The organism is Parasphingorhabdus sp., from assembly GCF_041748495.1.
Taxonomy (GTDB): Bacteria; Pseudomonadota; Alphaproteobacteria; order Sphingomonadales; family Sphingomonadaceae; genus Parasphingorhabdus.
Window position 1 is genome coordinate 1 of the sequence record NZ_JBGTDD010000055.1, and the last position, 46,193, is coordinate 46,193.

45 protein-coding genes and 1 pseudogene are annotated in these 46,193 nt (G+C 57.5%); 17 read left to right on the plus strand and 29 right to left on the minus strand.

Features of this window, described 5'->3' with window-relative positions; genetic code table 11:
• The 6 genes from ACEW8J_RS04235 to ACEW8J_RS04260 form a co-directional block, all read left to right on the plus strand.
• A partial coding sequence (locus ACEW8J_RS04235) for an EAL domain-containing protein (protein WP_373490388.1) occupies positions 1 to 1,089 on the plus strand: 1,089 nt, incomplete at its 5' end.
• 2 nt (positions 1,090 to 1,091) lie between these two features.
• Entirely contained in the window at positions 1,092 to 1,535 is a 444-nt protein-coding gene (locus ACEW8J_RS04240; RefSeq protein WP_373490430.1) for a BLUF domain-containing protein, read from the plus strand.
• 593 nt (positions 1,536 to 2,128) lie between these two features.
• On the plus strand, positions 2,129 to 2,752 hold the full coding sequence (locus ACEW8J_RS04245) for a PilZ domain-containing protein (RefSeq protein WP_373490389.1): 624 nt from the start codon (positions 2,129 to 2,131) through the stop codon (positions 2,750 to 2,752).
• Positions 2,753 to 2,918: 166 nt separating this feature from the next.
• Positions 2,919 to 3,905 carry an NAD(P)H-binding protein gene (locus ACEW8J_RS04250; RefSeq protein WP_373490390.1) on the plus strand — a complete coding sequence of 329 codons (987 nt, stop codon included), beginning with the start codon at positions 2,919 to 2,921 and terminating at the stop codon, positions 3,903 to 3,905.
• 71 nt (positions 3,906 to 3,976) lie between these two features.
• The gene (locus ACEW8J_RS04255; RefSeq protein WP_373490391.1) at positions 3,977 to 5,257 is read left to right on the plus strand and encodes a DUF3422 family protein; all 1,281 of its coding nucleotides are present in this window, start codon (positions 3,977 to 3,979) and stop codon (positions 5,255 to 5,257) included.
• 101 nt (positions 5,258 to 5,358) lie between these two features.
• Positions 5,359 to 5,883: a cytochrome c family protein gene (locus ACEW8J_RS04260; RefSeq protein ID WP_373490392.1), complete on the plus strand. Its 525-nt coding sequence runs from the start codon at positions 5,359 to 5,361 to the stop codon at positions 5,881 to 5,883.
• 70 nt (positions 5,884 to 5,953) lie between these two features.
• Here the strand turns inward: ACEW8J_RS04260 and hemA are convergent, their stop codons facing one another.
• Genes hemA through bchF form a run of 14 tightly spaced genes read right to left on the minus strand, consistent with a single transcriptional unit; the run spans position 5,954 to position 21,218 of the window.
• Positions 5,954 to 7,174: a 5-aminolevulinate synthase gene (hemA, locus tag ACEW8J_RS04265; RefSeq protein ID WP_373490393.1), complete on the minus strand. Its 1,221-nt coding sequence runs from the start codon at positions 7,172 to 7,174 to the stop codon at positions 5,954 to 5,956.
• A 15-nt stretch (positions 7,175 to 7,189) separates the two neighbouring features.
• Positions 7,190 to 7,972: a putative photosynthetic complex assembly protein PuhE gene (gene puhE, locus ACEW8J_RS04270; RefSeq protein WP_373490394.1), complete on the minus strand. Its 783-nt coding sequence runs from the start codon at positions 7,970 to 7,972 to the stop codon at positions 7,190 to 7,192.
• Positions 7,966 to 9,012, minus strand: a complete 1,047-nt coding sequence (gene acsF / locus ACEW8J_RS04275; RefSeq protein ID WP_373490431.1) for a magnesium-protoporphyrin IX monomethyl ester (oxidative) cyclase — start codon at positions 9,010 to 9,012, stop codon at positions 7,966 to 7,968. Before acsF ends, puhE begins: the two co-directional genes overlap by 7 nt.
• A 59-nt stretch (positions 9,013 to 9,071) precedes the next feature.
• Positions 9,072 to 9,368: a hypothetical protein gene (locus ACEW8J_RS04280; protein ID WP_373490395.1), complete on the minus strand. Its 297-nt coding sequence runs from the start codon at positions 9,366 to 9,368 to the stop codon at positions 9,072 to 9,074.
• The gene (gene puhC / locus ACEW8J_RS04285; RefSeq protein ID WP_373490396.1) at positions 9,365 to 9,841 is read right to left on the minus strand and encodes a photosynthetic complex assembly protein PuhC; all 477 of its coding nucleotides are present in this window, start codon (positions 9,839 to 9,841) and stop codon (positions 9,365 to 9,367) included. Before puhC ends, ACEW8J_RS04280 begins: the two co-directional genes overlap by 4 nt.
• Positions 9,838 to 10,458: a photosynthetic complex putative assembly protein PuhB gene (gene puhB, locus ACEW8J_RS04290; RefSeq protein WP_373490397.1), complete on the minus strand. Its 621-nt coding sequence runs from the start codon at positions 10,456 to 10,458 to the stop codon at positions 9,838 to 9,840. The genes puhC and puhB overlap by 4 nt, the downstream gene beginning before the upstream one ends.
• Positions 10,455 to 11,225, minus strand: coding sequence for a photosynthetic reaction center subunit H (gene puhA, locus ACEW8J_RS04295; protein WP_373490398.1), 771 nt, complete (start codon positions 11,223 to 11,225; stop codon positions 10,455 to 10,457). Before puhA ends, puhB begins: the two co-directional genes overlap by 4 nt.
• A 32-nt stretch (positions 11,226 to 11,257) precedes the next feature.
• A complete protein-coding gene (locus ACEW8J_RS04300; protein ID WP_373490399.1) occupies positions 11,258 to 12,628 on the minus strand; it encodes a BCD family MFS transporter in 1,371 nt (456 codons plus the stop codon).
• Between the two features lie 50 nt (positions 12,629 to 12,678).
• Complete coding sequence (gene bchM / locus ACEW8J_RS04305) at positions 12,679 to 13,362, minus strand: magnesium protoporphyrin IX methyltransferase (protein WP_373490400.1); 684 nt, start codon at positions 13,360 to 13,362, stop codon at positions 12,679 to 12,681.
• A gap of 11 nt (positions 13,363 to 13,373) precedes the next feature.
• Complete coding sequence (bchL, locus tag ACEW8J_RS04310; protein WP_373490432.1) at positions 13,374 to 14,264, minus strand: ferredoxin:protochlorophyllide reductase (ATP-dependent) iron-sulfur ATP-binding protein; 891 nt, start codon at positions 14,262 to 14,264, stop codon at positions 13,374 to 13,376.
• Between the two features lie 13 nt (positions 14,265 to 14,277).
• The gene (locus ACEW8J_RS04315; RefSeq protein WP_373490401.1) at positions 14,278 to 17,868 is read right to left on the minus strand and encodes a magnesium chelatase subunit H; all 3,591 of its coding nucleotides are present in this window, start codon (positions 17,866 to 17,868) and stop codon (positions 14,278 to 14,280) included.
• Positions 17,858 to 19,399 carry a ferredoxin:protochlorophyllide reductase (ATP-dependent) subunit B gene (bchB, locus tag ACEW8J_RS04320; RefSeq protein ID WP_373490402.1) on the minus strand — a complete coding sequence of 514 codons (1,542 nt, stop codon included), beginning with the start codon at positions 19,397 to 19,399 and terminating at the stop codon, positions 17,858 to 17,860. The genes ACEW8J_RS04315 and bchB overlap by 11 nt, the downstream gene beginning before the upstream one ends.
• 2 nt (positions 19,400 to 19,401) lie before the next feature.
• Positions 19,402 to 20,685 carry a ferredoxin:protochlorophyllide reductase (ATP-dependent) subunit N gene (locus ACEW8J_RS04325; RefSeq protein WP_373490403.1) on the minus strand — a complete coding sequence of 428 codons (1,284 nt, stop codon included), beginning with the start codon at positions 20,683 to 20,685 and terminating at the stop codon, positions 19,402 to 19,404.
• Positions 20,682 to 21,218, minus strand: a complete 537-nt coding sequence (bchF, locus tag ACEW8J_RS04330) for a 2-vinyl bacteriochlorophyllide hydratase (protein WP_373490404.1) — start codon at positions 21,216 to 21,218, stop codon at positions 20,682 to 20,684. Before bchF ends, ACEW8J_RS04325 begins: the two co-directional genes overlap by 4 nt.
• Positions 21,219 to 21,586: 368 nt before the next feature.
• On the opposite strand from bchF, the gene ACEW8J_RS04335 reads away from it, so the two are divergent.
• The 7 genes from ACEW8J_RS04335 to ACEW8J_RS04365 all read left to right on the plus strand — a co-directional run bounded on the left by ACEW8J_RS04335 (position 21,587) and on the right by ACEW8J_RS04365 (position 28,073).
• Positions 21,587 to 22,375: a B12-binding domain-containing protein gene (locus ACEW8J_RS04335; protein ID WP_373490405.1), complete on the plus strand. Its 789-nt coding sequence runs from the start codon at positions 21,587 to 21,589 to the stop codon at positions 22,373 to 22,375.
• Positions 22,376 to 22,391: 16 nt separating this feature from the next.
• Positions 22,392 to 23,816 (plus strand): transcriptional regulator PpsR, encoded by a 1,425-nt coding sequence (gene ppsR, locus ACEW8J_RS04340; RefSeq protein WP_373490406.1) that lies wholly within the window; start codon positions 22,392 to 22,394, stop codon positions 23,814 to 23,816.
• Between the two features lie 91 nt (positions 23,817 to 23,907).
• Positions 23,908 to 24,810: a chlorophyll synthase ChlG gene (gene chlG, locus ACEW8J_RS04345; RefSeq protein WP_373490407.1), complete on the plus strand. Its 903-nt coding sequence runs from the start codon at positions 23,908 to 23,910 to the stop codon at positions 24,808 to 24,810.
• A complete protein-coding gene (locus ACEW8J_RS04350) occupies positions 24,807 to 26,135 on the plus strand; it encodes a BCD family MFS transporter (RefSeq protein ID WP_373490408.1) in 1,329 nt (442 codons plus the stop codon). The genes chlG and ACEW8J_RS04350 overlap by 4 nt, the downstream gene beginning before the upstream one ends.
• On the plus strand, positions 26,132 to 27,328 hold the full coding sequence (locus ACEW8J_RS04355; protein WP_373490409.1) for a geranylgeranyl diphosphate reductase: 1,197 nt from the start codon (positions 26,132 to 26,134) through the stop codon (positions 27,326 to 27,328). The genes ACEW8J_RS04350 and ACEW8J_RS04355 overlap by 4 nt, the downstream gene beginning before the upstream one ends.
• Positions 27,325 to 27,807, plus strand: coding sequence for a TspO/MBR family protein (locus ACEW8J_RS04360; RefSeq protein ID WP_373490410.1), 483 nt, complete (start codon positions 27,325 to 27,327; stop codon positions 27,805 to 27,807). Before ACEW8J_RS04355 ends, ACEW8J_RS04360 begins: the two co-directional genes overlap by 4 nt.
• A gap of 8 nt (positions 27,808 to 27,815) precedes the next feature.
• Complete coding sequence (locus tag ACEW8J_RS04365; RefSeq protein ID WP_373490411.1) at positions 27,816 to 28,073, plus strand: hypothetical protein; 258 nt, start codon at positions 27,816 to 27,818, stop codon at positions 28,071 to 28,073.
• 100 nt (positions 28,074 to 28,173) lie between these two features.
• Here ACEW8J_RS04365 and pufM read toward each other — a convergent pair whose 3' ends face one another.
• The 9 genes from pufM to ACEW8J_RS04410 form a co-directional block, all read right to left on the minus strand.
• Positions 28,174 to 29,103: a photosynthetic reaction center subunit M gene (gene pufM, locus ACEW8J_RS04370; protein WP_373490412.1), complete on the minus strand. Its 930-nt coding sequence runs from the start codon at positions 29,101 to 29,103 to the stop codon at positions 28,174 to 28,176.
• A gap of 15 nt (positions 29,104 to 29,118) precedes the next feature.
• Positions 29,119 to 29,943 carry a photosynthetic reaction center subunit L gene (gene pufL, locus ACEW8J_RS04375; protein WP_373490413.1) on the minus strand — a complete coding sequence of 275 codons (825 nt, stop codon included), beginning with the start codon at positions 29,941 to 29,943 and terminating at the stop codon, positions 29,119 to 29,121.
• A 107-nt stretch (positions 29,944 to 30,050) separates the two neighbouring features.
• Positions 30,051 to 30,236, minus strand: coding sequence for a light-harvesting antenna LH1, alpha subunit (gene pufA, locus ACEW8J_RS04380; protein WP_373490414.1), 186 nt, complete (start codon positions 30,234 to 30,236; stop codon positions 30,051 to 30,053).
• Between the two features lie 11 nt (positions 30,237 to 30,247).
• Complete coding sequence (pufB, locus tag ACEW8J_RS04385; RefSeq protein WP_373490415.1) at positions 30,248 to 30,478, minus strand: light-harvesting antenna LH1, beta subunit; 231 nt, start codon at positions 30,476 to 30,478, stop codon at positions 30,248 to 30,250.
• A gap of 136 nt (positions 30,479 to 30,614) precedes the next feature.
• Entirely contained in the window at positions 30,615 to 32,060 is a 1,446-nt protein-coding gene (gene bchZ, locus ACEW8J_RS04390; protein ID WP_373490416.1) for a chlorophyllide a reductase subunit Z, read from the minus strand.
• Positions 32,057 to 33,589 (minus strand): chlorophyllide a reductase subunit Y, encoded by a 1,533-nt coding sequence (bchY, locus tag ACEW8J_RS04395; protein ID WP_373490417.1) that lies wholly within the window; start codon positions 33,587 to 33,589, stop codon positions 32,057 to 32,059. The genes bchZ and bchY overlap by 4 nt, the downstream gene beginning before the upstream one ends.
• Before the next feature lie 3 nt (positions 33,590 to 33,592).
• Positions 33,593 to 34,576, minus strand: coding sequence for a chlorophyllide a reductase iron protein subunit X (locus ACEW8J_RS04400; protein ID WP_373490418.1), 984 nt, complete (start codon positions 34,574 to 34,576; stop codon positions 33,593 to 33,595).
• Positions 34,573 to 35,508, minus strand: a complete 936-nt coding sequence (gene bchC, locus ACEW8J_RS04405; RefSeq protein WP_373490419.1) for a chlorophyll synthesis pathway protein BchC — start codon at positions 35,506 to 35,508, stop codon at positions 34,573 to 34,575. The genes ACEW8J_RS04400 and bchC overlap by 4 nt, the downstream gene beginning before the upstream one ends.
• A gap of 101 nt (positions 35,509 to 35,609) precedes the next feature.
• On the minus strand, positions 35,610 to 36,746 hold the full coding sequence (locus ACEW8J_RS04410) for a methyltransferase (RefSeq protein WP_373490420.1): 1,137 nt from the start codon (positions 36,744 to 36,746) through the stop codon (positions 35,610 to 35,612).
• A 75-nt stretch (positions 36,747 to 36,821) separates the two neighbouring features.
• Between ACEW8J_RS04410 and crtD the strand changes: the two genes are divergently transcribed.
• Together crtD and ACEW8J_RS04420 are read left to right on the plus strand one after the other, a co-directional pair.
• Complete coding sequence (crtD, locus tag ACEW8J_RS04415) at positions 36,822 to 38,369, plus strand: 1-hydroxycarotenoid 3,4-desaturase CrtD (RefSeq protein ID WP_373490421.1); 1,548 nt, start codon at positions 36,822 to 36,824, stop codon at positions 38,367 to 38,369.
• The gene (locus tag ACEW8J_RS04420; RefSeq protein WP_373490422.1) at positions 38,300 to 39,262 is read left to right on the plus strand and encodes a hydratase; all 963 of its coding nucleotides are present in this window, start codon (positions 38,300 to 38,302) and stop codon (positions 39,260 to 39,262) included. Before crtD ends, ACEW8J_RS04420 begins: the two co-directional genes overlap by 70 nt.
• Positions 39,263 to 39,274: 12 nt before the next feature.
• Here the strand turns inward: ACEW8J_RS04420 and ACEW8J_RS04425 are convergent, their stop codons facing one another.
• From ACEW8J_RS04425 to ACEW8J_RS04445, 5 genes are all read right to left on the minus strand, one after another.
• The gene (locus tag ACEW8J_RS04425) at positions 39,275 to 39,442 is read right to left on the minus strand and encodes a hypothetical protein (RefSeq protein ID WP_373490423.1); all 168 of its coding nucleotides are present in this window, start codon (positions 39,440 to 39,442) and stop codon (positions 39,275 to 39,277) included.
• A 33-nt stretch (positions 39,443 to 39,475) separates the two neighbouring features.
• The gene (gene bchO / locus ACEW8J_RS04430; RefSeq protein WP_373490424.1) at positions 39,476 to 40,372 is read right to left on the minus strand and encodes an alpha/beta fold hydrolase BchO; all 897 of its coding nucleotides are present in this window, start codon (positions 40,370 to 40,372) and stop codon (positions 39,476 to 39,478) included.
• Positions 40,369 to 42,072, minus strand: coding sequence for a magnesium chelatase subunit D (locus ACEW8J_RS04435; RefSeq protein WP_373490425.1), 1,704 nt, complete (start codon positions 42,070 to 42,072; stop codon positions 40,369 to 40,371). Before ACEW8J_RS04435 ends, bchO begins: the two co-directional genes overlap by 4 nt.
• Entirely contained in the window at positions 42,069 to 43,070 is a 1,002-nt protein-coding gene (gene bchI, locus ACEW8J_RS04440; protein ID WP_373490426.1) for a magnesium chelatase ATPase subunit I, read from the minus strand. The genes ACEW8J_RS04435 and bchI overlap by 4 nt, the downstream gene beginning before the upstream one ends.
• A gap of 151 nt (positions 43,071 to 43,221) precedes the next feature.
• Positions 43,222 to 44,379, minus strand: coding sequence for a L,D-transpeptidase family protein (locus ACEW8J_RS04445; protein WP_373490427.1), 1,158 nt, complete (start codon positions 44,377 to 44,379; stop codon positions 43,222 to 43,224).
• Positions 44,380 to 44,466: 87 nt separating this feature from the next.
• On the opposite strand from ACEW8J_RS04445, the gene ACEW8J_RS04450 reads away from it, so the two are divergent.
• Positions 44,467 to 45,105, plus strand: coding sequence for a murein L,D-transpeptidase catalytic domain family protein (locus ACEW8J_RS04450; RefSeq protein WP_373490428.1), 639 nt, complete (start codon positions 44,467 to 44,469; stop codon positions 45,103 to 45,105).
• A 12-nt stretch (positions 45,106 to 45,117) separates the two neighbouring features.
• On the opposite strand, the gene ACEW8J_RS04455 is transcribed toward ACEW8J_RS04450, so the two are convergent.
• A complete protein-coding gene (locus ACEW8J_RS04455; protein ID WP_373490429.1) occupies positions 45,118 to 45,717 on the minus strand; it encodes an N-acetyltransferase family protein in 600 nt (199 codons plus the stop codon).
• A 195-nt stretch (positions 45,718 to 45,912) separates the two neighbouring features.
• Here ACEW8J_RS04455 and ACEW8J_RS04460 point away from each other — a divergent pair.
• Positions 45,913 to 46,193, plus strand: a pseudogene (locus tag ACEW8J_RS04460) (4-hydroxybutyrate--acetyl-CoA CoA transferase); the annotation flags it as partial.

Here is a 46,193-nt window from a genome sequence, read left to right on the forward strand (position 1 = left end):
GCCTCGGTCAAAAACAAGGCACATCTCGCGGCGACGGTCGAATCCCTCAACTTCAGATTACGCGAAAAGCTGGAATATAAGGGACAGCTGATTGAATGTCGCGCGAGCATCGGCGTTGCAGTTTATTCGGATCATGCCGAGACCGTTGAATCGCTTATAAAATGTGGTGATCTGGCGCTTGGCGTCGCAAAGACCAAGCGCGGGTGCGCCGTTACCTTTCACCCGGACATGGAAAGCGATTTCGAGCGCGATATGAATATGATAGAGCTGGGCCGTTCTGCGATAGAGCAAGATCGGGTCTTTCCTTATTATCAGCCGAAAGTGGATTTACGAACCGGCGAACTGACCGGCTTTGAAGCGCTATTGCGATGGGACCAGCCGGACGGTGCGTTGGGTTTCCCGGACATGATTGCTCCGGCATTTGCAGACGGGGAACTGGCGCGGGTGATTGGCGATCGCATGATGGTACGCGTGTTGGACGACATGCAGGAATGGGTCGCCGCTGGCATTGATTTCGGACAAATCGCCCTGAACACTTGCGCCGGTGATTTTGCCGCAAATGATTTTGCGGAACGACTTCTCGCCGCGCTGAAATCAAGGAGATTATCCCCCAGTCTGGTCGAAGTCGAAGTCGTTGAAAGCGTCTTTCTCAATCGCGGCAGCGATTACGTGATGCGGGCGCTGACGAAGCTGAGCGAACGAGGCGTCCGTATCGCACTTGATGATTTCGGGACCGGTTTTGCATCGCTCACGCATTTGAAGCGGTTTCCGGTGAACGCCCTTAAGATTGATCAGTCCTTTGTCGCAGGACTCGGTAAAAGCGCGGATGATGCGGCGATCGTACGTGCGCTGGTGGGCTTGGGTGGCAGCCTTGGAATGGAAACAATAGCCGAAGGTATTGAAACCCGGGAACAGGCTGCATTCGTCAGAACGTGCGGCTGCACCCTTGCCCAGGGCTTCTTGTTCGGCGCGGCGCGTCCTGCTTCGGAGGTCCCGGACATTGTCAGCCGTATGACGGGCAAGGCCAATATCTTGCCCTTTGAACCCCATAGGATTAGTTCCGCTGCCATGGCACGGGTCAGACAGTGAGGATGACTTTGGAACGACTGCTTTACATTAGTGAAAGTCGCCTCGGAGAGGCGGAGGTAAATTCCTCAGTGGCGCAGATTGTCGCGGACGCCCAGATCAGGAATGCGGCACTCGAACTGACCGGGGCGTTGCTTTTTACCGGTACCTATTTTGCACAAATACTGGAAGGCCCGACGGAGTCCATTGAACAGCTCATGTCCTCCATCAAGGATGATCCACGCCACGCCAATATCATCATCGTCGATCGGTCGCCCATCGAGATGCGACGGTTTCCGGACTGGAAAATGGCTTATCACGGACCATCTGAATTTGTTTCGCGCCACGTTGTCCGATTGCTGCACAGCCCGCCCCGATCAGAGCAGCGCAGGGCAACAGAATGGCTCACCGAACTGGCGCATGAATTTTCGGTAGGACCGCTCCCAATAAGAAACCTGAATAGATCTTGACTATATCTTATAGACATGAATAGTTTATAATTGATCCAACAAATAACTGCCAATTTCTAGCAAACACTCAAATAAAATATGTAAAAATAACGAAATACAGTATTATCACTAGGCCGAAAATATGATGGAATTAAGCAATCTTATTCTAACTAGTCATGTTGGTAGTCTGGTCACTGCCGATCGGCGGCGGGCCCCCACAGCTCGCCGCCATTTCAAAAGCCAGATGAATTGACAGCCGTGATCGAAATAGCACGCGAACCCAATGAGCGGAGATATTGACTGATGGCAAGAAACGAGCCGCTGAATTTCGTTCCATATGGCAGAGCGGCCTCAGGCCGATCTCCATCCTTTGCATTCGCCAGCAAAGTGGATGGGGTCACGGTCCGCTCGCTCCGTATCCCCTCGCCTGCCAGCAAGATGGACCCCGGCGTGGCCCGACCTTCCTGCAAGCATGCAACTAGCATCACCCCAGCGCGATGAGGGTGCAATCATCACAGCTGGTGACTGTCGATGCCGGGATTTTGATTGAAATCCGGCCTATATTACCGATTGATCAGCAAGCTCGATTTTTCCAGACAGAAGGCTTTTGAGATATGTCTTTTGAATCATTCAGTCCCGATAGTTTCGCGATTTCTGAAAGGGATGCCAGCCTGCTGGAGTCCAAGCGCCGCGAGGCCCGGCAGCGCGTCTTGTTGCGCGCCCAGCTCCATTTGGTCGAACAGCAGGAGGACGTCCATGTAACCGATTTGTCGCGCAGCGGGTTGCGCGGTAAGTCCGATATTGACCTGAGTGTCGGGCAGACAGTTTTTATCAGCCTTGATGGCATCACCCATTGTTCCGGAACGGTCCGCTGGATCCAGGAACGTCGCTTTGGACTGAAATTTTGCAAATTGCTGGACGCACTCCCGACGGATTCCCAAACCGACCTCGGGCACATGCCAGGCCATCAAGAGCGGATGCCCAGGAAAATCACGGATATGCAGGCCAAGATCAGCTTGAGCAGCTGGTCTTGCCGGGCCCAGATCCGCAACATATCGCAATCCGGGATGATGCTGGAAACCGAGCAGCTGCTGACTGCAGACCAGCAATTTCTGGTCAATCTGAGTGACGGCAGGATATTGGCGGCAGACATTAAATGGGTCGAGGGCGACCGGATTGGCGTTCACATGGCCAGCCCTGTATCAATATTGCAATCCAGATTTCGCGTATCGCGATAGAGCCGCCACCCGAATTTCCCATCCTGAAAGCCACCTGCGGTTGATCGAACCGGCGGTCTTCTGGGATAATCCCTTGATCGTCGGAATCCGGATATGACGAACATGTTGTTGAAAATGGCAGTCGAACCGATAGATGATGGTATTTTCACCGACAGCAGGGAATCCTTTGGCGCGCATATTTCTCTTGGGAGCGACAGGCACGATCGGCAGGGCAACGCTGCAAGCACTGGTCGAGCAGGGCCATGACGTAATCTGCTTCGTGCGCCGTCGGCAGGTTCCGAGCAACCAGATGACTTTGGCAGCCACTCTCGATCCCTTCGCTGGTGCCGAAATACGCTATGGCGATGTGAGCTGCGCGCAATCTCTGGCCGAGGAAGGCTTTCGCGGCGAGCCTTTCGATGCGCTGATTTCGTGCATGGCATCTCGAACCGGCGCGCCGAAAGATGCCTGGGCGATCGATCATGATGCCCATCAGTTGGTGCTCGGAGCGGCAAAATTGGCCGGGGTTTCGCATTTCATCCTGCTGTCAGCGATATGTGTGCAAAAACCTTTGCTGGCGTTTCAGCATGCCAAGCTGGCCTTTGAAAAAGCACTGATTGAATCGGGCATCCCTTATTCGATCGTCCGTCCGACGGCTTTTTTCAAATCGCTCTCGGGGCAGGTTGAACGGGTCCGGAAGGGAAAGTCCTTCCTGCTCTTCGGCGATGGCAGTCTGGCCGCCTGCAAGCCGATCAGCGACGACGATCTTGGCCATTATCTGGCGGAATGTCTGAGCCATCAGGATCGCCGTGACAAGATACTTCAGATCGGAGGTCCGGGGGATGCGATTACTCCGATGCAGCAGGGAGAACGGCTGTTCGCGCTGTTGGGCCGAGAGCCAAAATTCAAGCATGTACCGGTCCGATTTCTCGATGCGATCATTGCTGCACTCGATACCGCTGGTTGGCTCGTACCAGCGGCAAAGCAAAAAGCCGAGCTTGCCCGTATCGGACGATATTATGCGACGGAATCGATGCTCGTCTGGGATGCGGAAGCGGGCCGCTATGATGCAGGCGCAACACCCTCTACCGGAACGGAAACATTGTTCGATTATTACGCCGACCTGATCAGCGGCGAAGTCGTGGTCGAACGCGGCGAACATACCGTTTTTTGACGCACAATCATCGGGATGAAAATTCGGTTTTCGGAATAGACAAATCGGGAAATGCATGGATAAAGGTGTCAATGTCCATTACCAATCATCCGCTGCGGCAATGGGCCGTCGATGAAATGCATTTGCGGCGCTTTGCCCCTGTGTCGGATGATTGCCAGATCTATCAATCGGTGCTGCTGATGGGCGAAGAACAGCGGCCCATGGAAGACCAGCACCTGATCGCCAACAAGCCGCCCTTTGATGATTGGCATCTCGCACCCCGCAGCGCATCTGCTCATAGCAAGGCCGGGATCTACTTCCTCTGGGAACGCCATACCGAAGCCAGCACGATAACGCTGATCTTACCGTCCGCCCTAGGCGCTGAACAGACTGACCGATATTTGCACTGGCTCGAGAAATGGCCAGGATCAGCCATACGGGCAACCCGGATCAAGACGCTTCCCGACCCTGATCTGGTCGAACAAAATCTGGCCGCCATGGGCATTGTCGCTGAAGACCTTGTCTATTGCGAGGTCAACAATGGCCTCAAAATCTGGTCCGACTTCGGCATTCACAAGGATGGCTATGGGCGACTGCTGGTCCAGGGTGGCGACAAGACCGACGCCGAACGCGGGCGCATCATCCAGCGCGTGCAGGAACTTGGCAATTATCGCAATCTGGCGCTGATGGGATTTCCGACGGTCCAGCGCTATGGTCCGCAAGTCGATGAACTGGAACAGAGGCTGTCTGAACATGCGGAGCGGGTGGCCAGCGCGACCGACGAAGATAGTGACGAAATATTGTTGCAGGAGCTGGCGGAAATTTCCGCCCAGCTTGAACTCATCCGATCGGCGACGGGTTTTCGCTTGAGCGCCACCACCGCTTATGCGGAAGTGGCTGCGGACCGCCTGAACGCACTTGACGTGAAACCGGTGGATAATTTCCAGAGCCTGAAGGAATTTACCGAGCGGCGGCTGGTACCCGCTCAGCGCACCTGCGCAGTTTTTCAGACCCGGCTGGCCAGAATTGCCGAACGTATTTCCCGGATCATGCACACATTGGACGTGCGAATTGATACCCGGATCAAGGCGCAGAATCTCCGGCTGATGGAATCGATGGAGCGGTCAACCCAGCTTCAATTGCGCCTGCAAACCCTCGTCGAAGGCCTGTCGGTCATCGCTGCCGCTTATTATCTGGTCGGATTGATCGCCTATATCACCAAGGGCGCTGCGGCATGGCCATCCGGTTCGACCAGCGATGTCATGATCGGAATCGTCACGATTCCGGTGATTCTGGCGATCTATCTGCTGGTACATCGGCTGCGCGGCAAGGCGTTGAAAGAAGCCGATGTTAAAAAAGACGATATTTCATAGAGTTAGAAGGTGTTGATGGAAAACCTGCTTTCAATCCACTGTCAACCAAACTATACAGTTAGGCTGTTGATATGCGTCAACATAACTTGATAGGAGAGAATATGGTCAGGATGAAGACAATGGCAGCAGTGGTCGCGATGTCCGTATTGGCCGCAGCCTGTTCCGGCGGCGGTTCTGAATCTAGTGAACCGGCAACGACCGAAGCGGAAGCCCCTGAACCAGCAGTTGAAGTAGTTGCGGCTCCCGCAGCGCCGGCCGATGCCGGACCGCCAGCGGCCGATGACTTCACTACCGTGGATGGTGTCGAATATAGCAGCCTGACTAGCGATGCAGCGGCGGGCAAGCTTGTCTTTGCCCAGTGCCGGACCTGCCATGTTACTGATCCGGGCGTCAACCGGACCGGACCATCCTTGGCCGGAATCGTTGGCCGCGAATCCGGTTCGGTGGCGGGCTATAATTATTCCGCAGCCAATGCCGATAGCGACGTTGTCTGGACGGAAGAGAAATTGTTCCAATATCTGGAAAATCCACAGCGGGTGATCCCGAAGACCAAGATGATTTTTGCCGGCCTTCCAGACGCGCAGAAACGGGCAGACGTCATTGCCTATCTCAAAAATCCCAGCTGATCCGTTCATCAGTCTGAACAGAAAAAGGCCGGGAATTTCCCGGCCTTTTTCTGTTTGAAGAAGTGGCCGGTCAGGCGGCCATATGTTGTCGCGCCAGTTCGCATTGCGACCAGATTTCGCTGAGTGCGTTGATCAGGCGATCGATATCGCCGTCACTGTGCACCGGTGACGGTGTGAGCCGCAAACGTTCGGTTCCGCGCGGCACGGTGGGATAATTGATTGGCTGCACGTAGATACCGTGATTGTCCATCAGCCAGTCGCTGATGAATTTGCATTTATGCGCATCCCCCACCATCACCGGAATGATATGGCTGGGATTGGGCAGATGCGGAATACCCATCCGGTCGAGTGCGCCGCGCACCTTTTCGACCCGATCCTTTTGCCGGTCACGTTCGATATTGCTTTGCTTGAGATGCTGGATGCTCGCGCAGGCACCGGCAGCAACCGCTGGCGGGATGGCGGTGGTAAAGATGAAGCCGCTGGCAAAGGTGCGGACATAGTCGCAAAGATCCTTGGACGCCGCGATATAGCCGCCCATCACGCCAAACGCCTTGCCCAGGGTCCCTTCGATCACGGTAATCCGGTCCATCAGCCCTTCGCGCTCTGCGACACCGCCACCACGCGGGCCGTACAAGCCAACCGCATGGACTTCATCGATATAGCTCATGGCGTTATGCTTTTCGCAAACGTCAAGAATTTCGGCAATCGGTGCAATATCGCCATCCATCGAATAGACGCTCTCGAACGCGACCAGCTTGGCCTGACCCGGGTCCAGCTGACTCATCTTGCGATCCAGATCTTCGGGAGAATTATGTTCGAAGACAACGCATTTGGCACGGCTGTGCCTGATCCCTTCGATCATCGACGCATGATTGAGCGCATCTGAAAATACCACGCAGTTCGGTATGCGCGCGGCCAGGGTTCCCAGCGCCGCCCAGTTGGAAACGTAGCCGGAGGTAAAGATCAGCGCGTCTGCCTTGCCATGCAAATCGGCGAGTTCGTTTTCCAGCAATACATGGTGATGATTGGTACCCGAAATATTGCGCGTGCCCCCTGCCCCGGCTCCGCATTCATCAATCACCCGGTGCATGGCTTCGGCGACTTTGGGATGCTGGCCCATGCCGAGATAATCGTTGGAGCACCAGACCGTGACTTCGGTGGTGCCGTTTTCTAAATAGCGGGTGGCATGGGGATAGGACCCGGCTTTGCGTTCAATTTCGGTAAACACCCGGTAGCGCCCTTCTTCTCGGACAGCATCCAGTTCGCTGCCAAAAAATGCTTCATAGTCCATGCCTAAACTCCCTCTTCATATTTCTTTTTCTGCTTTTGGTTCGCCCAGGGCCCACTGCCAAAGACGGGAATCGCGAAACGGTATCGCAAAGAAAAAATGCTCGAGCGCCGCCAGCAGCGACAGGCAGCAAAGCAGCCCCGCCTGCGCGGTTTCATGAGCGGTACTGGCCTGTACAGCGGTAAGGCCGAAATATAAAGCGACGCCTAAAATTGCCATGATCGACAGGACAAGCGTCGGCCGCAAATGTTGCGGTCCGAAATAGCTTTTCAGATAGTCAAGATGGGCGGGCAGCAGTTCATCGCTCATGTTCGGAACGCCGCGATAGATATTGAGCTTAGACGACAGCCGGAAAATGGCGAGCAAGGCAAAAGTATAGGCCCCTGTCGGATTCGCCGTGACCGCGGCAAGCGAGAGCAACAGTCCAGCGGTCATTGCAATCGCAATCTCATGGTGGATCAGCGCCATGGTTGCCATCGAGAAGCGCTGCCATCCTCTTGCGCCTTGCGGACAAGGATCGCGGTGTGACCCCGCCACCGCGCCGGTCAGGAAGCTGATCTCGTGCCAGGCCCAGATCATCAGGCCGCCGACAAAGGAAACATAAACCGCCCAAACTGCCGACGACTGGCTGGTCAGGACGAGCATGGATAAGCCGACCAGTGCACAGAGGCCGGCAATGATCAGAGCGCGGCCAAAAGATTGTCTCAGCCTGTGGTTGAGCATCGCGACCAATCCGGTGCTGACGAACCAGAGGATGATCACCACCACAAAGGGTAACGCAAAGGCAGCGCTATTCACCATGCAGGGGACAGTCTCACCTGTTGCGGCAGCTCATTGGCTTTCGGTTTCATGAAATACATTTTGCCAAAGGCCCAGCCCGCTTTCGCCATATGTTTAACCTGGGCAAATTTGCTCATGATCCCGCTGCGACTTTTCGCTGCTTCGAGCGCCACCGATGCCAGTCGCAGCTCTTCCATGGCTTTGCGGAAGCGTGTATCGTCGGTATCGAGCTCGACGGGAAAGACCTGCTTGCTGATTTCGGTGCAGATCGAGAAGACCTTGTACCCATATTCGGCCGGATGCACGCCGAGCGCTTTGTGAAACACCGGCCGGTTGTGGTCCCGCACATACATGGTTGCGTAGACCGAGAGCAGGAAGAAGCGGATCCAGAGCTTGTTCATGCCCTGCAACAATTTGGGATCGGCCCTGAGGAGCAGCGCAAAAGCCTCACCATGACGGAATTCGTCATTGCACCATTCCTCGAACCAGTCGAAGATCGGGTGGAATTTATTCTCCGGATGCTTGGCCAGCTCCCGAAAAATCGTGATGTAGCGGGCATAACCGATTTTTTCGGATAGATAGACCGCATAGAAAATGAACTTCGGCTTGAAAAACGTATATTTCTTGGTCTTGGTCAGGAAGCTGAGGTCCACACCTATGCCCGAGCCCTTGAGCGTCTCGTTGATGAAACCGGCATGGCGACTTTCGTCACGAGCGAGCAGCTTGAACAGCCGCTTCATATCGGGATTGTTGGTGCGCTTGGCGATCTCGGCATAAAGGATGCAGCCGGAAAATTCGGAAGTCAGCGAGCTGGCGAGAAAATCGATAAACTCTTTCTGCAGTTCTGGCTCCAGACCCTCGATCACCCCGTCAAACCTGTCGGTTTTCTTGAAGTGCCGTTTGTTGGGATCGCCTTCCATTTCATCCATCAAGCCCTCCCACTCGGCGCGCACGCTCGACACATCGATCTTGTCCATCGCATCGAAATCGGTGGTATAGAATCGCGGTGCCAGGACGGTGTCCTGGGTGGCAATCGCCATCGTATCCGGCACATCCAGCATCGAAGGCGGGGTTTGGCGCTGAGGAGATTGTGCCTCGGAAATTATACTGTGGGCGTTCATCATAGCCTCCCGGGGGTAAAACTGACTTCATAAAGCTCGGCCATTTCAAAATAGCCAGTGAATTTGGTCCATGCCCGGCGAAGCAGGCCGGCGCGTTGAACCGTGGCCATCCGGTCAAAAAAAACCTTTTCGCCAAAGGCAACCATGATCGGTTCGCCATGCACCTGGACGCTGTCGCCGGGATAGATCGGTACATTCCCGGCCAGTTCGACATGCGCATGAAAATGTTCAGCGCTTTGTTCGATTTCTACCCGGCATGGGGTATCGAATTTCTCGGAAGAAAAGAGGCCAGTCAAGACTGCTCCTCCTTCAGCATCTGCGCGAAGGTCGCGCTGTGATCCGATCCGAAGCCGTGGATTTCAGCCTCTCTGCCAGTCTCGGGGTCGCTGAGCGACAAGGCTCCATTCTCCCACAAGGTCAATGTGAACGGCGGTTCCGGACCAATCTCGGCAGCGGCACGTGCCTTTGCCATGCGCCGCAATGTCGCGCGCACGAAGCCGCCTTCGCCATAGCCAATTTCCATGACCGTTTCTCCGGTCGTTGCATCAGTGACGACAACCGCGCCATCCGCACGATCGGCAAAGCGCAATTCCCGCTCCTGTGCCGGCGCGATATTCTGTGCCGTGCGTGACCCTTGGGGATCACCCGATTGCGGGATCCATCCCAGTCGGACGGCCCCCGTCAGGGCCATGGTGAACAACAGCAATATCGCCGCAGCAATCAATGCACCGCGCGGCACCGTGGGATCATGATCGTGCGCGTGGCTCATGCTGCCAGACCTTCGAGTGCAATGTCGCCATTACGTGTTTGCCTAGCTTCCTCAAGCGGAGCGATGGCCTGCACTTCCTGCGTCGCCTTGTATAATAACGCAGACACTTTTTGCGCTTCAGGAATTGCCCGCAACATCGGCTGTGGACGGACGAAACGGAGCGAGCGTGCGTGCGGCCAGAGCATCAGATAGCCCAGTCGCGGGACGCCCTTCAGCGTCAGCACGATATTCCCGGTTCCGTCCGAAAGCTGTTTCAGATTGGCGCTTTCGAGCTCGCTCAGCGGCAGGTTGATACATTTGTTGAGCGCCACACCGATGCGCAGCACCAGGCGCTTGTTGGTCAAGCTGTAAACCGTAGTGCGCGCGACACCCCAGGCAAAGAGCACGAACGTACCGATCGCGACCGTGCCCAATCCCGTCACCGCTATCGCTGTTCCCGAATCACCCCGGAACAGTGCCGTGCCAATGATCACGATGAAATAGACAAAGGCGAGCCGGATATGGAGCGCGGACAACGCCATGCTCTTCCAATCCGGCGCCCCCTGCCAAAGCATATGCTCACCCTCCGGCAATTCGCCAGGCAAGCCGCGGACGGGTTCATGATCATATTCGCTCATATGATCGGCTCCTGCCGTTCACGGTTGGCGTAGAGATAGCCACCACCAAAATAGGCAACGATCCGCTCTTCTTCGTAAAAGGTGATCTCGTCCTGTTTCGCAGGGACCGGAGCAGCGGCAAACTGATCGGCATTCAATGCGTCAATCACGACCTGCCCTGCCTTGCCCTTGACCTTTGACATGGCCATCGGGGCCAATATCGTCTTGCCGCCCGCATCGATCTGCAGATAGCGGATCACATGCTCGGCATTGTCGACCCACAGATCATTGACGGTTCCGGCAACCTTGCCGTCGGCTCCGATCACGGTCATCCCGCGCGGGTCCGCATCATTTTTGTGCACGCCGATATGATGGACCAGACCAATCGGAACGATCCGGTTATGGCCCTCGGCGTTGAGATCCGGATGTTTGGCGCGTTCGGCCCAGGCGGCAGGTCCGATGCCGTCTACCAGCGGATTGCCTGTTGGATAATAAGGCGCTCCGGGAGAACGGAAGGTCCGGCGCCCCGCCACATCCACCTTTTCACGTCCTTGTGTCGGAGTGGTCACCGTTCCGCGGCCAAAGGGCATCAGAAAGGATTTGGGTGTCGCTGACAATAGCGGCCCACCCGCCGTGTCGACCCGTCCGGTGGTTTCGTCTTCCAGCGGATAGCCCTCCCGCCGATCTTCCCGGCGCAGATAGAAAACCAATGCCAGGAAAAAGAGCACAAACGCCAAAAACACCAACTCGGTCACATCCAGAGTTCCTATCAGTTTCACGTCATCCATTTTCCACTCTCCTCAAAATTCTTATCGTCCCATCAGGTTGGAAATTCGCTCAACCCGAAGCTTTCACTCTCGCCATGCAACCGCTGTTTGTCGCGACCGATGACCGGACCGAGCACCACCATCGTCACCAGCAGCAACAGGATCTCCAGAAAGAACACCGTGCCATAGCCGGTCGCCCGATCCGCCAGTGTCGCACCCATGCCATCCGACAAAGCGAAATAGGCAATGCCATCCCGGATCAACCCACCGAGCGCGATACCCAGACCGGCACAGCTTGCCTGCACCGCGCCCCAGGCGCCCAGCGCCAGTCCGGCATTGTCCGATCGGCACAGACCCATGGCGGCAATCAAAGTGCCGACTGAAAACAGGCCGGTGCCAAATCCGATCACGGTGGCTCCGGCAAAGAGCAGCGGAGCCGACATCAGCGGCGCAGCAAATATCGTCATCAGGAAAGCGGCGATGCCCGCCACCGTGCCCAGACCAGCCAGTCGCAACGGGTCAGTTCCCGCTGCCAGACGCTTGCCGCTATAGGCAAAGGCTATAAGCGCACCGATCGCCCAGGTTCCGGTCAGCGCCGTGGTCGAGCCCACCGACAGGCCGAGAATTTGCCCGCCATATGGCTCGAGCAGCGCATCCTGCATCGCAAAGGCCATCGCGCCCAGGCCGATGGCGAGCAGCAATCGCTTGGTATCGGGTTGAGCGGTAAAGGACGCCCAGATCACGGAAAATTTCGGGTTCACCACATTTGACATGGTAATCTTGGTGTTGCGGGCTTCCTGTTTCCACAGTGCGATGATGTTGAGCGCCATGGTCAGGGCCGCCGCCCCCTGAATCACCTGCACCAATTTGGTTGCGGTAAAATCGATCAGCAGATTGCCAATGGTGAAAGCAGCCAGCATCATCCCGACAAGCAGCATGACATAGAGCATGGCGACGACCCGGGGACGCTTGTCATCGGGCGCGATATCCGTGGCAAGCGCCAGTCCCGCGGTTTGCGTGACGTGCATCCCTGATCCGGTCAGCAGGAACGAAAGGCAGGCGGCAGAAACGCCGGCGATGAATGTATCCGGACGGGTGATCAGAATGAGCGCAAAGGGCATGATGGCAAGCCCGCCAAATTGGGCCAATGTGCCGAACCAGATATAGGGCACACGCCGCCAGCCGAGCACCGATCGATGGGTGTCAGAGCGATAGCCGATAAGCGCCCGGAATGGCGCGACCAGCAGCGGAATGGCGATCATCAGAGCGACAATCCATGCCGGCGTATCCAGTTCGACGATCAGCACCCGATTGAGGGTGCCGTTCAGCAGAACCGCCGCTAGACCAACGCTGACCTGAAACAATGCGAGGCGCAACAAGCGCCCGAGGGGAAGCTCGCTGCTTGCCGCGTCCGCAAAGGGCAAGAACCGTGTTCCCACGGCTTGCCAAAAAGTGACAGCGGATGGCCTTTCTGTCATCCGCGGCTGATTCCCATGGCTTGCGACTTGTAAAAGCCGCTCGAAACGCGCTGGCAGAAATTCATGTTCCAGCCTTCCATTTCTGCTTCAATTTCCTGCTTCAGGCGGCTTTCGACAATGGGCTTGATGGCTGGCGAGCGGTCATCGCGCGGAAATGCCTTTCCGGCGGCATGCATGATCTTGAGCAGCATCGTCCCGGGAGCGAAGGTAAAGGCGATTTCATTCGCCCGGCCGGACCAGGCGTGCAGCACGCCCATGACGTCGTGCAGGTCATAATGGATCAGTGAATCCATGGCGACCACATGATCGAAGATGCCCAGATCACGATTGCGCATGTCGCCAACCCGCCAGTCGATGGAGAGATTTTTCGGCGCACGTTTTCGGGCCACATCGACCAGCCCTTGCGAAACGTCGATCGCGATCACATCCGCACCGCGCTCCGCAGCGGAAATCGCCAGCGCACCGGTGCCGCAGCCCGCGTCCAGCAGACGCATGCCGTGCATGTCTGTGGGTAGCGATGAAAGCAGCAATGCACGCATCTCATCGCGACCGGCGCGGACCGTGGCCCGGATCCCGCTGACCGGCACGTCGGATGTCAAATCTTCCCAGGCCTTGCGCGCGGTCTGGTCAAAATAGGTTTCGAGCCGCGTGCGGCTTTCCTGATATGAAGTTGAAGCCAAGCTATATCCCATCATTCAAATCCCAGAAATTCAAAAATGTCGCGGTCCTTCATCGGCCTGGCTTCCAGCGGCTCGACGCCGGCCCAGAGCGTGCGGGCCAGATTCATATATTCCTGGCGTGCCTGCTCCACCTCGGGAGAATCCTCCATTTCGAAGAGCGTGCATTTTTTCAGGCGCGAACGACGGATGGCGTCCAGGTCGGCGAAATGGGCCAGGCGTCGCATCCCGATCGCCTCGCTGAACCGATCGATTTCGTCGGTGGCGGCCGAGCGGTTCGCAACGACACCGGCGAGCCGGACATTATAGTTTTTCGCCTTGGCGTTGATTGCCGCAACGATACGGTTCATCGCAAAAATGCTGTCGAAGTCATTGGCGGCGACAACCACCGCGCTGTCCGCATGTTGCAGCGGCGCGGCAAAGCCGCCGCAGACGACATCGCCCAGCACGTCGAAAATGACGACGTCGGTATCTTCGAGCAGATGATGCTGCTTGAGCAACTTCACGGTCTGGCCCACCACATAGCCGCCGCATCCGGTGCCCGCCGGCGGTCCGCCCGCTTCGACGCACATCACGCCATTATAGCCTTCGAACATGAAATCCTCGACCCGTAACTCTTCGCTGTGGAAATCCACGGATTCGAGCACGTCGATCACCGTCGGCATCATTTTCTTGGTCAGGGTGAATGTCGAATCATGCTTGGGATCGCAGCCGATCTGCAGCACCCGATGGCCCAGTTTGGAAAAAGCCGCAGACAGGTTGGACGAGGTGGTCGATTTTCCGATCCCGCCCTTGCCGTAAACCGCAAACACTTTGGCACCCTTGATTTTGTCATCCGGGTCGAGCGCAACTTGTACGCTTCCTTCGCCATCGGGGGGGCTGCTTGCGCCATCTAATAGAGTCATCGTCTCGCTCCTGTCATTCTGCTGCGACCAGGCCTTCCAGCCGGTCTTCCAAGTCATCGCTGGCGTCTCTCAGAGCGGCCAGCGTCGCTGCGTCGGGTGTCCACAATTGCCGTTCGCATGCCTCGAGCAAGCGGTCAGCAACACGGGCGGATGATTTCGGGTTGAGCTCTGCCAGGCGCGCCCGCATCGCATCGTCAAGCACGAAGGTTTCGCTGATTTTCTGATAGACCCAGGGGGACACGGTTCCGGTCGTCGCCGACCAGCCCATGGTGTTGGTGACATGATTTTCGATTTCGCGTACGCCTTCAAAGCCATGCTTGAGCATGCCTTCGTGCCATTTCGGGTTGAGCATCCGGGTCCGGGTTTCAAGATCGATCTGTTCGCCTAGGGTGCGGACCTTGGCATCGCCGCCCTGGGTTGCATCGACGATATAGACAGGCGCTGTCGAACCGCGCGCTTTTTCAACCGCCTTGCTCATGCCGCCCAGACCATCGACATAATGATCGATATCGGTGATCCCAAGCTCCACCGATTCCAGATTTTGATAGGTGAGTTCAACGCCGGCCAGTTCGCTTTCGAACAATTTGCGCTGCTGCGCCGGCTCGCCGCTGCGACCGTAGGCATAGCCCTTGTTGGTCTCGAACATATTGGCCAGTTCATCCGGATCGCTCCAGGAGCCCTCATCGATCATCATGTTGACATTGGCGCCATATGCGCCCTGCCGGTTGGAGAATACACGCAGGCTGGCGGTTTCCAGATCACAATCATGCTGCAACTGATGCGCCAGACTGTGCTTGCGAACAAAATTCTGGTCGGCGGGCTCGTCGGCCATGGTGGCGAGATAGGTCGCTTCGGCAATCATCCGGGTTTGCAGCGGCAGCAGATCGCGGAAAATACCCGACAATGTAATGACAACATCGATCCGCGGACGCCCCAGTTCGGCCAGAGGAATGAGTTCCGCGCCAGCCAGCCGGCTATAATCATCAAATCTTGGCCGCGCGCCGATCAGCGCCATCGCCTGGGCGATCTGGGAGCCTTCGCTCTTCAGATTGTCCGTACCCCAGAGCACCATCGCGATGCTTTCCGGTAGCTTGCCGCCGTCAGCCTGATGGCGTTCAAGCAGCTGTTCGGCCTGCGCGCGACCTTGCTGGCAGGCGAACTTGCTGGGAATGCGGAACGGATCAAAGCCGTGAATATTGCGGCCCGTGGGCAGCACGTCGGGATTGTGCAGCAGGTCACCGCCGGGAGCCGGCGCAACAAAGGCACCATCCAGCGCCCGCATCAGCGAACCGAGCTCATCATTTGCGTCCAGGCGGGCTTCAATGTCGGCGCGCTCCAGATGCGGGTTGGCACCGGTCATCGCGGTCACCAGATCATCCCGCTCTGCGTCGGCCAGCTTGCCCCCGAACACATGTAGACCCTGCGGAATCAGTTCACGCTCGATCTCGTACAAGCGCCCCGACAGGCTATCCATGTCACCGGCTTCGATATCCAGTTCAGCGCAATGATCGCGGATCAGGATTTCCAGTTCTTGTTGTACCGCTCCGTCCCCAGCCACCGTGCGATAGCGTTCAAGCAACGCTTTCAGATCGCTGAATCCCTTGTACAGCCCGGCTTCCGCAAGCGGCGGCGTCAGATAGCTGACCAATGTCGCGCCGGACCGGCGTTTGGCGATGATGCCTTCGGATGGATTGTTGGACGCATAAAGATAGAAATTCGGCAGGTCGCCCAACATCCGTTCCGGCCAGCAATCGCCGCTCAGACCCGCCTGCTTGCCGGGCATGAATTCCAGCGCCCCGTGGGTGCCGAAATGCAGCGCGGCATGGGCACCGAAATCCTCGCGAATATAACGATAGAAAGCCGAGAAGGCATGGGTCGGGGCGAAATCGCCCTCGAACAGCAACCGCATCGGGTCGCCTTCATAGCCGAAGGAGGGCTGGACGCCGACAAACACGTTTCCGAAATGGGCGCCCAATATATGGATGCTCTGGCCATCGCTTTGCTGGCGGCCGGGAGCCGGTCCCCATTGCGCTTCGATCTCTTTGAGAAACGGCTCCCGGCGAACATGGTGATCGGCGCTGATCCGGGTTGCAACATTGGCATCAGCGCCGAACTGGTCAGCATTGCCATGAATTATGGCATTGCGAAGATTGTCTACACTCGCCGGCACGTCGACATCATAGCCTTCGTCTTGCAGACGCTGCAGAGTCGCGTGGAGCGACTCAAACACCGCCAGATGAGCGGCCGTACCGGTTGCTCCCGCATTGGGCGGGAAGTTGAAAAGAACAATGGCAAGTTTGCGCGCAGCTTTCTCGGCCCGGCGCAACTTGATCAGACTGACCACCTTGCCGGCCAGCGCATCGGCCCTTTCGGGGCAGCTGTGCATGGCCCGGACGCTGTCATTGGCAGGGAATTTGCAGTTGCGGCTGCATCCGGTACAGCCCTCGGGCGAGCCGTCGGAGCGACCGCCAAAGACACTGGGGGCGATGGCACCATCCAGTTCGGGAATCGCCAGCATCATCGTTGTTTCGAGGGGGAGCAGACCCAACTTGCCAGCACCCCATTGCTCGAGCGACTGGAATTCGATCGGATGGGCCGCGATATAAGGGACGTCCAGACCGGTCAGCGTTTCCACCGCAGCGTCCACATCATTATAGGCAGGGCCACCGACCAGCGAGAAGCCGGTCAGATTGATGATTGCATCCACCTGCGATTCGCCGTCCCTGACAAAATATTTGTCAATCGCCGGGCGGGCATCGAGTCCGTTGGCAAAGGCAGGAAGGACGCGCAGTCCGCTGGCTTCCAGCGTTTTGATCATGCCGTCATAATGGCCGGTATCGCGGCCGAGCAGATAGGAGCGCAGCATCAGCAGTCCGACGGTACCGGAAGTTTTCGGCGCATGCGGAAGCTGGTGCGCGTCTTCGGTCAAGCGCTCTTTCAAATCGGGGTGATAGACTCCCACTTCCGGATATTCCCGCGGGGGCTCCGCCGTCATCTGGCCAACCAGTGCAGAGCGTTCACCGGTTGCATAGCGGTCAATCAGCGAACGGACCATATCGACGACATTGTCATCCGATCCGGCCAGCCAATATTGCATCGTCAGGAAATATTGCCGTACATCCTGCGCTGCACCTGGAACAAAGCGGAGGATCTTGGGAAGCCGGCGCAACATTTTCATCTGGCCAGCGCCGGAACTGGCACCGGGTTTTGTTGAGCCGCGCAGTTTTTTCAACAACGCCAGCGGACCTTTTGCCGGCTTGTCCATGCTGTAGCTGCCAAGCCGCGTCAGCTTTACGATATCTGCCGAAGACATGAGACCGACTATCGCGTCACACTCATCGCGCCGTTCGAGCAATGCGGGACGGATCGCCTGCACATGATCTTCGAGAAACAGCATGGTGGCAATGATGATATCGGCCTGGGCGATATCGGCCTTGGCGCGGTCCAGTACCGAAGGGTTGCGGTCCCAGTCGGACGCGGCATAAATGCCAATACTGATATTGTCCTTTGCCATCCGCTTGTTTGCGCGCTCGACGGCACCAGCAAGATGATTGTCCAATGTCACAATGACCACACGAACGGATGGGCTGACGCTACCTGGCATAGTGAGCCTTTGCTTCGTAGAGCGTCTCCAACTCGATCGTCGATACGCCATGTTCGGAGGCAAATGTCTCGGTATTCCGCTTTGCTTTACCTCGGACAAAGAACGGAATTTTCTTCAATTCGCGCTGAGCATCTTCGCTCCATACGGCGTCGGTATCATTGGCTGGAGTCGCAACAGCCTCTTCCTTCACCGAAGCGGCATGGCCAGGGCCGAGATGCGACGCGCCCGCATGATCATTAAATTCAAAATCGTCGCGGAACATGGTCAACAGATGCTCTTCCAGACCCATTACCAGCGGATGAACCCATTCGTCGAATATGACATTTGCACCTTCAAACCCCATATGGGGAGAATAGCGCGCCGGAAAATCCTGCACATGGACGGGAGAGGAAATCACTGCGCAGCCGATGCCGAAGCGCTTGGCGATATGGCGTTCCATCTGGGTACCCAGCACCAGCTCGACCTGTGCTTCCTCGATCGCCTTTTCCACCGCAAGATGGTCGTCGGTGATCAGCGGCTCAACATCATACAATTTCGCTGCCGCCCTGACATCACGGGCATATTCGCGGTTATAGCAGCCGAGTCCGACCACCTTGAAACCAAGCTCCTCACTCGCCACCCGCGCGGCTGCCACAGCATGCGTGCCATCGCCAAAGATGAAGACCCGCTTGCCGGTCAGATAATTGGAATCGATCGAGCGGCTCCACCAGGAGAGACGGGACAGGCCCTCCTTGAGCATCGGCTCCGGATCGACGCCGGCCAGTTCAGCCACTTCGCGAACGAAGTCCTTTGTTGCTCCCACGCCAATCGGCACGGTGCGAATCACCGCCTGACCAAATTCGCGCTTCAGATAATCCGCAGCCAGATCGCCGGTTTCCGGATAGAGCACAATATTGAAATCCGCTTCACCCAACCGGGCGATGTCGGCAGCACAGGCGCCGAGCGGCGCCGTGACGTTGACAGCAATGCCCATCCGGTCGAGCAAGCGGGTGATTTCCACGATATCATCGCGGTGACGAAAACCGAGGGCCGTGGGTCCAAGCAGGTTGACCAGCGGACGGCGGCCTTCCTTGTCGGCGGGATGGCGGGTCTTGTCGCTCAAGACGCGGACGATCTGGTAGAAGGTTTCGGCGGCGCCCCAATGTTCCTTGCGCTGGTAGCTTGGCAGTTCGAGAGGAATGACCGGAATCGGCAAGCCCATTTTCTCGATCAAACCAGCCGGATCATCCTGGATCAGTTCGGCGGTGCAGGAAGCGCCGACCAGCATCGCATCGGGTGCGAACCGTTCGACCACATCCAGCGCCGCGGTCTGGAACAGCTGCGACGTATCTTTGCCGAGATCACGCGCCTGAAATGTCGTGTAGGTGACCGGAGGCCGCTTCCCACGCCGTTCGATCATGGTGAACAGCAGATCAGCGTAAGTATCACCCTGAGGTGAATGCAGCAGATAGTGAATGCCTTCCATGGCGGTGGCGACCCGCATTGCGCCGACATGGGGCGGGCCTTCATATGTCCAGACGGAAAGCTGCATCTCTATACCCTCAGCACGTCGCGGCGGCGCAGTGGCCGGGCGAAAAGTTCGGCGAGATCGCCGGCCTGGTCGAAACCGTGGATCGGAGAAAAGACCAGCTCGATGGCCCATTTGGTAGATAGGCCTTCGGACTCGAGTGGATTGGCAAGGCCCAGACCGCACACCGTCAGATCGGGCTTGGCAGCACGAACCCGGTCCAATTGCTTGTCGACATCCTGCCCTTCGCTGAGCTGGACGCCGGCGGGCAAGGCAGCAAGCTCCTGTGCGAGGTGCGTCCGGTGCAGATAAGGCGTGCCAACCTCGATCAGCACCATGCCCAGTTCATTGGCAAGAAAACGCGCGAGCGGAACTTCCAGCTGCGAATCCGGCATGAAGAAAATCGATTTTCCGCTCAGCCGCTCGCGCTGGTGCGCGATCGCCTTTGCGGCACGCTGCTGAAACGGGGCGAGCACGGCGTCGAAATGCTCCTGATCGATTGCAAATTCATCCGCCGCAGCCTGCAACCAATGGGTCGTGCCCTCGACCCCGAATGGAAAGAGTGCGTCCAGCCGCTGGGCTCCACGTTCCTTCAGACATTGCGCCGTATCCCCCAGAAATGGCTGGGCCAGCAGGAAACGGGTATTTGGCCCCACGCCTGGCAGATCCGAAACCGCACGCTCCGGCAGGCTTGCCACATTCTGGATACCCAGAGCGGCAAACAGCCGCATGAACTGGTCTTCAACGATATCGGGCAGCGAACCGACGATGATCAGATTGGGTGCCGCATCCGCCGCCAATTCCGGCATGACGGGAACCAGCGATGCCAGACAGGCGTCTTCGCCTTCGGTAAAGGTCGTTTCAATGCCGCTGCCGGAATAGTTGAGCACCCGGACCTGCGGGGCATGTTTCGCGCCCAGACGCTGCGCCGCCTTGGCCAAGTCAAGCTTGATGACTTCGGAAGGGCAGCTGCCGACCAGAAACAACGATTTTATCTCTGGCCGACGCGCCAGCAGCTGATCGACAATCCGGTCGAGCTCTTCATTGGCATCGGCTAACCCGGCCAGATCGCGCTCTTCCATGATCGCCGTCGCGAAGCGCGGCTCGGCAAAGATCATGACGCCTGCGGCAGATTGCAGCAAATGCGCGCAAGTGCGCGACCCAACGACCAGGAAAAATGCATCCTGCATTTTGCGGTGCAGCCAGACAATTCCGGTAAGACCACAAAAGACTTCGCGCTGGCCGCGCTCTTTCAGTACCGGGGCACAATCGCTGTCATTGCTCTTGGCAAGCGGCAGAAGCGCGTTCATGCGGCCACCGCCATTTGCTGCGTTCCTTGCAGCCGCGCCACCCGCAGCTTCCACAGAAATTGTCCGGCGTTGATGACATAAGTCGCATAAGCCGCCAGTGCGACATATAGTTGCTCTTGCACCGACCCCCAGCCGCCGAACAGCATGACCAGATAGGCTGTGTGCAGGGCTAGGACAGCCATGCTAAAGACATCTTCCCAGAAGAAGGGACGAGCAAAAAGCCATTCATCAAAAACGACCTTCTCCCAGATTGAACCGGTAATCATGATCAAGTACAGAATCAGGGTCTTCAGCAGGATCGAAACTTCGGCTGCCGATTCTCCCTCGCCGGTAAACAAAAATCTTATCACTAGTGTGAGACTGCACAAAAAAACGAGAAACTGGATTGGGGCCAGAATGCCTTGAACCAGCGTCCAGACCGACTCGTCGCGCCGTTTGCGCTGGGCATCCGTGTATAAAGAGAAGGGTTTGGAATTCGCAGCTAAAACCCCGCTTTGCGCGTCTATATGGTCTGGATTTCTCTGCTCCATCATTTGATGATCGCCCGCTCCCAATGTTGCAGGAAACAGACTAAGTCGGTTTGGGATAAAGTGTCAAGTTTTTTAGACGTCCATTTTATTTGACACATTAGTGATTGTCAGCTACTTAATTTTGACATAGCTTACGACTCACTTGAGGCCGAAAAGGTCCGAGGGGCCGACGTTATGTCACGCCGACCAGACTTTTAGGAGAGTCTGAAATGCCTAATGTTTTTGGAATATCTGAGCTTCGATCCAAACTCGACGATTGGCGATCAACCTGGAAGATTATGGCACCGGAAAGTGCTCGCATAGAGGAGTGCGAGAAAACGAAACTTCCTGAAAAGGATGGGCTGGACAATGCCGGTTACGAATTATCTCTCTTGATACAGAATTTGGTCATACCCAAGCTGATCGCAGATCGACCGGAACCTGGCTACCGGCTCGTTGAGCAACAACGGTCTCCCGAAAACTCCTCCCAAAACTCTCGTGCGATCACTGCACAAGACGTCGAGGAATTCTCCCAGCTCTCTACCCGCAGCGACGCCCGTGAACTTCTGGATTTTGTCGACAGATGTCTCGCCAACGGCAGTTCCGTGGATTCGATATATGTCGATCTGCTGGCACCGACTGCGCGCCGGCTCGGGGAATATTGGGAGTCGGATGAGCGGGATTTCGTCGATGTCACGATGGGACTTTGGCGGATCCAGGAAATTCTGCGCGAACTGACCTTGCGTATTCCGCCGCCCGCCGTCGCTGGCTTCGGACAGCGATCCGCATTATTTTCCACCATGCCCGGCGAACAGCATAGTTTTGGTACCCTGATGATCGCCGAATGTTTTTACCGCGCGGGTTGGGATGCCGACATCCTGATCGAACCGAGCCAGTCGGAGCTGATCGGAAAATTTGCAGACCGGCACTATGATCTCATCGGATTGACCGTCAGTTTGGATTGCCCTAAGGCCCATTTGTCCAGCTTGGTCAGTGCGATCAGGTCTGTTTCCAGCAATCCGGGAACGCGGATAATGATGGGTGGTCGCGTGATCAATGATGATCCGGGTTTGATTGAGGAATGTGGAGCCGATGCAACAGCTGCCGATGCGCCCTCTGCGGTAAAATTGGCCGAGACACTGGTTCCGCTGAAAGCCAATATTTTTGAAAGTTTGATATAGCATATGACGAACGCCAATGAATATCCTGAAACCAGCTGATCATCAGATTCCCTTTGGCGACGCTGATGCGATCTTTGACGGCTTTTCCAAAGACGATGTGATAGAACTCGCCTATGCGTCGGGTGACTTCATGCTGGCCATTGATGCCCACGGAATCATAGTCGACGCGGCGGTCAATGCAGCCGATCATAGCTTTGTATATCAATGGATCGGCCAGAAATGGTCGGAAACCGTCGGTCCGGACAGCGTCAGCAAGATTGAACAGATGCTGGCCCGGGACAGAGACGCCCGCCTTGAATGGCGACAGGTCAATCACCCCGACGAAGACGGCGAAATTCCTGTCCGCTATCAAGTGATCAAACCGGGCAATAATGGATTTACCCTGGCCATCGGTCGCGACCTGCGAACGATCGCTATTCTGCAGCAACGGCTGCTCAAAACACAGCAATCCATGGAGCGGGATTATCTCAATCTGAGACAGACGGAAACGCGCTACCGCTTGCTGTTTGACAATATTTCCTACCCGGTTTTGATCGCTGAATCGGAAAGCAGGCTGATCCAGCAAGCCAATCGGGCGTGTCACAATCTCATGGGCGCGGCCCCGGGGTCGCTGGACAAGAAAGATGTCCTGGCGCTTGTCCACGAAGCGGATCATGATGGGTTGATCGCCTATTTCGGAGCAGCGGCGGTGAACGGCGCGACCGAACCCTTCACCACCCGGCTGAATGATCGCACCGGCACGGTAAAAATTTCCGCGTCACCATTCCGGCAGTCTGGAAAACAATATCTGCTGCTCAATATTGATGACGGTACCCATGATGTGCCAGCCAAATCATCCGATCAATATGTCCTGGATGCGGTCGAGCAGATGCCCGATGCCTTCGTGCTGACCGACGACAAGCAGGATATCATTGTCGCCAACAAGGCATTTGCCGAACTGGTCCAGACATCCTCGGTGGAACAGATTCTGGGTCAATCGCTGTACCGCTTCGTTGGCCGGCCGGAAGTCGATCTGGGCCTGCTGAAAAAGCAACTCAGGGATCATCAGAATGTTCGCAATTTCAGTTCGGTGGTCAATGATCTGAGCGGCGGCGAAGAGCCGGTCGAAATTTCGGCGATCAAGATCGAACGGGACAAACCCCTATATGGATATTCCATTCGTAGCGTCGGTCGTCGGGAACGGGATTTGCCGCGGGCCATTGCCGATGGACCGCGCAGCGTCGACCAGTTGACCGAACTGGTGGGCCGCAAGCCGCTGAAAGATATCGTCCGCGAAAGCACCGATCTGATCGAGCGCATGTGCATCGAAGCGGCGCTGGTTCACACCTCCGACAATCGCGCTTCGGCTGCGGAGATTTTGGGCTTGAGCCGGCAAAGTCTCTATTCCAAATTGCACCGGCACGGCTTGGGCAATCTGACCGGCAAGGGCCCTACCCACTAGGTTTTGCCCGCGCCGAGGCCTTGCTGATTTTAGACATTTTTAATGTCCAATTAATTTGACACTATTGCCGGTACAGCATAGCCTGTCAGCCATGTCAGACTCGGTGATCTCTCCAAAAACGGCGCGCTGGCCAGCGGCGAAGGATGTTGTCGAGCTGTCCAAGCCCGTCACCTGGTTTCCACCGATGTGGGCGTTCATGTGCGGCGTCGTATCCTCGGGCATTTCGATACCGGACAATTGGGTTTTTCTGGTCGTCGGCATCGCCCTCACCGGCCCCCTGGTTTGTGGAACCAGCCAGGTCATCAACGACTGGTGCGATCGCGATGTCGATGCCATTAATGAACCCAACCGGCCGATACCCTCCGGTCGTGTTCCGGGTCGCTGGCCGATCGTCATAGCACTGGCCGGCTCAGTCATATCGCTCGCCGTTGCCGCGGCACTGGGCTATTGGGTGTTTCTCGCAACCTGCGTCGCGCTGTTTTTTGGCTGGGCCTATAGTTCGCCGCCCTTTCGCTTCAAGCGCAGTGGCTGGATCGGTCCGATGGTCTGCGCGCTCAGCTATGAAGGCCTGTCATGGTTTACCGGCGCCAGCGTGATGATCGGTGGTCTGCCCGATACCAATATCATTATCGTGCTTCTTCTCTACAGCGTTGGTGCGCATGGCATCATGACATTGAACGATTTCAAGGCGGTCGAGGGCGATAGAGCGACCGGCTTGCGCTCACTACCGGTGACCTTGGGCGTCAAGCCGGCAGCGCTGCTCGCCTGTACCGTCATGGCCGGAGCGCAGCTGGCGGTGGTTGCGTTGCTCATGACGGACGACCTCACCTTGTCCGCTGCGGTCGTCGCTGTGTTCACGGCCATCCAGTTGGTCTTGATGGTGCGGCTGGTCCGGAATCCGGCGCGATACGCCCCCTGGTATAATGCCACCGGCGTGTCGCTCTACGTGTTTGGCATGCTGGCAGCGGCGCTGGGTCTGGGAGGATATGTGTGACCAACGTTCTGGCGCCTGATACGGGAATATCGTGGTTCGGCATTTTCCGGCTCGGTACGGTGCAGGCCGCCATCGGCGCAGTGGTGATGCTCGCCACTTCTCTGCTCAACCGCGTGATGGTGGTGGAATATAGCCTTGCCGCGGCCATCCCGGCCGCACTGGTCGCCTGGCATTATGCCGTGCAACTCAGCCGGCCCTTATGGGGGCACAGCTCTGACCGGTCGCCGCGCCGTACGCCATGGATCGTAGCCGGCATGGGCCTGTTGGCATTGGGTGCGATCCTGGCCGTGGACGCGGTGATCCTGATGGCCGACCCGGGGACTTTTGCCTTTCTCTTGGCCATACTCGCCTTCACCATGATCGGGTTCGGGGTGGGTATATCGGGAACCGCCCTGCTGGCGCTGCTGGCGTCGCGGGTATCGGTCGAGAGAAAGCCTGCGGCAGCGGCCATCAGCTGGACGATGATGGTCGCGGGTATCGTTGTGGCTGCCGTTATTTCCGGTGCCTATCTTGATCCCTTTTCAGAAGCGCGACTGGCGATCGTGTGCAGCATGGTCGCCCTGATCGCATTCCTTCTGGCTATGCTGGCTTTGCGCGGTCTGGAAGATCGCTTTCCCGCTGTCGAGCTGAAGCGGAAGCCCGAATCCCGGGTTGATTTCAAAACCGTCCTTAGGGAAATCTGGCAGGACAAGGAAGCCCGTCGCTTCACCTATTTCGTATTCATCTCGATGCTCGCTTATTCGATGCAGGATCTGATCATGGAACCCTTTGCCGGATTTCTGTTTGCCATGACGCCAGGGGAATCGACTCAACTCGCCGGGATCCAGCATAGCGGCATCCTGGTGGGCATGTTGTTGTCCGGCGTCGGCGGCAGTCTCTATGCAAGGCGGTTCGGACAGAATGTCAAACTCTGGATCGTGATTGGCTGCGTCGGGTCGGCAATCATGCTGGCTGGCCTGTCGGTGGCCGCAACCGCTGGCATGAACTGGCCGATCCGGGCAAATGTCTTTGGCCTGGGCGTTGCCAACGGGGTGTTCGCGGTGGCCGCGGTCGGCGCCATGCTTGGCTTGGCCAGCAAAGGCACAGTTTCAGGGGAAGGCGCGCGCATGGGTGTCTGGGGCGCATCACAAGCGATCGCCTTCGGTCTTGGCGGATTGGCAGGTGCGATCATTGTCGATCGGCTTCGCAGTCTGTTGGGTGAAGACACGGTCGCGTTCCAGATCGTGTTCGCGGTGGAGGCCATCATGTTCATTATCGCCGCATTGGTCGCAACCGGGACCACTATGACCCGGCTCCATAAACAAACGGAAGGATTGGAAGCGTGAATCAGATAGCTGAATTTGATGTCGTGGTCGTTGGCGGTGGTCCGTCCGGAGCAACCGCGGCCAATGACCTGGCCCAGCAAGGCCATAAGGTGATGTTGTTGGACAAGGCCGGACGGGTCAAGCCCTGCGGCGGTGCTGTCCCTCCGCGACTGTTGAAGGATTTTGATATCCCCCAGTCGTTACTGGTCGCCTTTGCCCATTCGGCCCGAATCATTGCGCCTTCCAACAAAAAGGTAACGATGCCGGTCGGAGATGGCTTTGTCGGCATGGTCGATCGGGACCAGTTTGATGAATGGTTGCGCGTCCGGGCTGCTGGTTCCGGCGCATTGCGGATGACCGGAAAATGTGAAGACGTGACCACGGATCCGCAAGGGATCGCCACCGTTTCCTTCCGCAGCGATCGCGATGGCGAGCTTCAGTCCGTCACCGCCCGCGCCGTCATCGGCGCCGATGGTGCCCGTTCCCGCGTAGCACAAAAATGCCTCCCCAATGCCGAACGCGTCCCATGTGTTTTCGCCTATCACGAGATTGTGAAAGTGCCCGAAAATTTCACGGCGGATTATGTCGAGGACCGCTGCGATGTCTATTATCAGGGTCATCTGTCGCCTGATTTCTATGCCTGGATTTTTCCCCATGGCAAAACTGCCAGCATCGGCCTGGGAAGCGCCAACAAGGGATTCCCGCTGCGCGAGACGACAAAATTGATGCGCGAGCAAACAGGGATGTCCGATTGGGAAACCCTGCGCAAGGAAGGCGCACCAATCCCGCTCAAACCCCTGAAACGCTGGGACAATGGCCGCAACGTTGTCGTGGCAGGCGATGCAGCGGGTGTCGTCGCTCCGTCATCGGGCGAAGGTATTTTTTATGCCATGACCGCCGGCCGGATGAGCGCGCAGGCGGTGAATCTGTTTCTCGTAACTGGCGATGCCAGGGCACTCAAAACAGCCCGCAAGACTTTCATGAAGGCCCACGGCCGGGTCTTCTGGATCCTCGGGATCATGCAATATTTCTGGTACAAGAATGACAAGCGCCGCGAACGATTTGTTAAAATGTGCGACGATCCCGATGTCCAGCGCTTGACTTGGGAAGCCTATATGAACAAAGAACTGGTCAAGCGTGATCCGCTGGCGCATCTGAAGATATTCTTCAAGGACCTTGGTCACTTATTTGGATTGAAAGCCGTAGAGAGATGAACCGAGCCGCCCTATTTCCGATTATCGTAGCCGCAACGCTCGCTCTGATAACGGCAATGGTGGGGGGCACGATCACGGTTCTCGACAGCTGGTATTATGCGCTGGAACAGCCTGACTGGGCGCCTCCTGACTATATGTTCGGGATCATCTGGACATCGATCTTCGCATTGATCGCGCTGGCCGGTTTCCTCGGCTGGCAAAAGGCACCGACACGGCGCACGGCGGAAATCATGCTCGGCCTGTTTGCCCTCAACGGCTTTCTCAATCTCAGCTGGAGCTTCATCTTCTTTCGTATGGAGCGTCCGGACCTGGCCTTTTACGAATTGATCGCGCTCTGGCTTTCGATTCTGGCGCTGATCGTGTTTTGCGGCCGTTTTTCAAAAATCGCATCGCTGCTGCTGATTCCCTATCTGATCTGGGTATCGATCGCCGGGATGCTCAATTATCAGATTGTTGCGCTCAACGGCCCCTTTGGATAAGATCCGGAATGAGGGAGTTTTTTGCCAGCGGGCATGCGGTGGATGTCGTACTGGCCGTGTTGGTCGCCGAAGCGCTCTGGCTCAGATTTCGCGGCGGATGTTGGCCTGATATAACAGCTATGATCTTGCCCGCTGTGCTGATGATGATAGCTCTGCGCGCTGCGCTAACCGGTGAAGACTGGCCAATGATCGCCATTCCGCTCACGCTTGCCTTTCCCGTTCATCTCTACGACCTGCGCCGCCGCAAAATGCTGCAGAAAGACTAGTCCCCTCTTCCATTGCTACCACGCGCAGGCACGAAAAAGCCCGGCAGTCACGCCGGGCTTTTCTGTTCAGGGGGTCATATTCCCCTCAAGACAGACGCTATCAATATTCGGGCGCGTAATGATGATCGATGGCCCAGAGATACCAATTGTCGACAACCGTACCGGTCAGCAGGATGCCGATGCCGCCCGTGAGCGGGCAAAGGACCGCGAACCACCAGGCCCAGCGATGGATCGATTCCATCGTCGCGTTGAAGCCCATGGTCCATCTCCAGAACAGGGCTGCCCGCTCGGACGCCGTCCCGCGGTCGGTAATCTGTTCCAGTTCCCGTTCGCCGCCATAACGCCCGACCGCCAGGATCGTCGCGCCGTGCATCGCGAACAGCAAGGCCGAGCCATAGAGAAATACGATCGAGAGCGCGTGGAACGGATTGTAGAAAAGATTGCCATAGGTCAGCGAGAAATTGTTGGTCCATTCGAGATGAGAGAAGATCCCGAACGGAACGGCCTGGGCCCACTCATCCATGAAGAACGGGCGGATGAAGCCGAGCACCAGATAGAGCCAGATCGCGCTCAGAAAGGCCCATGACACATGCGTGCCCATGCCCAGCGCCCTGGCCCGACGATAAGTACGGACCCACCAAAGCAGAATGGATGTGGTCAGGAAAAAGCCTGCCAATATCCACCATCCCCCTTCCTGGAGCGGCACAAAGGGTGAGAAACCATATTCTGTCGATGGCGGATCGAGGGTGAGCCAGAAGAACTGGCGCACAAATTCCACCGGATCCCAGTTCACCGAGGCGAGCATGTTCAGGCCGATAATCTCGATTGCCAGGAAACCGAAGAGCAGCGAGGCAGTCCCCAGCCACCCGAGATAGATCGGGCCAATCTGAGCCTGGCCAAATTTACCCATCCAGTAGCTGAAAGTCGTACTCGTGGTCCGGTCGCCGGCTTCTCCGGGCGATAATGCTATGCCCATTTCCGGGGCATGAGCCAGTTGCACTTGCGTAAAGATATTCTGATATCGTGCCATCTAACTATCCTCCCCTTAAGACCAAATCGGAATGTTGCGCCACCATTCCCACCATTCCGGCCAGCCTTCTGCGTATAGCGGTCCGGCAATGATAATGCAGACCGCGCTCCAGAAACCGGCGTTCAACGCCAGGAACAAACCAAGGCGGTGGATACCGATGGTGCCAACCGAGTAACCGATAAAGTCGCGGAAAAACGTGTCTTCATATTCCGGCGTTTTGACTGTTTCGCCTTTCTTCGGATTGACCGCCGAAAGGATCAGCGCGCCGTGCAGCGCGAGGGCAAAGGTCGTGGTGAAGAAGAACGACACCGCAATCATATGCGCCGGATTATAATGAAAATTGACATATTGATATCCGGTATTGGATACCCAGTCGAGGTGGCTGAAAATGCCATAGGGGAAGCCATAGCCCCAGGCACCCAGCAAAAACGGGCGAAATATCACCAGAGTCACATAGGCCAGAATGGCGACACCAAAGGCGATCGGAACGTGATAGCCCATGCCGAGTTTTCGGCATATCTCGACTTCGCGCAACGCCCAGGTGATGAAGGCCCCGGTCGCGCATATCGTGATGATCTGCCAGAAGCCGCCTTCCTTGAGCGGAGCCAGGCTCAATCCATAACTGACGTCAGGAGGATTGATCGATATGAGCCACGGATTCCATGTCGGGCCAAGCGATGCCGCGTACATGATCAGCGCCGTGCCCAATATTGCGAATATCGCCGACAATACCCCGAAAAAGCCGACATAAAAGGGCCCTATCCAGAAGTCGAACAGATCTCCGCCGATAAGCGTCCCCCCACGGACACGATATTTTCTCTCAAAGCTTAACAGCGACATAGCAAATTCCTCTGCCACCCTGGCGGGCGCCAAAAATGTGACTCTTCAGATCATCCCCGGTGGGAGACACGATGCCTGGGCACCGTGTCCTCCAAGGGGGCTAGGGCTCAGGTCAGTCGTTCGGACTGCTCGATCGCAGCCGTAGCTGCCGGTCCTGCTCCCGGGCCTTCAATCCAGTTGAAGCGGTCGGTGCTCAACAGGATGAAATGAATCAGAAGAGCCAGCACAAACAGGAAGATTGCCAAAGCAACCAGGGTCCTGCGCGGATCAAATATTAACCAAAGTCTCCACATATCAACTCTCCCTATACCAAGAATGCGGTTATGGTTGCTTGCGCAACTTCAACCGTATCATTCAACATTGCGTAGCCATTGACTCCTGGCAACCAGGGCCTCCACATCCACACCAGCACATGCGCAATGATTGCGATGACGGTGAATCCGATGAAGCTGCTCACAAAGATTTTGTGAAACTCCTTGGCTTCCTCTGGGGTCAGATATGCCCCCGGACCTAAACGGTCGTCCCTCTCGTTCATATTTTCTTCTCCAGTTTAGCCCCCCGGAAGCCGCATAAAGCGTCCCCCACGGGTATTGCCTTGACGACACCCATTGCCGTTAAGGTTGCGGACGCCGGACATTGGTCCAGCGAATATCTGGGGATATTTAAGCATGTCATGCCAGTTCCCCTTGAAGCATAGTCGCCGCCAATCGGTCGGCCGAAACAACATCCTCTCCTGCCAGCCGGGCGCTGCGCTCGGCGGCATCACGTAGTCTCTTGGCAGCGGAAATGCGGACGAGCACAGGCTGCGACTCGACGATCGCATCCAGCTTGGCCTTGGCGTCCAGATCCCAGCTGATCGGCACATCCTTGCGCGACGGCGTCGCCAGGCCGGCATCCATCTGGGTGGACAAGGGCAGGATATGGAACAGCGCATCAAACAGGGCGTTGCAGACTTCCTGCACCAGATAGGTGGCCCCGGAATAGCCCATATAGGGCGTGCCGGTATGGCGCCGGATCGCGGCGCCCGGGAAGGATGCGGGAATGAACATGCCGCGCGCGCCGGACTCGGCCATGTACATGCGTTCATTATAGCTGCCGAACACCACGAAGGGCGGGCTGTCGGCAATCATGGTCTTGATCGTCTGGTTGTCGGTCTTGGTTCCGGCGCTGCGGCTGATCGCGAAGGCACAGGGCAAGCCCATGTCGTTTTCCAGAAAATTGCTGATACCGCGCGCATAGGTCTCGCTGGCGACAATGCCGAAATTGGCGGTGCCGAAGAAATCCTGGGTTACCGAGCGCCACAGGTCCCACAGCGGCTTGATCGTCGTGTGTTTTTCCTTTTCGATGAACGGCTCGGGATCGAGTCCGGTCATTTCGCCCAGCTGGCGGAGGAATTTCGTCGTCGATTCCAGTCCGATCGGTGCCTGCAGATAAGGCCGCTCGAGCAGCTCGCAAAGATTGCGGCCAAATTCGCGGTACATGCAGACATTTACCGATGCGTTGGCCAGCTGCCGGATATCGGCAAGATGGCTGCCCAGCGGGAAGACCATATTCACTTCTGCGCCCATGCCTTCGATCAGCCGCCGGATCTCGGCGACATCGGATGGCATGTTGAACATGCCATAGGATGGCCCGATGATATTGATTTTCGGCTTGTCGCCTTCCTGGAGTACCTTCGGCTTGGGCATTTTCTTGGGCCCGAATTCGGTCCACAGCCAGGACAGCGCCCGGTCTTCGGATTGCCACTGATCTTCATCAATCGTGCGCGGCAGGAAGCGTTTGATATTGGTGCCTTCGGGCGTCACGCCGCCGCCGATCATTTCGGCAATCGAACCGGTGACCACCACGGCCGGCAGGTCCGGGTCCAGCGATTGCCAGGCCCGGCGCATCGCGCCTTCGGTGCCGGTCTTGCCGAGCTCTTCCTCGCCGAGGCCGGTGACCACGATCGGCAGCTCGTGCGGTGGCAGCCCGTCTGTATAATGCAGGACCGACGTTACGGGCAGGTTTTCGCAGCCGACCGGCCCATCAATGATGACCTGCAGCCCCTTGATCGCGGTGAACGCATAGACCGCACCCCAATATCCGCCAGCCCGGTCATGATCGAGGATCAGGGTCATGAACCAATCGCCTCCGCCGCTTTTGCCGCCGCCGCATTTTGCGCAGCATATTTGGCTTTGAACTTTGGCCGATCGGTCGGAATATCCTCCCAGATGCCGGAACTATAGCCTTCCCCGACGCCCTTGAAAAATTCCTTCATCCGGTCGAACCGTTCCTTGTTCGCCATTGCGGCATTGACCACCTGCGCCAGACTGCCCGCTCCGGCTGGGCCCATCAGCGGCCGCGCCGAGATCAGGTTGGTGAAATAGAGCGCGGGAATCGCCTTCGCCTTGGCGTGCTGGACGACCGGTGTTGTCCCGATGGCAAGGTCCGGACCAAACTCCTCGACCGCTGCAATATCTTCTTCCAGACTGGCACGGTAATTGACCCGGACACCCTTGGCTTCAAGCCATTCCCGATCCGGATCCGACCATTTTGTTCTGGGACAGGCCGTGCCGACATAGGGCACTTCCGCGCCGCTTTCGATCAACAGCCGCGCCACCAGCAGTTCAGAGCCTTCATAGCCGGAAACGGTGATCCGCCCCTTGACCGGCATCGCTGCGAGCGCGCCGGTAATCGCCGGAAGAAAGGCGTTATGCGCTTCGGAAATCTGACTGGAGCTGGCGCCGGTTGCCTCGCCGATCGCCTGCAACCAGGCCGCCGTGCCGTCGCGTCCGACCGGCGCCGATCCAATGACCTTGCGCCCGGCCGCTTCAAATTCCCGGACAGAGGCCGTGTAGAATGGGTGGATCGCGGCAATCACCGCACCATCAAGCGCCGAATAGAGTTCCCGCCACTCCCGCGTCGGGACCACCGGTCCTGCAGCAAGGCCGAGCGGCTCGAGCATATGACCAATGCCGACCGGATCCGCCGGGAACATTTCCCCGAGCAGCGTTACCGATGGTTTCTGCGCCACTTCCGATGGCGCGGCAACCGGTCCCTGCTCGGCCTCTTCGCGCGCATATTTCAGCATTGCACCAGCCAGGACGTCCTTCGCTTCGGCATGGGTCGGCACGCCAAAACCGGGGACATCGATCCCGACGATACGGACCCCGTTGATCGAGTCCGGCAGCAGGCGAAGCGGCACGCCGCTGGCCGTTGGCACGCACAGATTGGTGACGATGATCGTGTCATATTTTTCGGGATCGGCCATCAGTTCGACGGCTTCCTTGATATCTTCGAAAAGCTTGCCGGTGACCAGGGTTTCCGAACTGAACGGAACATAGCCGACGCTGCGCCGCGCACCGTAGAAATGCGACGTGAAGGTCAGGCCGTAGACGCAACAGGCCGAACCCGACAGGATCGTCGCGGTTCGCCGCATCCTGAGACCCACGCGCAGCGATCCAAAGGCCGGGCACATCGACTGCGGCTGATCATGCGGACCCATCGGATAATCTTTTTCATATTGGTCCAGTATTTCCGACTTGCCGGCCTTCTTCGCCGCTTCCCGCATGGTGTCTGCACCGCCGTGACAACCGCTGCCCTCGGACGCCGGAGCAAGATCAATCCGGTCTGGGGTGCGCTTGGCTGGAGTGGTGATTTCAGACATGCATCAAACCTCGTCGTAAATTACTTCGAGCGACGGCTTCTGCTCATAGGTGCCGCCGCGCATATCCGCCTGTGTCGCCGGAACCAGCTGGATGTTGCCGCCGGTTACGTCAGGCGAGAAAAGCCCCAGCAGGCCGTCCTGCTCCAGCGGCTTCGGCTGCTTGGGCGGCGCCTCCGCGACATTGATCGCCAGCTCCTCGAACAGGCTGGCCCATTCGCTTTCCGGCGTACCGATAATCTGGTAATTGGCTGACTTCTTGCGGATGTCATCATTCGCCGGGATGGCCGTTAGCACCGGAATATCGACCGCCTTGGCAAAGGCCTGGGCTTCGCCCGAGCCATCATCCTTGTTGATGATCATGCCGGCCACACCGACATTGCCGCCCATCTTGCGGAAATATTCAACCGCCTTGCAGACATTGTTGGCGACATAGAGCGATTGCAGATCGTTCGATCCGACAACGATCACCTTCTGGCACATGTCCCGCGCAATCGGCAGGCCGAAACCGCCGCAGACGACATCGCCGAGGAAGTCGAGCAACACATAGTCGAAACCCCAGTCATGAAAACCGAGTTTCTCGAGCAATTCAAATCCGTGAATGATGCCGCGTCCGCCGCATCCGCGACCAACTTCGGGGCCGCCCAGTTCCATCGCGAACACACCGTCGCGCTGGAAACAGACATCCTCGATCGAGACCTCCTCGCCCGCAAGCTTCTTCGCTGACGAGGTTTCGATGATCGTCGGACAGCTTTTGCCGCCGAACAGCAAGGACGTCGTATCGGACTTGGGATCGCAACCGATCAGCAGCACGCGCTTGCCTTGCTGCGCCATCATGTAGCTCAGGTTGGACAAAGCGAAGCTCTTGCCCGAGCCACCCTTGCCATAAATGGCGATGACCTGCGTTTCCTTCTTCACCTCACCGCTGTGAACCGGGTCGGGTTCAATGGAAGCTTCTTCGCGCAGGATATCAACATCTAGCATGGTCATTCGCAATCTCTCCAGTCGAGCACCATTTTCAGGCAGTCAGGATTTTCAAAGGCTTCGGGGTAGGCCGTTTGGGCATTGCCGGCTGGCTCGATGCTTGTGATCAAGCCGGACAGGTCGAGCGATTCGCTCTCGATCAGCGTGTTGATCGAAGCCAGGTCGCGCGGCTGCCATTCCGCCGCAATGCGCAGCCGGGCTTCGCGCTGAAAGGCTGGCGGAAAGGCAAAGCTGATTGGCTGGTTATAGAAACCGGCCAGCACCAGCTCGCCGCCCTTGGCGAGCCGGGCAATGAAAGTCTCGATCGAACCGGCATCACCGCTGACGTCGCAGATTATTTTATAATCATGACGGTCATCATCATCGGGATGGATGACCGAATAACCTGCCCCGCCGGCCTGACGGGTCCGGTTGGTGTCCCAGACCAGCGGCGCGGGCGCACCCGAGGCGATGGTCAGACGGGCGATCAGGCGACCCAGCACACCATGGCCAATGATCAGTTCGGGCGCATCGCCATTGCCGATGGCATGGAGCGCCGTTGCTGCGAGTGCATATAATATACCTTCTTCGGCAAGCTTCTCCGCAATTGGCAAAGCGCGCGCCGAAGCGACGATCACGGTCCTCGCCGATCCGCCGAACAGGCCGCGGGCATCGCGATAGCAACTGGCACCGGGAACAAACACCCATTCGCCGACACGGCCTTGCGAGTCAGCCCCGGCATCAACGATCCGGCCGACCGACTCGTAACCGGGAACCAGCGGATAGCCCATGCCTGGAAAGTCGGGCATCTGGCCGGTCCACAGAAGTTTCTCCGTTCCCGTGCTGATGCCGCTATATTGAATTTCTACCTGAACATCACCGGATTCCAGGGGGTTGAGGGCAGTCCTGCGAAGCGAAAGGTTGCCTGGAGCATCCAATATGATCGCTGAAGTGTGCAAGTCGTCCCTCCTCCCGGATCCCTCTATCAAGTTAGGGACTCCGATGAGTGTCAAACTACTTAAACATTCTCTAATGTCAATTATATTGGACACTTTTTATGTCATTTGGTGGCGACAAGGGCTTTCGCTATGATCGGAAGATCTGTTTTTATCACTCGGACGTCTGAAAAATCCGCGTTCTCAAGCATCTGGATATTTTCCTGCTCGGACCGCGGACGACCAGACCCCATCGCCCACAGATAGAGGCCGAAATAGGCCCCGCCCATGGCTTGCGCTCCTCTCGTTTCGGCCATCGGTTCAACGATCAACAGCCGCCCGCCCTCGGCAAGCGCTGCATGAATCTTTGCCAGCAGCGCGCTCGCAACCGCGTCATCATGATCGTGCAGGATGCGAACGAGCGTGATCAGATCATGGCCGGGAGGGATGGCATCCTGCTTGAAACTGCCCCGGTGGATTCGGACTCGCTGACCCGATTCGGTTCCCGCAAATCTGGATTCCGCAAGAGGCGCAACTTCCGGCAAATCGAATATGGCGAGTTCCAGATGCGGTGCATACGCAGCGACAGCCTCCGCGAAGGCACCGCTGCCTCCCCCGATATCGAGCATCTTGCGATGGCGCCTGAAATCATATTTCGGCAGAATCTGCTGCCATATCATCGGCTGGGTTGCGGCCATCAGCTCTGAATAAGGCTGACTGTTCTGGCTGCCGGAATCGCTCGGCGCGGCATAGGTCCAGAATTGTGATAAACCGCTATTCACGCCTCCCTGCTGCCCGAGCAAGGCCATCGGATCGGCCATATCGCGGTAAAGCGTTTGATGATGACGGATCATCGCCATCGCCCCGTCGTTGGCCGACAGCGCCGCACCGGTTTCGCCCAATGTCCACAGGCCCGGCTGCGGCGCTTCGACAATCGCCAGGGCAGTACCGGCACGCAGAATTCGGTCCATGGCGGCCGGACTCAGTTTGGCAAAATGCGCTAGTTCGTCGGCGCTGCGGAGGCTGTTCCGCAAAAATCCTATCAGACCCGTCTGCACATAGACATAGACGATCTGGGTATAGACAAAGCCCGCAATCAGATCGAACTGTTGTGCGGCCTTGCGCCGCGCGATCGTCCGGAAAACCGGCGTTCGCGCCGCCCAGGTCTGGAACGCGGCGCTACCCAATATCCGGTTACGCCGAAGCACCCAGCGCGTCTTCCAGCTGAGCCGGGAAGGGATATCGTCTTTATATCTGGACATATATTATGTCTATTTGAATGGACTTCTGATAGTTTTCCGTCAAACTGAAACTGTTGCAAAGCGACCGGAGCATAAGTGGAGAAACACGAAACCATCATTATCGGTGCGGGCGTTGGCGGTCTGGTCAGCGCTGCCTTGCTCTCGGCGCGCGGGGTTCCGGTGACAGTTCTGGAAAAGGAAAAGTCACCCGGCGGCAAGATCCGGCAACTCGATGTCGACGGGGCAGCGGTCGACGCCGGCCCCACCGTCTTTACGATGCGCGATGTCATTGACGGCATATTTGAAGCGGCGGGTAGCTGCAGCGACGACCATCTCGAACTGGAACGCGCTGACACGCTTGCACGCCATGCCTGGAGCCGGGGCGAACGGCTCGACCTGTTTGCCGATCCAGAAAAAAGCGAGGATGCGATCGGCCAATTTGCCGGTGCGAAAGCCGCTGCCGGATATCGCAGCTTTTCCGCCGAGGCCGAACGGATCTACAAAATCCTCGACCGGTCGATGCTGCGCAACAGCAAGATCAGCTGGCCCCTGCCCCTGATGTGGCGGATCGGACTTTGGCGAGTCGACGACCTGATCGCGATCCGGCCTTATGAAAGCCTCTGGAAAGTGCTCGGCGAGCATTTCGAAGATCCGCGACTGCGACAATTATTTGGTCGCTACACAACTTATTGCGGCTCCTCTCCCTTTCAAACCCCGGCGACACTGATGCTGATCGCCCATGTCGAGTCGCAAGGCGTCTGGAAGATCAGGGGCGGGATGACTGCACTCGCTCAGGCGCTGGAAAATGTTGCCCGAAAAAATGGCGCCCGTTTCCGCTATGATTGTCGCGTCACCAAAATCGCCGTGTCGAAAGGCCGGGCGACTGGCGTGCGGCTGGAATCCGGCGAATGGATCGAAGCGGCGTCGGTGATCTGCAACGCCGATCCTGCCGCGCTCGGCTCCGGCCTGTTCGGCGTCGAAGCCAGCCAGGCAGCAAATGCAATGCCGGCTGACAAAAGATCGCTGTCCGCCCTGGTCTGGCTGGCAAAAACCGGAACAGGCGGATTTGACCTTGATCACCACAATATATTTTTTTCGTCCGATTATCCGGCAGAATTCGCCGATATCAAAGCCGGCAAGCCGCCCGCGCAACCGACCGCCTATGTCTGCAAGCTGGGCGACGCCGGGCCGGGTGGAGCCCAACGGTTGCAGATCATCGTCAACGCGCCGGCCAACGGCGACAGTCATGAATATACATCCGAGGAGAAAGCAAAATGCACGGCGAACATGCTGAGAACGCTGGAACATTGCGGGCTGGAGATGGAGACGGATTTTCCGCACCGACTGGTCACGCCCAACGATTTCTCGACACTCTTCCCGGCGACCGGCGGAGCGCTTTATGGTCGGGCCTCGCACGGATGGGCGGCATCCTTCCTCCGGCCCGGGAGCCGGACACGGATCCATGGGCTCTATTGCGCGGGCGGAGCGACCCATCCGGGCGCGGGCGTACCGATGGCCGCCTTGTCGGGGCAGTTGGCGAGCGAAGCCGTCCTGTCCGACCGCGCTTCGACACCGTGGTTCCACCGCAGGGCTATCGCTGGTGGTATGTCGATGCGCTCAGCGATGACGAAAGCTACGGGCTGACGATTATTGGCTTCATCGGCAGCGTGTTCTCGCCTTATTACAGGATTTCGGGCCGAGACATTCCACTCGATCATAGCTGCCTCAATGTCGCCCTCTACGGCAAACGCGGCGCACGCTGGGTGATGACCGAGCGCGGCGTACAGGACACGCATCAGCAGGAGGATGCCCTGACCATCGGCCCCAGCGCGATGCGCTGGGACAAGGACCGGTTGATCATCGATATCGAGGAGCGCGACATCCGCCTCGGCATTCCCTGGCGGCGGCGGGTGAAAGGGCAGATCATCCTGTATCCCGAAATACTCAACGACAAAAGCTTCAAACTCGATCCGGCGGGCAAGCATCACTGGCACACCATCGCACCGCGCGCGCGGATCGAGGTGCGCATGGAACAACCGGATGTCTCCTGGTCGGGCAGCGGCTATCTCGACGGTAATCATGGCAGCGAACCGATCGAACATGGCTTCAAGAGCTGGCACTGGTCCCGGGCACATTGCGGGCGCGATGTAGCGGTGACTTACGAAGGCATCCGGCGCGACGGCAGCCATTTTGCCAGCGCCTTGCGCTTCGATGCTTCGGGAAAACCGCAGGAAGAAGAGCTGCCGCTGGTTGCCCCCTTGCCACCCACATGGTGGGGCATGAAAAGGCAGGCCCGCGCGGATCGCGGTCATGCTTCGGTGATCAAGACTTGGGAAGATTCGCCTTTTTATGCACGCTCAGCGCTAAGAATGCGTCTTTTTGGTAAATCTGTGACCGCAGTACAGGAAAGTATTTCACTGAATCGGCTGGTCAATCCGGTGATCCAGAATATGCTTCCCTACAAGATGCCGCGCGAACCGGATCGGCTGTCCAAAGCCTTTCATATTCCGACGCCGATTTTTCTGAACCGCCGCTAGGAGCGGATCGCTTCACTCCTCTTCGGATTCCTGTTTCACCGATTTCGCCGCCGCCTTCTCTTTGTCCTTGGCGATTTCCTTGTTCACAGACCAAAGCTGCCAAAAGCCAATTCCCAAGGCTACCGCGCCGGAAAAGATAATCTCTATCCATCCCAGATTGTCAAAAGGACCGGTTTCCATGAATCGTTCTCCTTCTCGCCGCCTGATCCGGTCCTATCGTTTCACATGCTTTTTCGCAAATTTCAGAATCAGCCTGGCCAGTTGTTCCGGATCTTCCTCATGCGCGAGATGACCGAGATTGTTCACGTCGACAACCGTGCATTGCGGGATCAACTCGGCCGGTTTCTGCACCGCTGACCGCGGAATCGCACTGTCTTTCTGTCCATGCACCAACAATACCGGCGCCTCTACATCCGCGAGGCGGAGTTGCAGCTCTTCCAGCCGCCAGTTCGCCATCATCCGGATCGCTCCGTCGCAATGGCCGGACCGGCTGAACAGCTTTTCATAATAATGCAGGCCCGACGCATCGATCCGTGAGCCGGTGGAGCGGCGGAGGAATTTTCCGGTTTCCCCGGGATAGCGAGCCCAGCGGGCAAAAATTCGCGAGACAAAAGGATTGGTAAAAAGCATCTTCGCCAGCTGCGGAAATAGCTTTGCGGCCAGCCCGGGGAACGGCAGCAGCGCCGGGTTCAACCCAACCAGCGGGTTTTTCCAACTCTTGTCCAAGATCAGCTGGAGACCAATGGCGGCACCCGCCGAATGGCCAATGATGAGATCTGGATATGCTTCCAATTCTTCCAGCAACAGCGCGATCGACTCGGCCATTTTCGGCAGCGAAACCTGTCTTGCTGCATTTGGCCGGGTAAATCCGTGCCCCGGCAAATCCACCGCAATCACGTCATATTCTGCCGCCAACAGCGGCATCAGCCCCCGCCAGCTATGGGTCGCGGCACCGGTTCCGTGCAGCAGCAGACAAAGCGGCGCGCCTTTGCTCTTGGGGTCCATCCGCTGGAGATGCCATTGGTAACCATCCGCCTCGACAAACTGACTCGCCTCCCGATTGGGCCAGTCTCGACCGTCGATCGACCATTCGGGATAGCGCCGGCTCATGCCATCGCCGCCTTGCCGACGCTCTCGATCGCCTCCACCAGCGCGGCGCTCTGCGCTCTGGGCAGAGGCAGATATTTGCCGCGTAGCGCGCTCGCCAGTTCTGCCGCCTCCGGACGTGGACGCGGAGAAATGTCGATGACGATGCTGTTCAGGCCAAGCGCCGCAATGCCCTTCGCTACATCCAGCATTTCCTCATTAGCCCCCTTTCGGTTGGCGGTGCCATCCAGCATCACATTGCCCTTGCCGTCGGTCAATATGGCAATGGTCGGCGTCTGACCACGCTTGCGCGCCGCTTCGGCCAATTGCCTGGCCGCGATCAGTCCGGCCGCCAGAGGCGTGCCACCACCGCCCGGCAAAGCGCTGAGCGCCCGCCGGGCCCGAGTCAGCGATCGCGTTGGCGGCAACAGGATCTCCGCTGCTTCTTTCCGAAACGCAACAAGGGCGACCTGAGAACGCTTGATATAGGCTTCCGCGAGCATCAGTTCGATCGCGCCCTTGGCTTCCGCCAAACGGGACAAAGCCGAGGAGCCTGACGCATCGACTGCGAAGATTGTCAGGCTTTCCTGCCGCTCTTCATAATGATGGACACGCAAGTCGGACTTGCGGATATGGATCTTTTTCGGATCAGCATCGTCGCTCTGGTGACGCCGGATCGTCTGCCACGGTGCCGCGGTCCGCAGCGTGTCGATCAGGGCCAGCCTTTTGCCATTTCCCGGAATACCGGGCCGCGTTCCTTTCGGACGCCCCCTTTTGGTTGACTGTTGCTTGCTTCCCGCACGCCCTCCCTGGCCTTTGCCCCCCTTCCGGACACTGCCTTCGATCTGATCCAGAATATGGGGAGGAATGGAGGCCGCAGCGGCTTCCAGCAACAGATCCTCCAGCGGGATGTCCTGAATATTCTGCTGGTCCTTGTCCTCATGGGCCTCCTCGTCCGAGGGTTTGGATTCCTCGTCCGCAGCAGGCGCTGATTCTTCCCGTTGCGGGAACTGGGTCGCGCGCGGTGCCAGCACCAGTCGCACGGCCGCTTGCATATCTTCGTCAGCAATCCTGTCATGCCCGGCCAAGAGCGTATGGCGGACCGCGCAACGTTCTGCGAACAGCAGTGGCCGGACCGAATGGATGCCAAATGCCGCAGCGGTTGCCGCCAGGGACGAGCGCATTTGTCTGGTGATCGGCTTGACTGAAGCGGCACTGATCCGGGGCGACAAATCTTCGTCCGCAACGGCTTCAAGATTCCGTAAACCGGTCAGGTCACAATGAAACGCCACACGCTCCATCAGCACCGCGGGCGGTGTTTCATCACTCTCCATCCCGTCGTCGAGCAAAATGAGCGCGAGCGCACCAATATCCATCGCCTGCGCAATATGGGCGGCGATATTTTCATCCAGCCGCTCGGCCATCGGTAACAGAATAACGCCATTCTGGGCCGTCTCGAGCAATCCGGGACGCCAGACAGACCGTCCGCCCTGCAAGGTCGCTGCCAGATCAATTCCGCCAAGCAGGCGCTCGCCGTCAACATTATTGGGAATTTTCTGAACCGATCGCGAAAGACTCAGCACTGCTACCAGATTTTCAACAAGGGCATCGCGCAATGGCCCGAAACCGCGCAAACATATACCGCCAAAGCTTCCCGGATCCTGTGCAAAAAGACACGCCGCGAGCAGACAATCGATCAGCGCCGGTTCGCTCTTGTCGCTCAACCGAACAACTCCTCCAACGCCCTCTCGATCCGCACCGTCGAACCGGTTTCATCCAGTACATCGCGGCGCAGTCGGTGGCGCAGGGACAAGGGTGCCATGGCTTTCAGGTGATCGAGAGTGACAACCGAATCGCCGTGCAGCGCCGCCAAAGCCCTCGCGCCGCGCATCAGGGTCAATTCGCCGCGCAGTCCGTCCGCCCCGACCGCTTTGCATAATGCCGCCGTGTCCCGGAGAATTTTTGCCGGTGTTCTGACGGTCGGCAGCGCTTTTTTCGCGCGATCGATCTGACGCAGCACCTTGGCGTCCTCGCCTTTCCACTTGGCCGCAAATTTTGCGGCATCGCGCTCCTGTGCATCACAGCGGCGCATGATCTCGACGCGCTCGTCAATATTGTCCGGCGTCCTCACTTCGACCGACAGACCAAAGCGGTCGAGCAATTGCGGTCGCAACTCGCCCTCTTCCGGATTGCCGCTGCCGATCAGCACGAAGCGCGCCGGATGCCTGATGCTCAGGCCATCCCGCTCGACCAGATTTTCACCTGACGCCGCGACATCAAGTAGCAGATCGACGACATGGTCTTCCAGCAGATTGATCTCGTCAATATAGAGAAAGCCGCGATGCGCCTTGGCTAGCAGGCCTGGCTCGAAATGTTTCTCGCCACGGGCCAGTGCCTTTTCCAGATCAAGCGTACCAACCACCCGGTCCTCTGTTGAACCGAGCGGCAGGTCAACGAACGGAACGGACATTTTGCGCACGCGCTTGCCAGTGCACGAATCCGGACAATCCTCGCGTCGCTCAGGTTCGCAATGAAAGCGGCAACCTTCAACGGCCCTGATCTGTGGCAGCGTTGCCGCCAGCGCGCGTGCGGCGGTCGACTTGCCGGTGCCGCGATCACCAAAGATCATCACCCCGCCGATGCGGGCATCCACCGCTGCTACCAGCAGCGCCAGTTTCATCTCTTCTTGGCCGACAATTGCGCTAAAGGGAAATCCGCTCATTGCAGTACCTTATCACAAGCTTTGGCGGCTGCAAGCAGAGTTGGCGAGGAAGTTTGTGCAGGTGATAGGCAGCAGATATCCACAATTGACGCTGCTAGCCCTTGTCGCACGCGCCCGGGTTCTCGCCTTGTTCATCCGGCATCGGCCGGGCCTAGGCGGCACAGTCAGTGGCAGGGTCATGTTGCGCCAGCTGCAGATCATCTCTGCTATAAATGTCAGGGAAATAGCGCACGCCGCCTTCCTCCGATCCCTCTGCGGTGAAATAGGCGATATAGACCGGGATGGAGTTGTTTAACGATAATGTGGTGGTTTGCCGACTGTCGAGAATATCGTCAATCCGCAGTGCGGTGACCGAGCCATCAAGCAACGTCTTGACCAGATCGATCGCGCCGCCGACCCGGATGCAGCCATGGCTGAAGGTCCGCACCGGCTCCGAAAACAGATTCTTGTTCGGCGTGTCATGCAAATAGACACTGTAGGCGTTTGGCATGACCAGTTTCATCTGGCCGAGTGCATTGCCGGGCCCCGGACGCTGGCGGTAGCGACCATTCTGATAGACATAGCCTTTCCGCCGCGCCGCAGCCGGGCTGTTGCGCACCATTGCCCCAATACCTTCGGCAGCGATGGAGGCCGGAATCTCCCACCATGGGTTCAGAATGACACCGCTCACCGTAGCTTCAAAAACCGGTGTCGGGGATTTAGCCTTGCCGACGATGACCGGCCAGGTCCGGATTTTGCGGTCGTTTTCCCACAATGTGACCTCGAAACTGGCCGCGTTCACCAGCAGATATTTTCCGCCCATGACCAGCCGCATCCAGCGCCACCGTTCCATATTCACTGCCAATGTGGCCCGTTTAACTTCATCGGCTTCCGCAACATAAGCCTCCCGCAGCGCCTGATAATGGGGATTGCGTGGCCGCAACGCGTCAAAATAGGCGGCAAGATCATTGCGGACCAATGCCTTCAGCAACAATTGCTGCGTGTCGATAAGACGATCATCGCTGCTGATCCGCCATTTGCTCCGGGCCGCGGCGGGAGCACATCCTTCGAGATAGGCTCGCATCAGCTCATTGGCTGCAACCGAAGCTAGCCGGGACCGGCGATAAGGGTCGGAAGCGGAATTGGGCTGACTGAAATTGGTAATGGAGCAACTTCCCAGACCCTCGGATGCGCGGGCATCCACGAGTTGTTGTAATTGTGCAATTTGCGATTCGGTCCAGATCAGATGATCGTCTCTGGTGCCTTCTATTTGCGCCGAAGCCGGAACCGAGAGCATGAACCCGCCCAATATCGCTAAAAATAATCTCATCCGATCCCTCTTCAGGCTATTGGCAGGCGCGACAATCAGTATTATTACTTAATCCTGCGTACAGGGAAAAACTGTTACGGACGACCAATGAAGAGAAGAAATTTTATCACCGCAGGCCTGCTGGGCATCACCGGCGCTGCCTATGGCTTGGGTTCCCGGTCACAGGCGAGCAGCGAGCTACTCCCGGTACCGGCTCGTCCGAAAGTGACGCCCCTGCCCGGTCCGACTGCTCTGATCGACCGCGCCAAGGCAGCGATGGCTACCCACCAGTCATCATTACTTCACACCGACAGGATTGGAATCGCTGACTATTCGCTACATTCTGCAAAGGAGCGCTTCCATATTGTCGATTTGAACAATGGGACCAGCCAGTCCTTTCTGGTGGCGCATGGCAAAGGTTCCGATCTCCGACATACTGGCTGGTTGCAGGAATTTTCCAATATTCCCGGATCCGAAGCCTCTTCGGGCGGAAGCTATGTCATTTCTGAAACCTATGTTGGCAAACATGGGACATCCAGGCGGTTGAAAGGCCTCGATCCCAGCAATGATATGGCTGAAGCTCGAGCGATCGTGATTCACGGTGCCTGGTATGCCGACGCGGAAATGATTGGCACGCACGGAAAACTTGGTCGCAGCCAAGGCTGCTTCGCCTTTTCCGAGAGCGATCTGAAAATAATATTGGATCAACTGGGTCCGGGCCGCCTGCTCTACGCGGACAGGGTGTAAAAGGCACCTGGATCAACTTGCAGGAAGATTGGCCCTGAGGTCAAATTCCAGTAACAACAGCGTGGAGTCCCCGGGAAAGGATCGGGCGGAGAACCCCATTTCCTGTTCAAGCTGAATCGCAGCATGATGATGACGGCTTTCGATCGACTGAAGTTTCTTGATGCCGCTTTGCCGGGCCTGTTCAATAACATATTTCAGAAAGGTCCAGCTCAACCCGCGATTCTTGTAATCACTGCGCAGTACGATGGCGACTTCGGCTTCTGACTTGTCGTCATTGGCCCCGACCATCGCACTGGCGACAATGGTTTTCCCATCAATATCAAAAGCGAGATAATCCTCTTTGTGATGATGATCGACGTTTACCAGATCATCCAGCAGGGAAGACCGAACCTCGGGGATCGGTGACAGAAAGCGAAACCGCAAATCGTCTTGCGAAACATGGGTAAAAAACTCACCAAGAGCGTCCTTGTCGGATCGCTCGACGGGCCGAACGTGAAATTCAAAACCCTTGTGCGTGGTGAGCGGAATATTTTTACTGACAGTCACCGCATGGTCCAGGCTGATCGGCTCGACGGGTGCGGGTTGCGTTACGGGTGCTTTGGATTCGGACATCGCAGTTCCTCTCAAGCCGCTTGGAATTGGCTTTGCTGAAACGAGCCTAACCGGCTTTCGGCCGCTTTCGCTATCCGTAAACCAACATATCCGGTCCGAGATTGAGAATGCTACCTATTGACTCCGGAACCTTTATTCCGGTCTGTGTGTGGTTCGGTCTCCATCACGTTCTTTCTTCCACCCGAGGCATTGGCAATGACGCATATTGACGAATATCGCTCGCGGCTCAGAACTGCCGAAGAGGCGGTGCGAGGATTGAAATCCGGAGCGGATATTGCCATGGGCATGGCAACCGCAGAGCCGCCGGCGCTGCTCGGCGCGCTGGCGGACATGGCAGAGAATGAGACTGTCGACGATATCAAGCTGTGGTATTTTCATTCGATGGATCACGCCGGTGACACGCTGTTGAGGCCCGATCTGCTTGGCCGGATCCGCCCGCGTTGCATGTTTCTAAGCTCGATTGAACGGAAATTGCT

Coding starts and splice junctions, on each gene's coding strand:
- ACEW8J_RS04240 (WP_373490430.1), top strand. CDS start 1,092: ATGACTTTGGAACGACTGCTTTACATTAGTGAAAGTCGCCTCGGAGAG.
- ACEW8J_RS04245 (WP_373490389.1), top strand. CDS start 2,129: ATGTCTTTTGAATCATTCAGTCCCGATAGTTTCGCGATTTCTGAAAGG.
- ACEW8J_RS04255 (WP_373490391.1), top strand. CDS start 3,977: ATGTCCATTACCAATCATCCGCTGCGGCAATGGGCCGTCGATGAAATG.
- ACEW8J_RS04260 (WP_373490392.1), top strand. CDS start 5,359: ATGGTCAGGATGAAGACAATGGCAGCAGTGGTCGCGATGTCCGTATTG.
- hemA (WP_373490393.1), bottom strand. CDS start 7,174: ATGGACTATGAAGCATTTTTTGGCAGCGAACTGGATGCTGTCCGAGAA.
- puhE (WP_373490394.1), bottom strand. CDS start 7,972: ATGGTGAATAGCGCTGCCTTTGCGTTACCCTTTGTGGTGGTGATCATC.
- acsF (WP_373490431.1), bottom strand. CDS start 9,012: ATGCTGGATGTGCCGGATACGATGGCGATTGCCACCCAGGACACCGTC.
- puhC (WP_373490396.1), bottom strand. CDS start 9,841: ATGAGCCACGCGCACGATCATGATCCCACGGTGCCGCGCGGTGCATTG.
- puhB (WP_373490397.1), bottom strand. CDS start 10,458: ATGAGCGAATATGATCATGAACCCGTCCGCGGCTTGCCTGGCGAATTG.
- puhA (WP_373490398.1), bottom strand. CDS start 11,225: ATGGATGACGTGAAACTGATAGGAACTCTGGATGTGACCGAGTTGGTG.
- bchL (WP_373490432.1), bottom strand. CDS start 14,264: ATGACTCTATTAGATGGCGCAAGCAGCCCCCCCGATGGCGAAGGAAGC.
- ACEW8J_RS04315 (WP_373490401.1), bottom strand. CDS start 17,868: ATGCCAGGTAGCGTCAGCCCATCCGTTCGTGTGGTCATTGTGACATTG.
- bchB (WP_373490402.1), bottom strand. CDS start 19,399: ATGCAGCTTTCCGTCTGGACATATGAAGGCCCGCCCCATGTCGGCGCA.
- ACEW8J_RS04325 (WP_373490403.1), bottom strand. CDS start 20,685: ATGAACGCGCTTCTGCCGCTTGCCAAGAGCAATGACAGCGATTGTGCC.
- bchF (WP_373490404.1), bottom strand. CDS start 21,218: ATGATGGAGCAGAGAAATCCAGACCATATAGACGCGCAAAGCGGGGTT.
- ppsR (WP_373490406.1), top strand. CDS start 22,392: ATGAATATCCTGAAACCAGCTGATCATCAGATTCCCTTTGGCGACGCT.
- chlG (WP_373490407.1), top strand. CDS start 23,908: ATGTCAGACTCGGTGATCTCTCCAAAAACGGCGCGCTGGCCAGCGGCG.
- ACEW8J_RS04360 (WP_373490410.1), top strand. CDS start 27,325: ATGAACCGAGCCGCCCTATTTCCGATTATCGTAGCCGCAACGCTCGCT.
- ACEW8J_RS04365 (WP_373490411.1), top strand. CDS start 27,816: ATGAGGGAGTTTTTTGCCAGCGGGCATGCGGTGGATGTCGTACTGGCC.
- pufM (WP_373490412.1), bottom strand. CDS start 29,103: ATGGCACGATATCAGAATATCTTTACGCAAGTGCAACTGGCTCATGCC.
- pufL (WP_373490413.1), bottom strand. CDS start 29,943: ATGTCGCTGTTAAGCTTTGAGAGAAAATATCGTGTCCGTGGGGGGACG.
- pufA (WP_373490414.1), bottom strand. CDS start 30,236: ATGTGGAGACTTTGGTTAATATTTGATCCGCGCAGGACCCTGGTTGCT.
- pufB (WP_373490415.1), bottom strand. CDS start 30,478: ATGAACGAGAGGGACGACCGTTTAGGTCCGGGGGCATATCTGACCCCA.
- bchZ (WP_373490416.1), bottom strand. CDS start 32,060: ATGACCCTGATCCTCGATCATGACCGGGCTGGCGGATATTGGGGTGCG.
- bchY (WP_373490417.1), bottom strand. CDS start 33,589: ATGTCTGAAATCACCACTCCAGCCAAGCGCACCCCAGACCGGATTGAT.
- ACEW8J_RS04400 (WP_373490418.1), bottom strand. CDS start 34,576: ATGACCATGCTAGATGTTGATATCCTGCGCGAAGAAGCTTCCATTGAA.
- ACEW8J_RS04410 (WP_373490420.1), bottom strand. CDS start 36,746: ATGTCCAGATATAAAGACGATATCCCTTCCCGGCTCAGCTGGAAGACG.
- ACEW8J_RS04425 (WP_373490423.1), bottom strand. CDS start 39,442: ATGGAAACCGGTCCTTTTGACAATCTGGGATGGATAGAGATTATCTTT.
- bchO (WP_373490424.1), bottom strand. CDS start 40,372: ATGAGCCGGCGCTATCCCGAATGGTCGATCGACGGTCGAGACTGGCCC.
- bchI (WP_373490426.1), bottom strand. CDS start 43,070: ATGAGCGGATTTCCCTTTAGCGCAATTGTCGGCCAAGAAGAGATGAAA.
- ACEW8J_RS04445 (WP_373490427.1), bottom strand. CDS start 44,379: ATGAGATTATTTTTAGCGATATTGGGCGGGTTCATGCTCTCGGTTCCG.
- ACEW8J_RS04450 (WP_373490428.1), top strand. CDS start 44,467: ATGAAGAGAAGAAATTTTATCACCGCAGGCCTGCTGGGCATCACCGGC.
- ACEW8J_RS04455 (WP_373490429.1), bottom strand. CDS start 45,717: ATGTCCGAATCCAAAGCACCCGTAACGCAACCCGCACCCGTCGAGCCG.